The sequence below is a fragment of the Paraburkholderia rhynchosiae genome (genome assembly GCF_002879865.1).
GTDB classification, from domain to species: domain Bacteria; phylum Pseudomonadota; class Gammaproteobacteria; order Burkholderiales; family Burkholderiaceae; genus Paraburkholderia; species Paraburkholderia rhynchosiae.
Window position 1 is genome coordinate 1 of record NZ_PNXY01000027.1, and the last position, 57671, is coordinate 57671.

Below are 57671 nucleotides of genomic sequence, written 5' to 3' on the forward strand. Positions count from 1 at the left end.
CGATTCCGGCGACTGGCGCGAGATTACGAACGCCTGCCCGAAACATTGGCCGGCCTACACTTCGTTGTCTTCGCCATGCTCATGCTTGTACATGTCGCACAGACTATTCAAGTTCCTAACACCCTCTAGTCAAACTTCACCGCAGTCGCCTTTCCGCGCGAGCGCTGACACGCGCAGCCATCAGTCAGGTTCGTGCCGCGGCATTGCTACCCGCCTTCGCGGTTCGTGTGCCGGGCTTTGTTCTTTTGGCCTTTTTTGCCTTTACGCCGAAACTTTCCGTCAGACGGTCCAGTACGATTGCAAGCAAAACCACTCCCAGTCCGCCTTCGAAACCAATCCCGATGTCGAGACGCTGAATGCCGCTCAGCACGTACTCGCCCAATCCGCCGGCGCCGATCATCGATGCGACCACCACCATCGAAAGCGCCATCATGATGGTCTGATTCACACCTGCCATGATTGACGGCATTGCGTTCGGCAACTGGATCTTCCACAGAAGCTGCGAATCCGTACTGCCGAACGCGCGGCCCGCCTCCAGCAACTCCTCGCGCACCTGGCGGATGCCTAAAGTCGTGAGACGTACGACGGGCGGCATGGCGAAGACAATGGTCGCAATGACTGCCGGGACGCGTCCCAATCCAAACAGGATGACCGCCGGAATCAGATAGACGAATGCCGGCATTGTCTGCATCAAGTCGAGCAGCGAGCGCAGGATCATTTCCACCCGTCTGTTTCGCGCGCCCCAGATGCCAAGAGGCACACCGATTACCAGGCTGAAGAACGTTGCCGCGATAACGAGAGCCAGGGTCGAGACGGTTTGAGTCCACAGCCCCATGTAATGGATAGCCAGCAGTGCAATGCCGACAAAGACAGAAAACACGACACCGCGTCGCCACAATGCAAATGCCACGAGGATCACGAGCATGGCAACGAATGGAACTGCAGCCAGTCCGTTCTCCAGCAGCTTCACTACCGTACCCAGTGCGGCCGAGAAAGCGTCGAAGCCGCCGCGGAAATGCTGAAAGAGAAAATTGACGGCGCCTTCCGCTGATTGGCCGATCACTGACGAGTTCATGCTGCTCTCCGTTCCATAACCTGCTTGAGTATCGTCCGGCACGACACCACGCCGGCGAGCTTTCCGGTCGTGTCAGTGACGGGTACGTCGTGTTCCTGGCTCAACGCGATGGCAGCCAGCTGATGCAAGTCCGCGTCCAGCTCAACGGAACTCACGTCCCGGAGCAATGCTTCCCGGACGGGCCGCGTACCGGTCTTATGCAGGGAGGCTGGTGTGACACAGCCCTGGTATCGGCCCGATTCATCGCATACATAGCCGCATTCGACGCCGCTATCGATCAATTGATTGAGGTAACGCTCCGAGGGCGTCGCGACGTCGCAAGAAATCAGTCGCCGATCGACCTCGGTCATGAGACTGGAAGCCTTGAGAAACCGCGAAACATCGACATTGCGGAAGAAGTCACGCACGTAAGAGTCAGCAGGCGACTGAATAAGCTCTGCAGGCGTGCCGACCTGAATCAGGCAACCGTCCTTCATGATGCCGATCCGGCCGCCAATTTTGATGGCCTCTTCAATGTCGTGTGAAATGAAGACGATTGTCCGCTGCTCTTCCTTCTGAAGCCGTAGAAGCTCGCTCTGCATTTCGAATCGAATCAGCGGGTCGAGCGCCGAGAACGCTTCGTCCATTAAAAGCACTGAAGGATTCACCGCAAGCGCACGTGCAAGACCTACCCGCTGCTGCATGCCGCCAGAGAGTTCGCTGGGGAGCAGCTTTTCATATGTGCCCAGACCGACCCGCGTCAGCGCAGCAAGCGCGATCTCGTACCGCTCCGCCTTCTTCAGGCCGGCAACTTCGAGTCCGTAAGCGATGTTATCGAGCACCGTGCGGTTCGGCAGAAGCGCGAACGACTGGAATACCATCGCCATCTTTTCCCGGCGGACAGCACGCAGTTCCAGTGTCGACATGGGTGCGATGTCGCGCCCTTCCAGAATGACCTGGCCGGACGTTGGTTCGATCAGCCGATTGAGCAGACGCACAAGCGTCGACTTACCCGAGCCTGAGAGGCCCATCACGACGAAAATTTCTCCGGCCTTGACATTGAGGCTGACGTCTTTGACCGCTACCATGTTGCCGGTCTGCTCGAAAATTTCGTTGCGCCCAAGACCTTGCTTCATCAACTCGGCTGCACGCTCGGGCTTCGGGCCGAAGATTTTCGACAGATTTCTGACGGTAAGAATGTCGGTCCCTGAAACTGCGAAGGGTTTCGCCAACGCGGAAACATCGTCCGCGTTGATTGCGCCTGGATGGACTACGTCTTGTGGCGCGAACGTCAGGTTTGGAGCCATACTGTCATCCCAACTGGCAAGTTCAACAAATTGAAGCGCTCGACGCGTTAGCCTTCACAGACCAGCTCTCGAAGGTGCCTTTGCTCTCGCCGGACATCCTCAGCCAGTTTCATCTCGAAGCTGTGGGTGCGCGAACCGAAGGCGACTGTCGCGAGAGAGCAGCGTCGAAGAAGTCACTATTCATTGCACGATGAGCAGAACATCCGTGCGCCGATAGTGCGGTCCTTGGTGCCTAATGCAATGATTGCAGCGTAGCAAGCCAAATTGAGCCATCCAGCTACATCTTGTGGGCACTTTCCCATACCTTTGGTAATGCATCGCACTTGTGCAGTGGTTGCAGGAGAGAGGTGCCGAGGATGAAATGCGCTCGCAGCCCCGCTGTGCGCGGGTCGACGGCGAGAGAGATGGGACAGGACCGGTGCTTCTCGCCCGGAGTTCTAGCGCAGCGGGAGCGCGGCATAGGGAATGTCCTGGGCCGTCGGCCAAACGTGATCATTGCCGTAGGCTGAAGCAGCAGTTTTTGATAGTTCGTCTGCGCAGGTTCGGACGGATCGAGGCCGTCAGGATCCAGGTCGGGCAAGGGTCACATGTTTGGATAGTTCGGTCCGCCACCGCCCTCTGGCGTGACCCAAACAATGTTTTGAGTCGGGTCCTTGATGTCGCAGGTCTTGCAATGCACGCAATTCTGCGCATTGATTACGAGCTGCTCGCTGCCCTCATTATTTGTTGCGAACTCATAGACTCCGGCGGGACAAAATCTTGCCTCTGGCCCCGCGTATCTTGCGAGATTCACGTCGACGGGCACGGACGGATCCTTCAACGTCAGATGCGCCGGCTGATTTTCTTCGTGGTTGGTGTTCGATAGAAAGACCGATGACAAGCGGTCAAACGTAAGCTTCCCATCCGGCTTCGGATAAACAATCGACTTGCATTCGGCGGCCGGTTTGAGGGTCTCGTTATCCGAATGCTGGTGATGCAGCGTCCACGGCACCCGCCCACCAAGCAGTTTCTGCTCGAGCCCGACCATGAATGTTCCGGCCAGCAGCCCCTTACTCATCCATTGCTTGAAGTTGCGGGCGCGGTGCAGTTCCTGCTTCAACCACGACTGGTCGAAGGCATCCGGATACTCAGTCAACACATCGTGCTGACGTCCTGACTGAAGAGCGTTAAACGCAGCCTCAGCCGCCATCATTCCGGTCGAAATCGCGGCGTGACTGCCCTTGATTCTCGAAGCGTTGAGGAAGCCCGCATTGCATCCAATCAGCGCCCCGCCGGGAAACACGAGCTTGGGCAGAGACATAAGGCCGCCGGCGGCAATGGCGCGGGCGCCATACGAAACCCTCTTGCCGCCTTCAAGAAACTTGCGGATTGCCGGATGTGTCTTGTACCGCTGGAACTCTTCAAAAGGCGACAGAAACGGATTTGTGTAGCCGAGACCCACTACGAAACCGACAACCACCTGGTTGTTGTCCAGGTGGTAAAGAAACGAGCCACCGTACGTGTCGTTCTCGAGCGGCCAGCCTGCCGTGTGTATTACCAGGCCGGGCTTGTGCATCGCCGGGTTGATTTCCCACAACTCTTTGATGCCAAGTCCGTAGACCTGAGGGTCAGCGCTCTCGTTCAGCCTGAACCGTTCCATCAACTGACGGCCGAGATGTCCACGAGCTCCTTCGGCGAACATCGTGTACTTGGCATGAAGTTCCATGCCCAGTTGAAAAGCATCGGTCGGCTCTCCATTCTTCCCGAGCCCCATGTTGCCCGTCGCAACGCCGAGAACCTCGCCTCGCTCGCCGTAAAGAACTTCCGCAGCGGGGAATCCGGCGAAAATCTCGACGCCCAGTTCCTCGGCGCGCACGCCCAACCAACGGGTTACGTTACCCAGGCTCACGACGTAGTTGCCGTGATTCCTGAAGTTATCAGGCAGGAGCCAATTCGGAACCTGCCGCGCACCTTTCTCCGACAGGAACAGGAAGCGGTCTTCCGTCACTTCCACGTCCAACGGCGCTCCCCGCTCTTTCCAGTCCGGGATGAGCTCGTTGAGCGCACGCGGGTCCATCACTGCACCGGAAAGGGTATGGGCGCCAAGCTCCGAACCTTTCTCGAGAACGCAAACGCTGAGTTCGATGCCGCGCTCGTGAGCCATCTGCTTGAGCCGTATTGCGGCGGACAGTCCGGCCGGGCCACCGCCAACGATGACGACGTCATATTCCATGGATTCGCGAGGACCGAATTTCTCGACGAGAGTCTGTGTGTTCATGTGAAAAAGGCGCTTTATTGCAGGGTTCGCGTATCGCCAGCGCGACGTAAGCCATCAGCTCGCCGGCTGCCGTTCAACGCTGAGCGCGGCAGTCACCGCTTCTCAGGTTCGAATCATCGTAGAACTCCAAAACCGGGCGCTTCGCGACATAACCGTTTCTTATGCTCCACACAATCGCGCGTTTGGTTGCCGCCGGAATTTATCGGCGGTTGCAGCATGGGTTGCGGAGGGTATCGAGCGCGCTTTCTGGCGGCATGAAGCAGCGCGTTTCGATAGCACGCGTGCTGGCCAACGACGGATGATTGCAATGGGCGCGGACCAGAACGGATACCGCACCCTGACGGGTGCTTCTGCTAAAAATCGTATGCGCTTATATTTCCGGCCTCCGCATTTTGCCGCATCACACTGCACCTATACCTTGCACAAAAGGACGCTGAAAGTGAATACATATGATGTGGTCGTGATTGGAGCTGGCGTTATCGGCAGTTCGGTAGCATTTCAGCTTGCAAAGCTAGGCGCAAAAAATGTACTCGTGCTCGATCGCGGCACGATTGGGGCCGGAACCACGTCGCAATCGTCGGGGATTTTGCGCACCCATTACTCGGTGAAGGAAAACGTCGAGCTGGCGCGCAAATCATGGGATGTCTTCAACAACTTCGCGTCCTATCTTGGCGATGACGAAGCGTCGTGCGGGCTCGTCAAGTGCGGATACATGATTGTCGCCGCGGAGGGCGACAAGATCGAGCCGCTGCGCGCGTCGCTGAATCAGCAGAAAGAACAAGGAATTCCGCTTGAACTGCTCGACGCGAAGCAGGCGAGCGAGCTGCTTCCCATCGCGCAGTTCGGCGACGCCGCTCTGATTGGCTACGAGCCCGAAGCCGGGTTTGCCGACGCTTATCTGGTGGCGACAAGCTTCGCTCGCGCCGCGCGCCGCGGAGGGGTGACGATTCGCGAGAACGCTTCGGTCAACAAGATTCTGATTGAAAACGGCAAGGTCGTTGGCGTCTCCACGAGCATCGGCGACTTCAAAACGCCGACGGTCATCAGCACACAAAACATCTGGACCCCTGAACTGGCTGGCTGGACCGGCAAATCACTGCCCGTCATGCCGGAGCGCCATGCTGTACTCGCGCTCGAATGCGAAGCCGCGAAATACACGTTCTCGATGCCGGTATTCAAGGACCTTGCATCGCCGGGCATGCTCTATTACCGCAGCTATGGCGGCAACCAGATGCTCGTCAGTGAGGGCGTGGTTGGTGAGAAGCTCAACACGACCGAAACGGAACAAGGCGACATTCCGATGGACTACGTCGTCGAAGTCGGTGCCCAGGTCGCAGAGCGCTTCCCGGAATATGAAACCGCAGGGATTGCTTCGTCGTGGACGGGTGTCTATGACGTGACGCCGGACTGGAACCCGGTGCTCGGCAAGCTGCCCGGAATTGAAGGTCTGGTGGTCGGCTACGGCTTCTCGGGTCACGGCTTCAAACTGTCGCCGACAGTCGGGCGCGTCCTCGCACAGGAAGCGCTCGGCCTGCCAACCGATGTGTCGCTGAGGCCCTATTCCATTGAACGCTTTACGACTGGCGAACTGCTGACCGGTAAATACGGTCTGGGCGCGGTGTCCTGAGGATAAGCGCATGTCTGCAATCGATGTGCGCCCCATCGCATCGGTTCCGAGTGAGCCCTGGCGGAACGGCGGCGGGGTGACTAGGACCCTTGCAACGGGAGGCAGTCAATGGCGGATCAGTCTTGCCGAAGTCGAGCGCGACGGTCCGTACTCGCGCTTTGAGGGCGTCTCCCGAACCTCGTTGGTGCTTCGCGGCAACGGCGTGACGCTTCGAGACCATAACGCGGTTGTTCGGCTCGAGCCGTTTAAAGCGGTCGAATACGACGGGGACCTTGCATGGAATGCATCGCTCGTAGACGGCCCGGTCACTGCTCTCAATGTGATGTGCGCGCAAGGCCAGTACCGGACACGAGTTTGGACCATCGCGGACCCGATTGTGGTTCGGCCGAACTGCGCGGCGGTCGTTGTCGCACTCGATTGCGGATGCACATACTCCGAACCCGATACGCACCTGAGTGGCACCCTCGAACAAGGGCAGATGCTTGTCATCAATGAGGTTACGCGTCCCCTTCGACTGGTGCCAACAGAAGTGCCCTCTCTGTTGCGCGGACAGATGAATCGCGCAGTGCTCGTGACTATCGAGCCGTCACGGTTCGTATAAACGACTGAAATGATGAGGAAGATGAGATGAAAGTTATCACCGCAGTAAAACGCGTCGTCGACTACAACGTTAAGGTCCGGGTCAAAGCCGACGAGAGCGGCGTGGACATTGGCAACGTCAAGATGTCCATGAATCCTTTCGACGAAATCGCGGTCGAAGCTGCGACGCGTCTGAAGGAAGCCGGCAAAGCAACCGAGGTCATTGCCGTGTCCTGCGGCCTGACGCAAAGCCAGGAAACCCTGCGCACGGCACTGGCGATCGGCGCAGACCGCGGAGTTCTGGTCGAGACGGACGCAGAGTTGCAACCGCTTGCCGTAGCAAAGCTACTGAAGGCGGTGGTTGAAAAAGAGCAGCCTCAACTGGTGATCCTCGGCAAGCAGGCAATCGACGACGACGCGGGTCAGACAGGTCAGTTGCTCGCTGCTCTGCTGGACTGGCCGCAAGCCACCTTCGCCAGCAACATCGAAATCAATGACGGCACGGCAACGGTGACACGCGAAGTCGATGGCGGCCTCGAAGTCGTTTCGTTGCGTTTGCCGGCGATTGTGACCACGGACCTGCGCCTGAACGAGCCGCGCTACGTGACCTTGCCGAGCATCATGAAGGCAAAGAAGAAGCCCATCGATGTGGTCAAACCTTCCGACTTCGGCATCGACCCGTCGCCGCGTCTCAAGACGCTTAAGGTCGTCGAGCCTGCCGTACGCAAGGCCGGCGTCATGGTGCCGGACGTCGCGACTCTCGTCGAGAAACTGAAAACTGAAGCCAAGGTGATTTAAATGACCACGCTTGTTATTGCCGAGCACGATAACGCTCAAATCAGGAGTTCGACGCTCCACACCATCGCCGCAGCGAAGCAACTTTCGAATGGCGTCCACGTCCTCGTCGCTGGCAGCGGCGCGCAACATGCAGCAGAAGCGGCTAGCAGGGTCGCCGGCGTGGACAAGGTTATTCTCGTCGATGCACCGCAGTTCGCGGACGGCCTGGCGGAGAACGTGGCGGCTCAAGTCGTGGCCCTGGCAGATAGCTACTCACATGTCTTTTTCCCGGCCACCGCTGCTGGTAAGAACACTGCGCCGCGCGTGGCAGCGAAACTGGACGCATCGCAGATCTCCGACGTCATTGCTATCGAGTCCGCCGATACGTTCCAGCGCCCCATCTACGCGGGAAACGCTATCGCAACCGTGCAGTCGGGCGACAAGGTGAAAGTCGCGACCATTCGCACCACGGCATTCGATGCAGCGCAGGCTGAGGGCGGCAATGCCGCCATCGAAACTGCACCCGCTATTGCCGACTCCGGCCTTTCGACTTTCATCCGTCGTGAAGTCGCAGCTAATGACCGGCCCGAACTCACCGCGGCGCGAGTCATCGTCTCTGGTGGCCGAGGTTTGGGCAGTAAGGACAACTTTGCTCTTCTCGACCCCTTGGCGGAAAAGCTCGGCGCCGCCGTTGGAGCATCTCGTGCAGCGGTGGACTCTGGTTATGCCCCGAACGACTGGCAAGTCGGCCAGACTGGCAAAATCGTCGCACCGGAACTCTATATTGCTGTCGGTATCTCGGGTGCTATCCAGCATCTGGCCGGTATGAAAGATTCGAAGGTCATCGTTGCAGTGAATAAAGATGCTGACGCACCTATCTTCGGCGTTGCGGACTACGGTCTCGTCGGCGATCTGTTCGAGGTCTTGCCCGCCTTGACACAGTCGCTGTAAGCGCTGCTGAGAAGAATCGCTTCTCCTGGAGCTGGAACTTTGGCCGTCTCTGCGAAATTATCGGGGAGACGGCTCTTTTTTTGAGCGGGGCAAACTCAGACTTGTTGCCGGCGCGACGACGTGGCTGGCAAAGGCGGAAGACTTCCTGATTAGACCGGTATCGCGAGCATTGCGTCGACAGCCGCGGTCACCATTCGCCGTACCACCGGCACTACCCTGTCGGCCAGGTCTGGCCTGTAATCGAACGGCGCGGTTTCGTTCATGTATGTGGACTGGCACATTTCGAGCTGGATTGCATGCACACCCTCGTCCGGGCGCCCGTACTCGCGAGTGATGTACCCACCCTTGAACCTGCCATTTGCCACCCAAGTGAACGGTTGACCTGCCAGCGTCTCTTTGACGGCGTCTAGAATCCGCGAGTCACAGCTACCTCCAGAGTTCGTTCCGATGTTCAGGTCCGGCAACTTTCCTTCGAACAGTCGCGGCAAGACGCTGGCAATCGAGTGAGCCTCCCACAAGAGGACAACACCGAACTGCGCCTTCAGGCGCTGCAATTCTTCACGCAGCTTCGTGTGGTAAGGGGTCCAGTATGTCGTCAGCCGGGAGTTCAGTTCTTCCTTGTCCGGTCCGGTCCCGGAGCGGTACAGAGGCACACCGCGGAAGGTCTCAGTCGGGCAAAGACCTGTCGTCGTCTGTCCCGGATAGAGGCTCTCGCCGCTCGCCGGCCTGTTAAGGTCGATTACATAGCGTGAATATCGAGCGCCCAGTAAGGAAGCACCCGACAATCTGGCGAATTCGTATAGCTTATCCAGGTGCCAGTCTGTGTCCGCCACTTCCGAGGCAATTTCTGCAAGCTGGCTTCGGATAGCGTCCGGTATTTCAGTACCAAGATGCGGAATTGAAATCAGCAATGGCAAAGTGCCTTGGTGAAATTGGAAATCAGGTTCAATCACAGCTTTATCTCTGCTGATGTTTTCTTTCGAGGGAATGGTTGGATCCGCCGTTGTTAGAAGCGGCGACTCCAGCTAGCGGAGCACCGATTGCAGAACCGTCATGACACGATTTTCGAACCGGTGTGGGCAACAACGAGCACCGTACATCCAACTCTCGAAGAACTACTGTGCCGTGAGCCGGCGGGATACGTCACCGTTTGACCGGGCAGGAAGTCCGCCCCGTCATCGTCCGTGAAAACACCGTTCATTACCATCACTAGCTCCGTGGAGTCATGCTGGTGCTCCGGCGAACTAGCGCCCGCGTCGACCCGCATCCAGTAGCTGGACCACGCACCGTTTTCGTCATCGGCGACGGGTATCCACAAGTAGCCAGGAAGAACCCGGTCGCCGATTTTCATGGGCTGCCAGTCCTGTGCATCAATTGCATACCAGCGGCGCCCGTTCGTGACCTTAAGGCCAAAGAGCGGGCGGGCTTCCTCATGATCAGCGCCGACGGTCATGTCAATGTTCTCCCGGGGAAATCAAACGCTGGAGATTGGACCTGGAAAAAGCACTCAAAATGCATCTTCGCTCAAGACCATCAATTGCGTATTGCCCCCGGCCGCGCTCGCGTTCACGGTCGTAACCCGCTCGCGAACGACCTGCGTCCAATCATATTGCCCCGAGGTATCGGCGAAGACGGCCGCTACCTGACTTTGAGCCGCGGCCTCTCGGATGGAGTCAGCGTTCGCCTGTTTCTGTTCTGCCAGTACGACGACGGGTTTCACCCCATCGATTTCGCCGCGAATGACTCGCCCGGCATACTCCGATTCAACAATGCGGCAGCCGCCAGCGAGTGCCTTTGCCACGTCCGCGGACACCGACGACTTGAGCAAGACCACCTCATTGCCAAACGCCGAAGCCAACATCGCTTGTGCGACGATCGAACTCGCCGTTTCGCCGGTGCAGAAGACCTGACCCCGCGGCAACAGTTCTACCGTGTTCTCTTCACCGCTTAAACCAGGAAGCGTCAGCGGCTCAAGTTCATCGATAATGCTCTTCAGTTGCCGGCTCGTGATTGCGATCGTGCCGCTATCCATAGTCAAGCGTCGCTCGGATGCGAGTGCTGTCAGCGCATCCAGTTTGCGCTTCCCCGCAGTGCGCGCCTGCTGCAGAACGTCACGGCGGCTTCGCAGTTTTCCATCGTTTCCTGCAACCGGGAACTCATAGAACTTTTCGCTTGCCAACGTCCCCGACGCAGCGAACGGGCCGCTCGCCGATGTGTACGAAGCCGGCACGCTTCGCGTGAGTGCCAACAGCGTCAGCGGCCCTCCTGCCATGGGGCCCGTTCCACAGGCGCCGACACCGCCGTAAGGCTGCATACCGACGAACGCGCTGTGCATTGAGCGGTTGATGCAAACACTGTTGGCCTGGGTCCTGGACAACAGCTTGCCCACCGCCTCATTGATACGGGTATGCAAGCCCTGCACGCCGCACCCGAGTTTGTTCAGCCTCTCGACCAAAGCATCCATTTCGCCGGTCTTCCAGCGGACCACATGCAACACGGGTCCTGCTACCGTGAGGTCGACGTTCGACAGCGAAGCAGGATCCTTGATGTCGACGATTGCCGGCGCAACAAAGTTGCCTTTGCCGTAACTGCCCAGGAGCTTGCCGCGAGTGACGGAGAAGCCATGACCCTTCATACGCTCCAGGTACGTTTCCACCCGCATTTGCATGGAGCGCGTCGCAACTGGACCGACGTCGGTCGCGATATCGAGCGGGTCCCCCGTTACGCGTTCGCTAAGCATGCCTTTGAGCATGCGAAGAACTTTCTCTGCTGTCGAGTCCTGCAGGCAAAGAATTCGCAACGATGATGCTGTCTGGCCCGCTCCCTTGAACGCGGAGATCATGGCGTCCGAAATGACCTGTTCGGGGAGAGCGGAACTATCGACAATCATCGAATTGGCGCTTGCTACAGAGCCATAAAACTTCGGCGAATGCGGCGACTCCGCGAGTTGGACGGCTACCGATCGGGAGGTTTCCACCGAGCCCGAAAAGAGCACTGCCGCAACACGTCGGTCCGCCACCAACGCTCGGCCTACTGTTGTTCCGTCACCCAGAAGCAGCTGCAATGCGCCCTCGGGGACACCGCACGCGAGGACCAGCCGAACGGTTTCATATGCAATCAGGCTGGCGCTTGATGACGGCTTTGCAATCACCACATTACCCGTCGCGAGCGAGCAGGCAATCTGCCCGACTAGCGCCGACAGCGCAGACGAGACCGGAGACAGGCTCACGACGATTCCCAACGCGTCGGCGGACTGCAGCCTGGTGTCCGCCTTCAGCTGATACGCGTACAGGCGGCACAGGTTGACGGCGGTGCGCACCTCGTCGGCCGCATCGGCCAGAGTCGCTCCGTTCTCGAGGACGAGCAACGCTCCGAGGCGCGCAGCCTTTCGCTCGAGTTCATTCGCAATCGACTCCAGGATAGACGCACGCGCATTGACCGACGTATGTCCCCACGTCGCGTTCGCGAGCGTCGCAGCGGCGAGCGCTTCGGCCACGGTAGCCAGTTTCGATGTTGCGACTGTGCCTACCGGTTCGGACTGGTCTGCAGCGCTGTAGACGAGCTTTGTCGCGTCCGTTGCCGGCTCCTGAACGCCTGCAACGATGGACGCAGCCGCGATGCGATTCGTGCGCAGGTCGACGAGCGCCGACTCGAACCCGGCAGAACCGCTGAAGCTAAGTGCCGCGGCATTGACTCGACCAGGCAGGACGCCAGCCGGGGCGACGATACCCGCGTGCGGTTTTCCGCCAGTGCGTGCAGCCTTGGCAATCGGGTCTTCGACGATGTCGGCGATGCTGACTGCCGGGTCGACGATCTGGTTCACGAACGACGAGTTAGCGCCGTTTTCAAGCAGCCGACGAACGAGATAGGCGAGCAGCGTCGCATGCGGACCCACCGGCGCATAAATCCGGCACGGACGTCCGAGCTTCGATGGGCCGACGACCTGGTCGTACACCGTCTCGCCCATGCCATGGAGGCACTGGAATTCATATTCCTTGTCACCCGCCAGAGTGTGCACCGCTGCGATGCTAAAGGCGTTGTGCGTGGCGAACTGCGGAAAGATGGCGTCCGGTGCGTCGAGCAGTGCCTTCGCGCAAGCAATATAGCTCACGTCAGAATGGACTTTTCGCGTGAAGACCGGGTAGCCAACCGCGCCAACGTCCTGCGCCTGTTTGATTTCAGTGTCCCAGTACGCGCCCTTCACGAGGCGGATGTTGATTCGGCGTCCGGTCGAGCGCGCAAGCGCAATGATCCAGTCGGCGACGGCGCGACCTCGTTTCTGATAGGCCTGAAGCGAGATTCCGATACCGTTCCAACCTCGCAAACTCGGCTCCGTGCAGAGACGCTCGAGCATCTCGAGCGTGAGCTCGAAACGCGCGGACTCTTCCTGGTCGAGGTGGAATCCGATGCCGTATTTCTTCCCGAGCTCGGCCAACTGCAGCAGACGTGGATAAAGCTCGACGAGGACGCGCTCTCGTTGCGCCAGCTCATATCGTGGATGCAGACCGGAAATCTTGACTGAAACTCCCGGCCCGTCAATCGGCCCTCGGCCTTTCGCGTCTTGACCGATTGCCTCGATGGCGTGCCGATAGGATTCGAAATATGCCTGAGCGTCCTCGTCTGTCAGTGCGGCTTCGCCCAGCATGTCGTACGAATAGCGGTAGCCTCCGGATTCGCGGCCTTTGGCTGCACCGATTGCCTCTTCGATGGTCTGGCCGGTCACGAACTGTTTGCCGAGCATTCGCATCGCGTATGCGACGCCTGCACGGACAACCGCTTCGCCGCCCTTACGGAGTACGTTCATTAACGCCTCCGTCAGAGCCTTCTCGTCCGGTTGCTTCAGCAGTTTTCCCGTTACAAGCAACCCCCATGCAGTGGCGTTGACGAATAGCGACGGCGACTTGCCGATATGGGCGCGCCAGTCCGCATCGACAATCTTGTCCCGAATCAGCTGGTTGCGGGTCTCGGTATCGGGAATACGCAGCATCGCTTCGGCGAGGCACATCAGTGCAATGCCTTCGCGACTATCGAGCGAGAACTCCTGCGTCAGCAGATCCACGCCTCCCGCATCGATGCGGGCGTCTCGCACACCTTGGGCGAGCCGCGCTGCGAGTTCCTGAGCCGTCTTGAGAGTAGGCGCATCCATTCGGGCGGCCTGCATCATCGGCTGAACAGCGACCTCTTCGCTGAGATTGGACGCATCCGCAATCTTCTGACGCAAAACGCTGAGACTCGGCACAACGTTCGGCATTGCTTTGATTTCCGACAACATGTTGAGATGACCCGGTAAAGAAGGCTCAAAAAGCGGCCATAGGCCGTAGTTAGTTTGCGCCGGCACTTCCACGAAGCCGTTCGGTTCTACGGCGGAGCATTTCCAACGTCAGGAGTAGCAGCGTTGAGATGACAACCAGGACGGTGGCCACCGCCAGAATCGTCGGGCTCAACTGTTCTCTGATTCCCGACCACATTTGCCGTGGCGCGGTGCGCTGGTCGGTTCCGGTGAGGAACAGTGCGACAACGATTTCATCGAATGACGTCGCGAAGGCGAACAAGGCCCCCGAAATGACACCCGGTGCGATGATGGGCAACTTGACCTGAAGGAACACGCGTACAGGAGAGGCACCCATGCTTCTGCCTGCCCGCGTCAGTGTGTCGTTAAATCCAGCCAGCGTCGCAGTAACCGTGACCACCACAAAAGGAACGCCAAGCGCGGCGTGCGCGAGCGTCAGCCCCGTCAAACTGTTGGTGAGGCCGAACGGGCTGAAGGCGAAGTAGACGCCGACTGCGGTGATGATCACCGGCACGATCATCGGCGATACCAGTACGCCCGTAATCAACGATCTCCCCTTTAGTCGCGGATGCATCAGACCCAACGACGCGGTTACACCAAGTCCTGTGGCGAGAAGCGTCGACGCCACGCCAACAATCAGTGTGTTCTTGAGCGCGAGCATCCATTCCGGGCTGTTAATGAAGTCGTGATACCAACGCAGACTCACGCCTGGAAGTGGGTACGTGAAATAAGGTTGTGAGTTGAACGAAAGCGGCATCACAACTAGCACCGGCGAAATCAGAAACACCAGCACCAGAAGTGAGAGTCCTACATGCGCGAGCCTGCCGAGCCTGCCCCAGACCGTCACATACGCTGGAAAGTTGAACATGTCGTCACCCCAGTTTGACGCCGGCACCGCCGGTCATTCGGACAAAGATTGCATACACGAGAAGCACACCTGCGAGAAGGATCGAAGCCAGCGCACTCGCCAGTCCCCAGTTCAGCGTGTTGTTCACATGATTGGCGATGTAGTAACTTGCCAACTGGTCATCCGGACCACCGACGATGGCAGGCGTGATGTAGTAGCCAACAGCAAGGATGAACGTAAGCATCCCCGCAGCGCCGACACCCGGTAATGTCTGCGGGAAATAGGCCTGAAAGAAGGAGCGGATCGGACCCGCGCCCAGTGACCTGGCAGCCTTCACATAAATATTCGGAACGCCCTTCATCACGCTGTAGAGCGAAAGAATCGCGTACGGAAGAAGAATGTGCGTCATGGCAATGAGCACACCATAGCGGTTGTAAATCAGGGCGAATCCCGTTTTCGTCAGCCCCAGCCGTATCAGCACGTCATTCAGGACGCCGTTCGTTTGCAACACGACGACCCACGCAGTTGTACGCACGAGAATCGAAGTCCAGAACGGCAACAACACCATAATCATGAAGATGTTGCTGTAGCGCGCCGGAATGTTCGCCAGAAAGTAAGCGACTGGGTAGCCGAACAGCAGACACAGTGCGCTCACGGAGAGGCTCACCCACGCAGTGCGCAGAAAAACGCTGACGTAGAGGCGTTCGCTTTCGGGTTGCCGAACGACGGCACCGCTGCTATCGCGCTTGAAATCGAACGCCTTCAGGTAATAGCCGAGCGTCCAGGTCGAAGAGGCGTACTTCACCGTCGACCAGGTACCGACATCGTCCCACCGCGAGTCGATGGCCGTCAGACGTTCGTGCCATGTGCCTGACCCACTTTCGCCCAGGCGCCGGGCGGTTTTCATGACGAGGCTTCGCATGCCGGCCTCGTCATAATTGAGCCGGGAGGCGACTCGGCTCACCCCTTCACCGCCCTTTGCTGTCAGCAGGTCTTGTCCGAACGCATTGAATACGGGCTCGTCAGGAAGCTTGCCTGACGAGGGGTCCCATTCACGCAGCAGTTCCGCCGCGTGAGGCAATTCCTGCGAAACTGTCGGGTCGCGGAAGCTCTTCATCAGCAAGCTGCCGATGGGCACGAGAAAGGTAAGGAGAAGAAACGCAAGCAGCGGGAAAATAAGCAGCATTGCTCTGATTCGCTCCGCGCGCTCCGAACGGCGAAGCTTCGCCTTCAGGCTTTTCGAATCCGCAATTACCGCTTGTTCGGTCCCATTCACGTGGACCGCAAAGTCACTAGGCATATTCATCATGGTTCCAGCGGCCGCTACCGCGCCCTCCTCGTTATTGCTACGCTGATCAGTTACTTCTGACCGAGCCAGACGGCGAATTTCTGATTCAGGTCGTCTGAGTGGTCCGCCCAGAAAGCCGTGTCAACATCAATTGCGCCCTTCTGATTGCCAGGCGCAGTCGGAAGGTAAGGAGCGACCTTTGCATCGACCATAGGGATCGATGACTTGCGCGCGGGGCCATATGCCGTCAGCGGTGCGAGCTTTGCAAGGACGTCGGCCTGAGTGGCGTAACGGATGAAATCCTGTGCCGCCTTGAGGTTCTTCGAACCCTTTACGATGACGTAGCCCTCGATGTTCTTGACCTGGCCGTCCCAGATGAAGCCGAACGGCTTCTTGTCAGTAATCATCGCGCTATAGATCCGGCCGTTGTAGGCGCTGGTCATCGTCACCTCGCCGTCCGCGAGAAGTTGCGCCGGCTGCGCGCCCGTTTCCCACCAGACGATGGACGATTTGATCGTGTCCAGCTTCTTGAACGCGCGACTCAGTCCCGCCGGGGTATCGAGCGTCTTATAGACGTCGGCCGGGGCGACACCGTCCGCGAGAAGAGCCCATTCGAGCGCGCCTTCAGGCGACTTGCGCAGGCCGCGCTTGCCCGGGAATTTTTTCAGGTCGAAAAAATCGGCAATCTTCGCCGGCTCGTGACCTTTGAACTTGTCCTTGTTATAGGTAATGAGCGTCGACCAGGCGATGTTGCCCACCAGACAGTCCGACAATGCTCCGGGGATGAAATCGTTCTTCGCCGGCGTACCGTCTTTTGCCGGAGCAAGGTTCGCGGGGTTCACTTTTTCCAGCAAGCCTTCGTCGCATGCCCGAATGGCATCCGCCAGTTGCATGTCCACGACGTCCCAGGTCACATTATTCGTCTGTACCTGGCTGCGCAGCTGCGCAATGCCGCCGTTGTAGGTATCGGACTTGAGCTGAACACCCGACTGCAAAGCAAACGGCCTGGCGGCTGTGGACTCCTGCGCGTCTTGCCATGCTCCGCCCCAGGAGGCGAACGTTACCTGCGCAGCGGAAGCCGTCGTGCCGACACAGCACGATGCGATAAGTACAGCTAACATTGGATTGAACTTCATTTCAACGACTCCATCGGTTTAAGAGAGATTCAGAGAGTAAGTCAGTAGCTACTGTCCGTCATTTACTGCAAGGCTCGGCAGGCGTCTGCCATCCAGCCGACATCGACCGAATCGCCGATACGCAACTGACGTGCAACGCCATCATTGGGTAGCTTCACAACGAAGTCGTTACGCCCGCATACCTGCATGACTACCCGGAGATGGTCGCCGTAATAAATCAGGTCTTTGACACCGCCGTGGAAGACGTTGTCACAGGAGCGAGCCAATTCCCCGACTGCAATTCGTTCCGGTCTCAGCGAAACGCTCGCGCCGCCAGTAGCTGAAACGGCGGCTCCAGTGCTTGCCTTGATGCTGTGCCCGCCATCGAGCTTGACGGTGCACGATTCGCTGTCAACGGACGCCACGACACCTTTGAGTTCGTTACTTTCGCCGATGAAGCGAGCCACGAAAGCATTCTCAGGCTTCTCGTAGAGTTCCGGCGGCGACGCCAGTTGCTGGATGATTCCGTTGTTGAACACGGCGATGCGGTCCGACATGGTCATCGCCTCGCTCTGGTCGTGAGTCACATAGACCACCGTCAAGCCGCTTTGCTCGTGAATCTGCTTGATTTCGTACTGCATCTGCTCACGCAGTTGCTTGTCCAGCGCCCCCAGCGGCTCGTCCATCAGGACAAGCGCTGGTTCGAATACGAGCGCTCGAGCCACAGCGATACGTTGTTGCTGGCCGCCGGAAAGCTGGCCGGGCATCCGGTTGGCGAACTTTTCCATGTTCACCATGCTCAGCGCCTGCTTCACCTTCCGGGCGATTTCATCCTTCGACACTTTGCGCACCTTGAGCGGGAAGGCCAGGTTTTCAGCGACTGACTTGTGCGGGAAAAGCGCATAGCTCTGAAACACCATCCCGATGTTGCGACGCTCCGGAGGAATCCGGTTTATCGGCCTCCCCTGAAGAAGAATCTCGCCGTGAGTGGCAGTTTCGAAGCCGGCCAGCATCATCAGACAGGTCGTCTTGCCGGACCCCGACGGTCCGAGCATTGTCAGAAACTCGCCCTTTTGAATCTCGAGATTGAGGTTCTTTACGACAAGCGTTTCGCCGTCGTAGGTCTTTTGGACGTTCTTGAAAGAGACTATGGTCGACATCGAAATTTTCCTCAGAACAAGCCGTGAATCACGCTTACGCGCCGAACTGCCATTCGCGCGGCGGCATGTAGGTTTCTTTAACCGTTCGCGGTGATGCCCAACGCAGCAGATTCAGGTACGAGCCGGCCTTGTCGTTGGTACCGCTTGCCCGGCCACCGCCGAACGGCTGCTGACCAATCATTGCGCCGGTCGGCTTGTCGTTCAGATAGAGGTTGCCGGCTGCATTGACGAGTGCGGCTTCTGCCTGATGCAGCGCGAAGCGGTCAGTGCAGAAAATCGAACCGGTCAAGGCGTACGGGCTCGTCGCGTCGATGAGTTCAAGCGTCTCTGACCACGCGTTGTCTTCGTACACGAAGAGCGACAGAATCGGACCGAAGAACTCCTCGGTCATCAACGTATGCTTCGGGTCGGAAACCTGAAGCACGGTCGGCTCGACGAAGTAGCCCGGTTCGGACCACGTTTTGCCTCCCGACACAACCTTGACCGCCGGGTCTTCTTTCGCTGCGGAAAGCACGCGGCTGAGCTTTTGATGGGACGCCTCTGAAATCACCGCACCCATGAACGTGCTGAAGTCGGCGACATCACCCACCTTGAGTTGCGCGAGACAGTCACGCAGTTCCTGTTCGACTGCACCCCACAGGCTTTTCGGAATGTAAGCGCGCGATGCCGCACTGCATTTCTGACCTTGATAACCGAAGGCGCCGCGAATCAATGCGATTGCAACTTCGGAAGCGTTGGCCGATGCGTGCGCCAGAACGAAGTCCTTGCCACCAGTCTCGCCGACCAGACGCGGAATTGTGCGGAACGAATCGACCTTCGAGGCGACGCCCTTCCACAACGACTGAAACACAGCGGACGAACCGGTGAAGTGAATACCCGCAAGATCGCGCGACGACAGCGCAACGCGCGTGGTCAATTCAGCGTCGCCCGGCACGAAGTTGATGACGCCCGGCGGCAAGCCCGCTTCCTCGAGCGCTTCGAAGAAAATGTAGTTGGCCAACGCCGACTTCTCGGACGGCTTCCATAGAACTGTATTACCCATGATTGCGGGTGCGGTCGACAGGTTTGCGCCGATAGCCGTGAAGTTGAACGGCGAGACGGCGTAAACGAATCCTTCCAGAGGACGCCAATCGATGCGGTTCACCGCACTGGCAACTGAGATCGGCTGCTCTGCGTACACGCGCTGCGCGTTATAGGCGTTAAAGCGCAGGAAATCGATGAGTTCGCAGGCGCTGTCCGGTTCAGCTTCTTCGACAGTCTTGCTCTGGCCCAGCATCGTTGCCGCGTTAATCTTCATGCGCGAGCGCGTCGCGACGATTTCCGCCGCCCGATGAAGAATGGTCGCGCGACTTGCGTGCGTCAGATTCGCCCAATCTCGCGCGACCGCCTTCGAGCTGGCGATGGCTTCGTTGATTTGGGCTTCAGACGGTCGATGAATACGGGCGAGCAATCGTTGGTGGTCGTGCGGCGCGCGCACTTCCACGACTTCGTTCGAGAAATAGCGCTTGCCGCCAATGACGGTCGGAATTTCAACGACGTCGCGTTGCTCGAGTGCTTTCGTCAGTTCGCTGGCAGCCGACGTTCCGCGGCCGAAATGCACTTCCGGCTCGTTAGCCGGCAAGGGGAATTGAGGACCTGAGATCACGCCTACTCCTTTAAATAAATCTATTCGGTGAACCGCCGGCAAACCCAGCTCGCATCGCGGGTTTTCCCTTATCGGACGGGGCTTTGCGGCCAAACTTGCTGCAACGGAGAGCTACACTTTCGAGAGTAGTCGCTGCAAAACGGACGGCTTTTTAGTCAACCTGCCGTTATGAATTGAATCTGACATGGTTATGGAGGCATCCGGAACGCAACCGGCCTTCGATACCTGAACATATGTTCAAATCCAACATTGCTCGTGCGTCACTATAGATCCGAAGCACAGCGCGTCAAAAACACTTTTTTCTCTTCCAGCGCCATGCTCCGGCGGCCGTGACGGTAACTTTCCGCCACGCCAATGAACAGCCGTTCAATATCAGCAGCGCTTATGCTTTGATTCAGTGGCAGCAATCACTGAACGATCGTTCAGCGAAATTCGATCGACTTACCCCTTCAGGACACGCCGAGCGACATTGCCGTATGGAGGATTGGATTGAGCATGCAGACACGAGAGCGAAGCCCGCAGTGAGCGATGCCACCGGGAGATCTGGAAGCCGAACCTGAGCGAATCGTCAACAGTGGCCAGTAGCGAGACTGCTTCGACTATTGGTCTTCCGGCAGGCAAACATCTTCGGGCTTCAGGGATAGCGCCTTCGCGATGTCGCGCGAGACCTGTCGCTCATAGGCTCGTCGAAGCAGGTCGTATAGGTCCGTAGGGAGGTGACCCAGTTCGTTTTCCCGGTACGCAAGAAAGAAAGAACGGCTAAGGCCTGTATAGGCGCGCCCGTGGTGCGAGAAGGCCGACAGCGGAACAACCCGCAAATCCGGGACATAGTGGCGCGACTGCCAGACACACAGTGGCGTGGTGATTGCAAAGCCAAGGCCCGCAGCGACAAGACTCAGCATCGGATCGGTCGCGTCGAACTCGCACGTCCGCTCGATGTTCTCCGAGTTGGCAGCCAGATAGGCATCGACATGCTGGCCAATGACAGAGCGAGCGCTGTACCGGATGAACTGCAGATGCCGGCTCAGATCAGCAAGGGTCGAGAAATGGTCGACCTCGAAATTCTTTGGCAGGACGACGAAGTAAGGCTCGGAAAAAAGCTTTTGTCTGCGAATACCAGGCGCTTGCGTGAGCCCGGTGGTCGTGACTGCCATGTCGAGCTGGCGCGCTTCGAGCTGACCGTCGAGCGTGGGAGTGATGCCGGACCAAAGGCGGATCTGATGCGATGTACCAGTCAACGCCTTAATGATGATTGGACCGATAGTCGCCGCGAACGAGTCCACGCAACCTAACCGGACAACGACGCGCTTTGCGCGAGTCACGTTGCGTACGCTCTCGACCATCTGGTCCGCGCCCTGCAACAGGACAGTCGCGTGTTCGAAGAGCCGCTGGCCCGCCGCGGTCGGCCGGGCAGGACGCGTCGCACGGTCGAGAAGCGTGGTGTCGAGAATCGTCTCCAACGCCTTGATGCGCTGCGAGACTCCTGCCTGGGAGATGGCGAGCCGATTTGCCGCATCTGAGATGGAACCAGCCTCGACCACCGCCACCCAACTGGCAAGCAGGTCCCAGTCAGGATACTGTTCGGGTACGCTCTCTTTCATGGTCGGCGGCGAGTGACAGCGAAGTCCGGTTAGTCGGCGGGCGGGGACGTGGCATCCCCGGACGCATTGTTTTAGCGCACTTCGGGCGCGAAGCCGACATGAGTGACCTGTCCATTTCTGGGCATCTTTCTCACTGCCGCATCCAGCGCATTCAATGCGTTGCCCAGCGCAGCATCATCGCCCGCCGGGACATGATTGGCGTCCGGCGACTCGCAATCGAGACGCCAGCGGCCAGCAACTTCGACCTCGATCACATGTACGCCGTCCAGAGGCATGCCGTAGTGTTGCGCGGCAAACGCGTCTGCGAGCTTCCCGTTGACTACCCAAGACCGGTTGAATTCCTGCACTGATTTCGTCATGGCGGCCACCAGAGCTCTGTCGCAGGCTGCGCCACGGTTGGTCCCTATATTACATTCTGCAACGCCCGGCTGCTCCCGATACGGCGAAAGCCATGAGCTTGCATGCGACATGAGGAGCAGAACATGGTCGTGCAGGCTACGCAGCCGCAAGAGTTCATTTGAGACTGCCGCATGAAAAGGCTTCCAGTACTCGTCCGCGCGCGCGCTCACGTCCGCCTCGGTCGGCTCGCGCCCTTCCATGTACAGAGCCTCGCCTCGCGAAGTATGGGTTCTGCACAGCCCGGCGCTATTGAGCCTTGACGACAGCGGGCGGCTGTCGAGCGCGACGTTAAAGTCGATGACGCAGGGATGATAGCGGGCGGAAACGCATGTGATGCCCCGTTTCAAGGCGGCACGCTTCAGAATCGCTCCGAACGGGTCCGCCAGACGACCCTCGACCGATACCCACGCTGGATTAACGAGCAACTCCGCCGGAACAGACGTTCCCGTGTGCGGCGTAACAACCAGCAGTGGCGAGTCTCCCTGGAAAATCTGGCCGTAAGACAGGTTCTGCATATTGGTACTCTCAGGTTCTTCGCACTGACCCGCGCCGGATGCGGCATTATTCGCGGGCAGGCGGTATCGGGAGGGCCTATCGACACGTCGCCTCATGTGAACGACGGTACATCAACCGATTCCTGCGCCGCTTTCCCTAAGCTTGGGTTTACCTGTTTATAAGCAGCTCTTACGAACTGCGGGCATTCAGTTCGCAAACTTGTTGTGCGGGAGTAAAAGATAACGGAACGCAATATCGTCGGTGCCAAATTTCGCCGAAATCCCGTCGAAAAAATCTATACTGCGGCGCAGCATTGCGTTCGACGCTTGGCGCACTCGTCCGATACCCACTCGGCTTGACCTTCAACAAGATAGTTCTCGTCTTGCACCTTCGAGACGTTACGCAGCAGCGCCACGTCCTGCGGCGTATTCGCGAACTCGTAGTCGCTGATCATCGCGCTGATCGGCTGGCCGCCCGGCGTGTCGTACTCCTCTATGTAGGTGAGGCGGTACAGGCCGCTCTGGATGATCTCCGGCGTATCCTCGAAGTCGCGCTGCAGTGCCTCCTTCGACACGTCAAGCACTTCGACGCGCGCGTTGCGGCGGAAGTCTGTCCGGCTCACGAGCATCTTGAGACCACGCCAGCGACCTTCGAGCGCCTGAAATTCCGGCGTATGCATCACTGCGTCGAGCTGCCGGCTGATCTGGCGGTCAATCTGGCCGATGTGGAAATCGAGCAGCGACTTGTCGAGCCGGTCGACCGGCTTGCTCGCCTTGCTCACGAGATCCAGGAATGCGCCCATGCCGCGCGCGATACGCTCGTCGGCCGACGCTTCAGAGAGCATGTCGTTGTCGCGGAAGGCCAGGAGCGGTCGCGCTTCGGCGATGGGCTTCAGGTTGATCTTGCTGCACAGGGACGCGTAGACGCTGTCGCTGCTGCTGTCATGATTGCCCTGGCGGGCGTCCAGCACGACGGTCTCGGTCGTGCCGCTTTGCTGCGATTCAGTGGGATTCATTTCATGTCCTGTCTGCGATGCTATCGCTACCTGCATATCTGTCCGGTTATGGAATGCGGTGAAGGCCGACTTGGGCCGACGCCGTTCAGGCATGGCCTTCAGGCTGCGTGGCCGCCGTCGCGATCTGTGCGAGTTCGCCGCGCAGCTTGTCAGAGAGCGGCTTATCCTTCAGAATCTTCTCAAACTCACGGCGGAACGTGCCGTTATCGAGCAGATTCGATTTCAGGTCACGCAGCAGATTGCGCACCGCCAGCAGCGCCTGCATCTCCGGGATCTGACGTGCCACCTGTTCCGGCTCGAAGTCTTTCAGCGAGCGAAACGAGAGGTTCACCGGCAGTTCCGAGCCGTCGCCAGCCAGGGTGTTTTCCGCAGCAACCTTGAGGTCTGGAGCGTAGTCAGCGAGAACAGCATCAAAATTATTCTTGTTGATGTCCGTCTTCTTGCGCTCGGCGAGCGGTGCCTGTTCCTTGCCCGCGCTGAAGTCACCGGCGACGAGCAGCTTTAACGGCAGCTCGACCTTCTTCTGGGCACCGCCCGTATGCAAATCTAACGTGATCGAAACCCGACTTTTCGGAATTTCGCGCTGGAAGCTGTCCATTAGCATTCCTTATTGAACGACGTTCAGGATCCCCGCAGAACTCGCCCGGTGCGATGCGGTGACCTCTTTCGAACGAGCGCACACGCATACGCGTGTTTCGCTCGCGAAGGACTCCTTGTGGTACCCCATAGCGCGGCCTCCATTCATGCGATCATTATTGCCACGCGCTATTAAACAGGTTTACCCGCGCCGAGTCAAAGAATGTCGGCGTTGTGAAATTGACATGGATTGTAAAGACACTGTGATCAGTGTTAATTATCATCAAGTCACTGAAATTTCATATTCGTCCCATATGAATAATTTCATAAATGCAGTATGCGAATACGTGACAGTGTTCACGAAACCCTTGCTGGCATGGGCTCACAAGGTCATGACAATCTCTGACAATCTCTGACAATCTTTCAATCATGGTGGTGGCAGGATGGCAACATAGCCCTATCCATGCATTGAGAATACTGCCTTCACTGGAACGGACAATATCTCAAAAATAATCATCGTCTATTCCAAGTAGTTCGCACGCTTAACTACTCGCGACTGTATACGGATCACGAGTCACGCGTATAGAATCGCCACTCACCATAATCCAAGATAACGGCACAATCACACCCATGCGGATCGATAAACCGCTCTTTCACGAAGGGCTGATCCTGACGCAACAGCACTTCCAGCAGCTGGGCCGAAACGTCGACTTCACGTTGAACCAGATCGCTGCCGCCTGCGTCGCCGAGCCGTGGGGCACGCAGGGCGCCGATATCGACGAGGAAGTGCTTGCGGCTGGGCGCCTGAAGCTCACCCGACTGAAGCTGCGTTTCCCGGACGGCACACTGATCGACTCCACGGTGACCGATGCGTTGCCGCCTGCACGTGATCTGACGCAGGGACTGCCGGCTGATGTGCAGAGCGTGGTCGTGCTGGCCGCCCTGCCGCTGTTCAATGCCACGGCCAGCAACTGCCGGTTCGACGAAGCGACGCTGGCGCGGCCGCGGCGCTCATACCGGGAGTTCATCAAGGTCATTGACCTCAACGGTACCGGCGAGGCCGAGATTGCCGCCGAACGTCATGCGGTGCGACTGCTGTTCGACTTCGAGTCGCATGCCGACGACACGGTGTGTGCGATTGCCCGGTTGACGCGTACCACGAGCGGGCAGTTTCAGGTCGACCACCGGTACGTGCCGCCGTGCCTGACGCTGGGCGCTCATGCGCTGCACGTCGAACGGATCAATCGTCTTGCCGACATCCTGCAGGCGAAGAGCGCGGCGCTGGGTTCGCGTAGAAGCGAACGGATCGAGCAGGTTGCCGAATACGGCGTGGCCGACGTGCAGCTGTTCTGGCTGCTCCACTGCATCCATACGGTCTGGCCGCAACTGCGGTTCTTCTCGACGCATCCTGGCCAGCCTCCCGAGCGGCTGTACTCGACGCTTGGCCAGCTTGCGAGCGTCCTTATGACGTTCTCGACCGGCTCGCAGCTCGGCGACATTCCGGCGTATGACCACGCACGTGCCGATGAAGTATTCGCCAGGCTCGAGACGCAGATCCGTGATCTGCTCGATGCGATCATTCCGTCGCGTGTGGTGTCGATCGGGCTCACGCACAGGCATCCGACGACATGGGCGGGCCAGTTCCTCGACGAGCGCATCGTAGCGAGTTCCGCCGACTGGTACCTGTCGGTCCACGCCGCGTCGCCTGCATTGGAACTCGTCGAGCAGTTGCCGAGGCTCTGCAAGATCGGTGCGCCGGACGATATCGGGCACATCGTCAATTCGGCGCTCCCCGGCATTCCACTCAAGGCCGTGCAGCGTGTGCCGGCTGCCATTCCGGTGCGGCTGGACAACCAGTACTTCGCGCTCGACGCGAGCGATCCCGCACACGCGCGGATGCTGGCCGCCCGCGCCTGCCAGATCTACCTGCCGACGTCGGTACCCGAGGCGTCGCTTGAACTTTACGCGGTGTTGCGCTCATGAGCACCCTGACGAACACGCTCACCCCTGCCCGCGACGAACCCGCCCTGATGGGCGGATTCGCCTCTGCGAACCGTACTTGCGCCGGTGGTATCCGGGACCTGTTGCGCGACACGGCCCTGCTCGTGACGCGATTGTCCGAGGGCGGCCACACGGAAGACCCCGGCACCCTGCGTCAACGTTGCAAGCAGCTGATGGAGGGTTTCTCAACCGCGCTCGATCAGCGCGGTTTTGCCGCGGACGTCCGCGAAGACGCAGAGGTTGCCCAATGCGGCCTGCTCGATGAGGCGGTGTTGCGCCACCTGAACGCAACGAACCGGACGGTTTGGGACGCACAGCCGCTGCAGGTCGAGCGCTTCGGCGAACACGACGCGGGCGAGCGCGTGTTCATTCGGCTTGAGCAACGGATGCGCGAAACGTCGCCGAACGTCGCCCTGCTCGAATGCTACGCGGCGGTCCTCGGGATGGGGTTCATGGGCCGCTACGCGCGTGAAGGCGAAGCCAGGCGTTCCGTGCTGATCGCCGCACTCAATACGCAACTCGAAAAACTGCGCCCGGTCGCTGCGCGCCCTTTCTTTGCCGATCGAGCCGGCAGGCGGTTCTCGGACTGGTTGTATCGCCTCTCGCCCTGGGCGATTGCCGGCCTCCCGTGCGTGGCGGCCGCGGTGATCTGGTTGATATGGGCACAGGTGCTCGATGCGCAGATTGCGCACCTCGTACCAGCTGTACCGACGGCGCGGCGGCCGTGAAGTCCGATCTGCACGAACCGTCCGGGCCGGCGCTCGGGGACGCGAGCCGCACACTGGACCCCGGGTCGGGTCAGATGCGGGGCCAGGCGCAGAGCCGCGCGCTGGAGGGCCTGGGTTACCCGTTCCGTGCCACCGTGACACTGATGGCCGCGCTCGCGCTGGCCGTTATCTGCCTGGTGTTGCCTGTCCCCCAGGGGGGCCTCCTTGGGAGGGTTGGACAGGGTCTCGAATGGACGCTCACTGTCCCCATCGTCCTTTCCTGGCTCGTATTGATCTGGCTGCGCACCCGTCAGCTCTCACGCGCGCGAACAGAACGTACACGTCCTGACTGCGCTTGGCGCCGCGACGCTTTGGCGCAAACTGTGTTGTGTGCTCATAAAAAAAAGGCGTCACGTTTCCGTGACGCCTTAAAAAGTTCTAGCCATTCCGAGGGCCGTGCTAGAACCTGAGAGACGGTATTTCGAAAGTTCGGCGAACGACGGAGCGTGCTATGCGGTGCGGAGCACGAACTGTGGCGATGGACCGGGAATACACTCGACCGGACACCGCGCTGGAGGCGGCAGCTCACACCGTGCAAATATAAAAGCTGATACCGTCTTTCGAAATGAGGTTCCATTTTTTACGGTTATGCTGACTAAGTCAAGCAAAATCTAAACAGCTTCGGCGCGTTGCGGAAAATTATTCCGATACAATGAATAATAGGACGAAATTCGCGCCACAGCCGCCGCCCGGGCGGCCTCTCACGCCGGAGGCAGCGCGGTCCCGCCGGGGCGGTGAGTAAGTAAACTGAAATGTTGTTCCAAAATCACATGAACGCACGAACGCGATCAAAAAACGCCGCCGACCCCGTCAAAGAGAAGGACGGCCCCGGCGACGAGGTCACCGCGCTGGCACGTGGTCTGACGGTGCTCCGCTCGATTGCGGCCGCGGACGCCCCGCTCAGCAACCGCGAACTCACCGAACTCACCGGCATTCCCAAGCCCACCGTCTCGCGCATCACCGCAACCCTCGTCGGCACCGGCTTTCTGTTCCGGTTGCCAGACAGCGAGCGCTTTGTGTTGACGTCGTCGGTGCTTGAACTGAGCAACGGCTTTCTGCGCAACTTCGATATTCGGGCGCGCGCCCGCCCGTTTCTGATCGAACTCGCCGAGCGCACGCGGCTTTCGGTGCATCTCGCCGTGCGCGACCGCCTCGATATGGTCGTCATCGACGTCATCCGGCCGCGTTCGGCGGTGCTCGTGTCGCGCCTCGAGGTCGGCGCGCGGATGAACCTGAGCCGTACCGCCATCGGCCGCGCCTATCTGGTCGCGCTCGATAAACCGGACCGCGAAAAACTGCTGACCGGCTTGCAGGCGGCCGAAGGCGATGACTGGGGCAATGTCGGCGGCCGGCTGGAAACAGCCTTGCAGGAGACGATCGAGCGCGGCTTCGCAATCGCCACCGGCGAATGGCATGACGGCCTGAATGCGATCGCGCTCGGCTTCACCGGACCGTCCGGCGAACGTTATGCGGTCAACTGCGGCGGCTCCGCCGACCAATGCCCGCGCGATTGGCTCGTTAGCCGCGCCGGGCCGGAGCTGCTCGACTGCGTCGCGCGAATCGTGCTGGAAATCGGTGGTACGCCGGGGCGCCGCCTCGATAACTGACGCGCTGCGGGCTCGCCGCGGTCAAGCGCCCACATCGAGCGCTAACAATCTCCCTACGTCCTGTAACCGGCGTAATCAAAAGAAAAATACGCGGGTGGACTGTTACAGAGGCCTCGACGTAGGATCATGCATTCCTGTCGCGGGGCGCCCGCGCGGCCTGGCGTCAAGCCGTTCGACATGGCCTGCCGCGGTCGGACCGATGGGTCCTGGCGGCGCACCGCGCGAACATCCTCGTCCGCGTCTCGGGTAGCATTCGCGCTGAACGCGCGTGGCGCACCCGCTGTCGAAACCGCCTGTCGTGCCAGTCGCACGGTAAGCGCCACGCGTCGATGCGGCACAATCGCGCGAACGCCTCACATCCAAGCCAGTCACTGACCGAACCGATGGACGAACAACAACAGCATTCGGAAACCTCACGCCCCGCCGCTCCGGCTTCCCCCACGCGCCGCAGCGGCACGCCAGGCCTTCCGCCGGAGAACTCACCCGGCGCGGTCAGAAGCCATCGCGGCCGTAACATCGCGTTGATCGTCGTCGCGCTGGTCATTCTCGGCTTCGTGCTGTGGCGCTGGCATCCGTGGGGCTCGCCAGGCGGCGCCGGCGCGGCGTCGGGCGCAAGCGCCGCGCATAGCGGCCGGCCCGGCCGCGGCGGTCCTGGCGGCATGGCCAACATGCCGCAACCGGTTCATGTGGCGACCGCGACGCAAGGCGAAATGCCGGTCGTGCTGACTGCGCTCGGCACGGTGACGCCGCTCGCGAGCGTGACCGTGTTGCCGCAGTTGAGCGGCACGCTTCAAGACGTGTATTTCAAGGAAGGCCAGATGGTCAAGAAGGGCGACCTGCTGGCCCAGATCGATCCGCGCCCCTATCAGATCTCGCTCGACAACGCGCAAGGCACGCTCGCCCGCGACGAAGCGCTGCTGCAGACCGCGCGTCTCGACCTCAAGCGTTATCAGACGCTGCTCTCGCAAGACTCGATTGCGAGCCAGCAGGTCGATACGCAGGCATCGCTCGTGCGCCAATATGAAGGCACCGTGAAGTCCGACAAGGCCAACGTCGATACGTACAAGCTCGACCTCGTCTACGCGCGCATCACGGCGCCGGTGTCGGGACGCGTCGGGCTGCGCCAGGTCGATCCGGGCAACTATGTGACGCCGAGCCTGACCAACGGCATCGTCGTGATTACGCAGTTGCAGCCGATCAGCGTGATCTTCACCACGTCGGAAGACAATCTGCAGCAGATTATCGAGCAGACGCAAGGCGGCGCGAAGCTCTCCGTCACGGCCTACGACCGCAGCAACACCACATCGCTCGAAGGCGGCGCGCTGGAGACGCTCGACAACCAGATCGACACCACTACCGGCACCGTCAAGCTGCGCGCGATCTTCCAGAACAGCAAGAGCCTGCTGTTCCCGAATCAGTTCGTGAATACGCGCTTGCTCGTCAATACGATCAAGGACGCGGTGATCGTGCCGACCTCCGCCGTGCTCAACGGCTCGATGGGTCAGTTCGTATACGTCGTCAAACCCGATAACAGCGTGACCGTACGCCCCGTGAAGATCGGTCCCGTGGATGGCGAGCGCACCAGCATCAAGTCGGGCCTGCAAGTGGGCGAGCGCGTTGTGATCGACGGTTCGGACCGCCTCAAAGAAGGCGCGAAAATCACCATTCCGGCCGACAAACCACGCGGCGCAAGCGGGGCCCGCGGTTCAAGCAGTGCAAGCGGCGCGGCGGCGGCCTCGGGTGCATCGGGCGCGCGCGCGCATCACGGCAAGCACGCGGCGCAAGCCTCGCAATAAAGGCACGGCACTTACCGCATGAATCCATCCCGCGCCTTTATTCTGCGTCCCGTCGGCACCGCGCTGCTGATGGCAGCGATCATGCTGGTCGGCCTCGTCGCGCTGCGCTTTTTGCCGCTGTCCGCGCTGCCCGAAGTCGACTATCCGACGATCCAGGTGCAGACGTTCTATCCAGGCGCGAGCCCGGACGTGATGACCTCGTCCGTCACCGCGCCGCTCGAGCGCCAGTTCGGACAGATGCCGTCGCTGAATCAGATGTCGTCGCAAAGCTCGGCCGGCTCGTCGATCATCACGCTGCAGTTCAGTCTGGATCTGCCGCTCGATATCGCCGAGCAGGAAGTGCAGGCCGCGATCAACGCGGCGGGCAATCTGCTGCCGTCGGACCTGCCCGCCCCGCCGATCTACGCAAAGGTGAACCCTGCCGACGCGCCGATCATCACGCTCGCCATTACGTCAAAAACACTGCCGCTCACGCAGGTTCAGGATCTCGCCGACACGCGTCTCGCGCAGAAGATCTCGCAGGTCGGGGGCGTGGGTCTGGTGAGCCTGTCGGGCGGCCAGCGTCCGGCCGTGCGGATCCAGGCGAACCCGCGCGCGCTCGCCGCATACGGCCTGAATCTGGACGATCTGCGCACCACGATCTCGAACCTGAACGTCAATACGCCCAAGGGCAACTTCGACGGCCCCACACGCAACTACACGATCAACGCGAACGACCAGCTGACCGACGCCGACGCGTACAGGAGCGCGGTGGTCGCGTACAAGAGCGGCCGCGCGGTGATGCTGACCGACGTCGCCACCATCGTGCAGGGCGCGGAAAACACCAAGCTCGGCGCATGGGTCGACGGCACGCCCGCGATCATCCTGAACGTGCAGCGCCAGCCCGGCGCGAACGTGATTCAGGTCGTGGACAGCATCAAGAAACTGCTGCCGCAGTTGCAGCAGGCGCTGCCCGCCGCGCTCGACGTGCAGATCGTCACTGACCGCACCACCACGATCCGCGCTTCCGTGCGGGACGTGCAGTTCGAACTGGCAATGTCGGTCGTGCTCGTCGTGCTCGTCATGTACCTGTTCCTCGCCAATATTTACGCGACGATCATTCCGAGCCTGTCCGTGCCGCTCTCGTTGATCGGCACGCTCGCCGTGATGTATCTGTGCGGCTTCTCGCTGGATAACTTGTCGCTAATGGCGCTGACGATCGCGACCGGCTTCGTGGTCGACGACGCGATCGTGATGATCGAGAACATCGCGCGCTATGTCGAAGAAGGTGAAGCGCCGCTCGAAGCCGCGCTAAAAGGTTCGAAGCAGATCGGCTTCACGATCATTTCGCTGACCGTTTCGCTGATCGCCGTGCTGATTCCGCTGCTCTTCATGGGCGACGTGGTCGGCCGCCTGTTCCATGAATTCGCGATCACGCTCGCCGTGACCATCGTGATCTCGGCAATCGTGTCGCTCACACTCGTGCCAATGATGTGCGCGAAGCTGCTGCGCCACACGCCGCCGCACGACAGCCACCGCTTCGAGGCACGCGCACACCGCGCCATCGACTGGGTGATCGCCCGTTACGCGGTCGCGCTCACGTGGGTGCTGAACCGGCAGCGCTCCACGCTTGTCGTCGCGGTGCTGACGCTCGTGCTGACGGCGCTGCTGTATGTGTTCATTCCGAAGGGCTTCTTTCCGGTGCAGGATACCGGTGTGATCCAGGCCATCACACAGGCGCCGCAGTCGGTGTCGTATGCGTCGATGGCCGAGCGCCAGCAGGAGTTGGCCGCTCAGATTCTCAAGAACCCTGACGTGGAAAGCCTGACCTCGTTCATCGGCGTGGACGGCAGCAATATCACGCTTAACAGCGGCCGCATGCTGATCAATCTCAAGCCGCGCGACGACCGCAGCAATACGGCGAGCGAAGTCATCCGGCAGCTGCAAGGTGACGTCGCGCATATTGCCGGCGCATCGCTGTACATGCAGCCGGTGCAGGATCTGACGATCGATTCGACCGTGAGCCCCACGCAGTACCAGTTCATGCTGACCGACCCGAACATGAGCGAATTCACGACGTGGGTGCCGAAGCTCATCGAACGGTTGAAGCAGTCGCCGGAACTCGCGGATATCGCCACCGACCTGCAGGACAACGGCCAGTCGGTCTACGTCGAGATCGACCGCGCCACTGCGTCGCGTTACGGCATCACGCCGGCCACCGTCGACAGTGCGCTGTACGACGCGTTCGGCCAGCGCATCGTCTCGACCATCTTCACGCAATCGAACCAGTATCGCGTGATTCTGGAAGCGCAGCCGTCGATGCAGCACTACACCGAGTCGCTGAATTCCATCTATCTGCCCTCTTCCACTTCGTCGGGCGGCCAGGTGCCGCTCTCGGCAATCGCGAAGTTCATCGAGAAGCCCGCGCCGCTGCTCGTCACGCACCTGAGCCAGTTCCCCGCGACCACCGTGTCGTTCAACCTGGCGCCGGGTTCGTCGCTCGGCGCGGCCGTCAAGGCGATCGAGCAGGCGGAAAAGGACATCGGCTTGCCGGCGTCGTTCCAGACGCGCTATCAGGGCGCGGCGCTGGCGTTCCAGGCGTCGCTGTCGAATGAACTGTTTCTGATTCTCGCGGCCATCGTCACCATGTATATCGTGCTCGGCGTCCTGTACGAAAGCTTCATTCACCCGATCACGATTCTGTCGACGCTGCCGTCCGCGGGGGTCGGCGCATTGCTCGCGTTGCTCATTACCGGCCACGATCTCGACATCATCGGGATTATCGGCATCGTGCTGCTGATCGGCATCGTGAAGAAGAACGCGATCATGATGATCGACTTCGCGCTCTACGCCGAACGCGAGGAAGGCAAGGCGCCGCGCGAAGCGATTTACCAGGCGTGCCTGCTGCGCTTCCGGCCGATCCTGATGACTACGCTCGCCGCGCTGCTCGGCGCGCTGCCGCTGATGCTGGGCACTGGCGCCGGTTCGGAATTGCGCCGGCCGCTGGGTATCGCGATTGCCGGCGGTCTGATCGTGAGCCAGTTGCTGACGCTCTTCACCACGCCGGTCATCTATCTCGCGTTCGATTCATTGGCCCGCCGCACGCGTGAGCGCTTTAACCGCGGCGGTCCGTCCGCGGGCGCGACGCCACCGGCCACGGATGCAGGGAGCTGATGCGATGAACCTGTCGCGTCCGTTTATTTCGCGCCCGGTCGCGACTACGCTGCTGGCGATCGGCATCGCGTTGTCCGGCATTTTTGCGTTCACGAAGCTGCCGGTCGCGCCGCTGCCGCAAGTCGATTTCCCAACCATTTCGATCCAGGCGTCGTTGCCGGGCGCGAGCCCGAACACGGTGGCGACCAGCGTGGCCAGCCCGCTCGAACGGCATCTGGGCTCGATTGCGGACGTCACCGAAATGACGTCGATGAGTTCGGTCGGCTCCACGCGCATCACGATGCAGTTCGGCCTGAACCGCAATATCGACGGCGCGGCGCGCGATGTGCAAGCGGCGATCAACGCCGCGCGCGCCGATCTGCCGGCGAGCCTGCGCAGCAATCCGACGTATCACAAGGTCAATCCGGCCGATGCGCCGATCATGATTCTGGCGCTCACGTCGGATACGCTCACCGCCGGCCAGCTCTACGACTCCGCGGCCACAGTGTTGCAGCAGTCGCTGTCGCAAGTGGAGGGTGTCGGGGAAGTGGACGTGAGCGGTTCGGCCAACCCGGCTGTGCGCGTCGAACTCGAACCGCAGGCGCTGTTCCACTACGGCATCGGTCTCGAGGACGTGCGCGCGGCGCTCGCCGCGGCCAACGCGAACAGTCCCAAGGGCTCCATCGAATTCGGCCCGAACCGCGTGCAGATTTATACGAACGACCAGGCGAGCAAGGCGTCGCAGTATCGCGACCTCGTGATCGCGTATCGCAACGGCTCGGCGGTGAAGCTGTCGGACGTGGCCGAAGTCGTCGATTCGGTGGAAGACCTGCGCAATCTCGGCCTTTTCAACGGCAAGCGTTCGGTGCTCGTGATTCTGTACCGCCAACCGGGCGCGAACATCATCGAGACCGTGGACCGCGTCACGGCCATGCTGCCGCAACTGCATGCGTCGCTGCCCGCCGACGTCGACATCTCGCCCACCTCAGATCGCTCCGTCACGATCCGCTCGTCGCTGAAAGACACAGAGTACACGCTGATGATCGCGGTGGCGCTCGTCGTGATGGTCGTGTTCCTGTTCCTGCGCAACTGGCGCGCCACGCTGATTCCGAGCGTGGCCGTCCCGATCTCGATCATCGGCACGTTCGGCGCAATGTATCTGCTCGGCTTCTCGATCGACAACCTGTCGCTGATGGCCTTGACGATCGCGACCGGCTTCGTGGTCGACGACGCCATCGTAGTGCTGGAGAACATTTCGCGGCATATCGAGAACGGCGTGCCGCGCATGAAGGCCGCGTTTCTCGGCGCGCGCGAAGTCGGCTTCACGGTGATGTCGATCAGTATTTCGCTCGTCGCCGTGTTCCTGCCGATTCTGCTGATGGGCGGCATCGTCGGCCGGCTGTTCCGTGAGTTCGCGCTGACATTGTCGCTTGCCATCGGCGTGTCGTTGATCGTCTCGCTCACGCTCACGCCGATGATGTGCTCACGCCTTCTGCGCGAGCCGCACGAACAAAAAGAGGAAGGCCGTTTCGGACGCTGGCTGGAACGCGGCTTCATGTCGATGCAGCGCGGCTACGAACGCACGCTCGGCTGGGCGCTGCTGCATCCGCGCCTGATCCTCGCGATTCTGCTGGCGACCATCGGTCTCAATATCTGGCTGTATATCATCGTGCCGAAAGGCTTCTTTCCGCAGCAGGACACGGGGCGGCTCGTCGGTGGCATTCAGGCCGATCAGAGCACCTCGTTTCAGGCCATGAAAGGCAAATTCGCGCAGATGATGGACATTGTCGGCAAGAATCCGGCGGTCGACAGCGTGGTCGGCTTCACGGGCGGACGGCAAACCAACTCGGGCTTCATGTTCGTCTCGCTCAAGCCGAAGAGCGAGCGCAAGCTTTCCGCCGATCAGGTGATCCAGCAACTGCGCGCGCCGCTTGGCGACGTCGCCGGCGCGCGCACTTTCCTGCAATCGGTGCAGGACATTCGCGTGGGCGGGCGGCAATCGAATGCGCAATACCAGTTCACGCTGCTCGCCGATTCCACGCCCGATCTGTATCTGTGGGGACCGAAGTTGACCGAGGCGCTGCAGGCGCGCCACGAATTGACCGACGTGAACTCCGACCAGCAGCAAGGCGGCCTCGAATCAATGGTGACGATCGACCGCGCGAGCGCGGCGCGCCTCGGCATCAAGCCCGCGCAGATCGACAACACGCTGTACGACGCGTTCGGCCAGCGCCAGGTGTCGACCATTTACAACCCGTTGAATCAGTATCACGTTGTGATGGAAGTCGCGCCGAAGTACTGGCAGAGCCCGGACATGCTGAAGCAGATCTACATCAGCACGTCGGGCGGCAGCGCGAGCGGCGCGCAGACCACCAACGCGCCGGCGGGCACCGTGACGAGGTCGAGCGCGTCTTCGTCAACGCCGTCCTCCACGAGCGCTTCGTCGGGCGGCACGGCGGGCACCACCGCATCGAGCGCGGCGACGATTGCCGCCGATTCGGCCCGCAACCAGGCGATCAACTCGATTGCGACGAGTGGCAAGTCGAGCGCTTCATCGGGCGCGGCGGTGTCGACGTCGAAGGAAACCATGGTGCCGCTGTCGGCCATTGCGAGCTTCGGGCCCGGCAACACACCGTTGTCGGTGAATCATCAGAGCCAGTTCGTGGCTTCGACGATCTCGTTCAATCTGCCGCCGGGCGTGTCTTTATCCACGGCGACGCAGGCGATCTACGAGACGATGGCGCAGATCGGCATGCCGGCGACGATCCACGGCAGTTTCCAGGGCACGGCCCAGGCGTTCCAGCAATCCATGTCGGACCAGCCGATCCTGATTCTGGCCGCGCTGGCCGCCGTCTATATCGTGCTCGGCATCCTGTACGAAAGCTATATTCACCCGCTGACCATTCTGTCGACGCTGCCCTCGGCGGGCGTCGGTGCGTTGCTGGCCTTGCTGCTGTTCAAGACGGAGTTCAGCATCATCGCGCTGATCGGCGTGATTCTGCTGATCGGTATCGTGAAGAAAAACGCGATCATGATGGTGGACTTCGCGATCGAAGCGTCGCGGCAAGGCCGGTCGTCGCGCGATGCGATTCACGAGGCATGCCTGCTGCGTTTCCGTCCGATCATGATGACCACGTTCGCCGCGATGCTCGGCGCGTTGCCGCTCGCGTTCGGACGCGGCGAAGGCGCGGAGTTGCGCGCGCCGCTCGGCATTGCGATTGTCGGCGGTCTGATTGTGAGCCAGATGCTGACCTTGTACACGACACCGGTGGTTTATCTTTATATGGACCGGATTCGCGTGCGATGGGAGTCGAGAAAGGCTCGTAGAACCGGCATTGCTCCATCTGCGTGATGGCGCTGCGTCGTGCATCCGCGGCGCACTGCTGATCAAAGAATCAGAGCCCGCCGCGCAATGTCAGGTCGCCGGTGCACGCGGCCTCAAAGGTTCTGCTCCATCGCCAGCAGAAAAATCCGCTGCCATTGCCTTGCCTGCCGCGCATTGTGCATAGGCAACAGCCACACGCCGCGTGCGGCGTCTTTGACCTTGAGCGCGACCTGCCATTGCGCCTCTCGACGCTGCACGTCGGCGCCAAGCAAATCGGCAAAAATATACGCGCCCTGCTCTGCGCCAAGACGAATCTCACATAGACGCTTGCCCGACGCGAGCCGCACCGAGCCCCAACTGCCGTCGAGCTGATGCGTCCAGTCGCCTTCGCGAAGGTTCGGCGCCACCTCTTTGCGGCGGCGCCACCAGTAAGCAACAGCGGCAATCAGCAGCAACGCGGCCAGCACCGCGACGCCGACGGCCACCGCCATGCCGAAAGCTGCCTGCAGCGCATCGAACACGCGCACCGCCCCGTACACCAGCGCGATCAGCGCCAACAGTCCAACCAGAATCGGCATTGCGAGCTCTCGACAAAAAATCCCTAAGGCTGCTTATGCGCCGCGGCCCAATTCTTCACGGCCTTCAAGGTGTTCTCGACGTGCTTCTCCGGTGAAAGGCTCGTGTACTCGTAGATGATCTTGCCGTCCGGCGCGATCACGTACGACACGCGATTGGCCATCGAACTATGCATCGGGAAACCGGCGTCGTATGCGCCGATGACCTTCGACTCCGCGTCCGCCGCAACGGGGAATTTACTGCGGCACTCGCTTACGGAGAACTTCGTCAACGTGGCGATGTTGTCGTGCGAGACACCAATCACACTTGCGCCGTATTTCTTGTACTCGTCCACCGCTTCGGCGAATTCATGTGCTTCGATCGTGCAGCCCTTCGTGAAAGCCGCCGGATAGAAGTACAGCACGACCGGCCCTTTCTTCAGCTCGTCGGCAAGCGAATACGTGTACGTCTTGCCGCCAAGCGATGCTTGCGCGGTGAACTGCGGAGCCGCATCGCCGGGCTTGAGCGTCGCGCAAGCCGTCAACGAATACGCTGCAAGCGCCACCGAGACGGCAGCCGCCAGCGCCGCCGGTATGAGTTTTCTCTTCATCTGCTGATCCTTTGAGCGTCGATACGCACGGTTGCCGACACGAGTCCACGGCCGCGCTGCCCGGCCCGCATGAAGCGGCATCGAGTGACATCATGCGGGATCGAGCGGCGGCCTCACGCTCTATTGGACCACGTACCCGGCAAATACGTGCGGACGCGTCGCAGGATGCAAACGTTGTCGGCGATCAGGCGGCCGCTTCCTCGACATGCGCGCCGAACCACGCTGCCGCGGACAGGTTGAGCTCGGCCAGCACCTCCGGCGTCAGCGCGGCGAAACCGGGCGGCGCATCGGGACCGATCGCGATCGATGCCGCGTCCGCGCCCTCGCCGGCCGCCTCCGCGATGCGCAACAACGTCCCGAGCGGCCCGGAGCGCGAGACGATTGCCTCGCGAATCTGCGGCGCGAGGCCGAGCTTTTCGAGCACGGCCTTCGGCGTGCTGCCCAGCAGCACGTGCACCAGAGAAAAGATTCCGGTCATGAATGCGGCATCGGTGAATTCGTCGTCGGCGGGACGCATCCAGCCTGCCGCCAGTTCCATGAAGCGCGAGCGGGTGCCGGCCAGTTGCACGAGCGGATCGGCGCGCCACGGCAGATCGCCGCTGTCCGCGTAAAGCAGCAGTTGCGCCCAGCGCGCAATCTGCCGCGTGCCTGTGGCGATGATCGCCTCGCGCAACGACGCGATGTTGCGCCCCAGACCGAACGCGCTGGAGTTCACGAGGCGCAGCAATTGCACGACCACGCTCGGATTCAGCTTCAGTTCGGCTTCGAGTTCGATAATGCCCGCATCGCGCGACAGCAGCGCGAGCAGACGCAGCAACGCGGGGCGCGGCGAGCGGTTGCGCGGCGCGGCCAGCACCTGCGGGCGCGCGAAAAAGTATCCCTGGAACAGATCGAAGCCGAGTTCGCGAGCGAGCGCGAAGTCCTCGCGCGTCTCGATTTTTTCGGCGATCAGCGTCTTGCCGTGGCCGCGCATGGCCGCGGCGAGTTCCGCGAGATGCGCACGCCCGGTTTGCAGGAAGTCGATCTTGACGATGTCCGCATGCGGCAGCATGGCGAGCAGTTCGTCCGAGAGTTCGGTCACGTCGTCGAGCGCGACCTGGAAACCGGTGCGGCGCAGCTCGGTCAGCCGGCGTGCGAGTTGCGCGTCGAACTTCACGGTTTCGAGGATTTCGAGCACGAAGCGCTCAGGCGGCATCACGTGGACGATGTCGTCGAAGAGCATCGCCCGGTCGATATTGACGAAGCCGCGATGCTGCCCAAGTACGGCGGGCACACCGATCCCGCCGAGCGCGCGCGCCACCACCTGCGCCGTCGCCTGAGCGTCGTCGGTGACTTCGGCATAGTTGTGCGCGCCGGCTCGAAACAGCAATTCGTACGCGTTGAGCGCACCCTCGCGATCGAGGATCGGCTGCCGGCCCAGGTAGACGAACTGCGCGGCGGACGCCGGGTCGGCATCCTCGCCGGATGAGTCGCGCACCTCGATGCGCCGGCCGGCGGCCCGGACCAAATGAAGTTCAGACATGTATCATCGGTGCAGCTTTCGAAGAGTTGCGCGGCAGCGGCGCACCGTCACCGCACAAGGGGTTTGCCGTATTAACGGACAACGGGCAGTCGCACTTTAACCGAATCGGCCGGAACCCGGCGCCAAGGCGCGCCGTCTTCCCTTACAGGATCTTTTTCTTGCGCGCCGGCTAAAGATTTCGGAGCGCAGGTCGTTATCTTGTTCTGATGGGGCGGCCTGATACCTTCCGACCGCTTTCACCAGGCGAATAGCAAGCCGCTCCGCCTGCAGACGAATACAGGTTGCCAGCGACAAACATGGAAGCGAACAGGATCACCGCGCCCCGCCGGGGCTCCTTGCGCACGGTCGTGAGCCGGCTTCTTGCACGCGGCCGGCGCGCGGACGACAAGGTGCAAACGGGCCCCGCCCGCACGCCGCAACTGGAGCAGGTGGTCGGCGCCGTCGACCTGCTGGCGCACGTGGATAGCGAACTGCGCTTTATCTATGTGTCCGACGCCAGCCTGCGCTTCATCGGCTATCACCGCGAGTATCTCGAGACGATCACGCTGCATGAACTGGTGGCGCAGGCCGACGTAGCGCGCCTCGACGCGCTGCTCGCCCGCGCGTCGGCTTCGGGCAATGTCGAGAAAGCCACGCTCGGGCTCATCAAGTCGCTGACCTACCCGATCACTGTCGAGTTGCGCGTGGTGCGCAACAGCCATCACGGCGTCGAAGGCTATGCGATCGCCGGCTTCGACGTGTCCGCCTGGCGCGCCAGCGAGGAGCGCCTTATCCAGGCGCTGCATCTGGACCGCCTGACCAACCTCGCCAATCAATCCGCGCTGATTCCCGCGGTGCTCGAGGCTCAACGGCAGGCCGACGCGCATGGCACGCCGGCCGCGCTGCTGCTGCTCGACATCGACGATTATCAGCGTGTGAACCGCGCGCTCGGCTACGACGCCGGCGATGAAATGCTGCGCGACACGGCGCGGCGTCTGCTCAACATGACGAGCCCGACCGAGACCGTGGCGCGCGTGGCAAGCGACGAGTTCGCGATTCTCGTGAAGCCCGCCGCCAACCGCACCGACGCGGCCGCCGCCGCCGAGGCGCTGGCGCGGCGTCTGTTGACCGCGATCCAGCAGCCCTATGTATTCAGCGGCCAGCAGGTGCATCTGTCGGCGAGCATCGGCATTGCGCTCTATCCGGACGTGCGCCATGCCAACGACACCGCCGCGCACGACACGCATCTGCTTCGCTGGGCCGACCACGCGTTGTTGCAAGCCAAGGCGGCCGGCGGCAACACGCTGGCGTTCTATGTGCCCGACGATAATCCCGCCGACGCGGAGCGCCTGAAGCTGGAGGCGGATCTCTACGACGGGGTTCGCAACGGCGAGTTCTCGCTGCACTTCCAGCCAATCACGAGCAGCCGCACGCACGGGGTGGTCGGGGTCGAGGCGTTGATCCGCTGGCTGCATCCGGTGCATGGCCTCGTGCCGCCGTCGATGTTCATTCCGCTCGCGGAGTCGATCGGCCTCATCAACTTTCTCGGCAACTGGGTGTTGAAGGTCGCCTGCATGCAGTTGATCCAGTGGGACGCGAAGGGCATTTCGCTGCAATACGTCGCGGTCAATGTGTCGCCGCAGCAGTTCCGCGATCCGCGTTTCAAGGACGCCGTGCGCGAAGCGATCAACCTGACTGGCATCGACCCGCGGCGTCTCGTGTTCGAGATCACCGAAAGCCTGCTGATGCACGACCCGGCGCACGCCAAGGTGTTGCTGGAGGACCTGACGGCGATGGGCATCCGCTTCGCCGTCGACGATTTCGGCACCGGCTATTCGAGCCTGGCTTACCTGCAACGGTTTCCCCTTGCAAAGCTCAAGATCGACAGGAGTTTTGTCGAGAATCTGCTAACCTCCCGAAACGATCAGGCGATCGTCAGCGCGGTGGTCGGCCTCGCCCAGACCCTCGACCTCGAACTGGTTGCCGAGGGCGTTGAAACGGAAGCGCAGCGCACCGTGCTCACCGAGATGGGATGCGACCACATACAGGGATGGCTCGTCTGCAAGGCGTTGCCCTCCGACGAACTGGCGCAGCGTTTCGAAGCGCGCTCGCTTCATCTGCACAGCGCATAGCGGTGCGGGTCAAGCGCTTACGCAGCGACACAAGCCGGCTTCATGCCGGCGTGGCATTCATTGGAACATGTATGGCTTTTGCGGGACTCACATGGTAAAGGCGGCGGTGCTCGACCGGCTCTGGACGCGAATGAGCGAGCGCGGCGATTTCCCCATGCTGTCGCAATCGTTGCGCACCACCATGACGGCGATGAACAACGACGACCTCGACTTCACCGGCCTCGTGCAGGTGGTGCTCTCGGACTTCGCGCTGACGCAAAAGGTGCTGCGGCTCGCGAACTCGGCCATGTATATGGCGTTCGGCGGCAACATCACCACGGTATCGCGCGCGCTGATGGTGCTCGGCATGGACGCCGTCGGCCATCTCGTCGTCGGCCTGAAAATCGTCGATCACTTTCATCACAGCGCGCCGCGCCGCATCGACGCGAAGCTCGAACTGAATCGCACGCTGCTGTCGGGATGCGTTGCGCGCAAGCTGACCGAACGCGGCGATCTGCGTGCCGGCGAGGAAGCCGTGGTCTGCACGCTGATGCGGCAGATCGGCAAGCTGCTGGTGGTGTTCTATCTCGACGCCGAATGGGATCAGATACGCCGGCACATCGAAACCGGCACGCTGGAAGCGGAGGCGTGCGTGCTGGTCCTCGGCGTGACCTTCGACGAAATCGGCGCGGAAGCCGCAGTGCGCTGGCGCCTGCCCGACATGATCCGCTCGGGCATGGGCGAGTTCGATCCGCAGGACACCGAGCAGCCACGCCAGGTGCAGTGGCTGCGCGCCATCACCAATTACTCGACGGCGGTCGCGGACGTTCTCACGCAGCAGAACGTGCCCGACTTCGAGCGCGAGGAACGCATCGCGGAACTCGCGCAGGAATATAGCCGCGCGCTCAACACCGATCCGGAAGTGCTGCTCGCGATGAGCGTCGCACTGGCCCGCGAGGAAGGCGGCGACGGCGTGATGCGCGAGATAGTCGAGTTGCGCGCGAACGCCGATGCAATGGCGCGTGAGGCGCTAGACCCGGAAGCGCGCATCGCGGCGGGCGTCGAAGATCTGCGCGCCCTGCCCGACAGCAGCTCGCTCACGCCGGCGCTCGGCATGGCCTCGGAAACCGTGCTCGCGGCGCTCGGCTTCGCGCGGACGGTGGTGTTCGTCAAGCACAGCAACGGCACCTTCCGCGCGCGCCTGGGGCTCGGCCCGAAGATCGATGCGGCGCTCCCGAAGCTCACATTCAGCTCGGCCTTCGAGCCTGACGTGTTTCATCTTGCCATCGCAAACTCGGTGGGCATCTTCATAGAAAACGCGCGCGAGCCGAAGATGGTGGCGCGGCTGCCCGAATGGTTCCGCCGTTCATTCGACGACGCCCGCGCCTTCGTGCTGCTACCAGTCGTGGATGAGACCGACCAGACTGTTGCACTGCTTTACGGCGACTGGTCGCATACTCAGGAGCCACGCCGCATCTCCCAGAAAGAGATGAGCGTGCTGAATGAACTGGCCAGGGAGTTAGGCCGTTTTTTCGGCCTGGGGCAGATGCGGGAAATGGAGACGATGTAAAGACGTGGCGTGATCGTTGATCACGGTGCGTGAGTTTCCAGTTTTTGTATTTGCCCGACGCCTGATTGTAGACGCCAGATTCGCGATGCCGGCCCGCACAGCATGCCGGCATTCTGTCGATTCGCGGCGTCAATCCTCGATTCTTTCCAACCCTTCCGCGCTGCGGTCCGCCACGCCTGCCCAGGCGCCCGCCGCGAGTCCCATCTGGGCGAGCTCTTCCACCGTCAACGGCGCAAGCTGTACGCAGAGCGCGGCAAGCTCGTCCCACGCGCCGTTTTCCAGCGCTTCGACGGTGCTCAGCAACAAACCGAGCACGCCCTCGCGTTGCAGAATCGCCGCCTGGATCGGACGCGACAGCGTCAGCACATTCAACGTGCTTTCGAGCGAGCCGCCGAACACCGCGTCGACGAAAGAAAACACGCCGGTCAGAAACGCCGCGTCGGCTTCGTCGCGGCCGGCTTCGGGCAAGCGTTCGATCGCCAGTTCCATGAAACGCGCGCGAGTGGCCGCGAGTTGCAGCAAGGGATCGTCCTCGAGCGCGACCTTGCGGCCGTCCGCGTAAAGCAGTAACTGCGTCCAGCGCGCGATGCGGTCGGTGCCCGTTGCGTTGATCGCGTCGCGTAGCGTCGTCACCTTATGACCGACCGCGAGCCCGCTCGAATTCGCGAGCTTCATCAGATGCATGACCAGCACCGGATTGAGCTTCAGTTCGGCTTCGAGCTGCGCGACTGTTGGATCGCCCGCCAGCAATTGCAGTAGATTCAGCAGCGCATGGCGCGGCGCGCTCACGCGGCGCGTCGTCGAGGTCTGCGCACGCGCGAAGAAATAGCCCTGGAAGCGGTCGAAGCCGAGCTCTTGCGCCGTTTCAAAATCGGCCTGAGCATCGAGCCCGGATGCGATCAACAGCTTGCCCGCCGACTTGAGCACGCTCGTCAGCTTGGGTAGCAGCGCGGCGGGCGCACGCATGAGATCGATCTTGATGGCTTCTGCGTACGGCAGCAGCTTCGCGAAGGTCTCGTTGGGCTGGGTCACGTCATCGAGCACGAAACGATAACGCCGGCCATGCAGCTGGATGATGCGGGCGATCAGTTCCTCGTCGACTGCCATGTTCGGCGACAGCTCGAACAGGAAGCGCTCGGCGGGCAACCGCTGGATCGCGTCGTCGAACAGCATTTCGCGGCTCGTGTCGACATAGGCCGGGTGCCCCGTCAGCGCGCCGCGCACATTGCCCTCTATCAGTCCGCGGATGATCGCGCTCGCGGCGCGCTGCGCGGGCGTGGGCGCGCGGCCTGGCCTGTCGCCGCTCGCCTGTTCCTCTTCCTCTGGAATGTCTGCAATGTCGGGGTCGGCATCGGACAGCGCCTCTGCCAGCAATTCCGGCGCGCGCACCTTCACTTCGTAACCGCACAGCATGCCGTCCCGATTGAGGATGGGCTGCCGCGCGAAGCTGGCATTCAATTGCGCCTCGTCCGTGGCGCCGGTACGGCTCCGATTTTCGACTGCGATGGTGCTCATTCTGGTCCCCCGCGAGGCGCCGCCCCGGCGCTTGCTGCTGTCTTGTGGTTATCGCTGCACGGATGCGCGCGGCCTGGCTTTGTCGTCGTCGACCGCGGCGTCTGGCGATTTTAGCGCAGGCCGTCTGGTCCGGGCATGTCCAGAAAACAATATCAGCAAATAATTGGCGAGCATTCGGACCGATGAAGCGTCGAACCGCCTGAAATGCAAAAACGGCCGCAACTAGCGGCCGTTCCTGCTCTCAGGCACCGCCCTGCAACGCCCTACTTCAGCACCACCTTTACGTCGAAATATCTGGCCGCGAAGCGGTCGATCGTGCCGTCCGCCTTCAGCTCTTTCAGCGCCTGGTTCAACGCGTCCTTCAACGCCTTGTCGCCCTTGCGGACGCCGAAGCCCACGCCCGCGCCGAGCAGTTTCTCATCGGAGACCGCCGGACCGGCGAACTCGAAGCCCGCGCCTTGCGGCTTCTTCAAAAAGCCCTTCGACGCCGCTTCGGCGTCCTGAAACGATGCATCGAGACGTCCCGATGCGAGGTCGGCGTAAATCTGATCCTGCGTCTGATACGGCACGACGTCGACACCGGCCGGCGCCCAGCGAGCCTTTGCGTACGTTTCCTGAATCGTGCCTTGCAGCACGCCGACGTGCTTGCCCTTCAACGAAGCCGGCGTGGGCTGCAAGCCGCTGCCCTTCTTCGCGATCATCTGATTCGGGATCGTGTAAATCGGATCGGTAAACTCGATCGCCTGACGGCGCTGGTCCGTGATCGTCATGTCCGAGTTGATCGCGTTGAACTTGCGCGCCTGCAACGCGGGAATCAGACCGTCGAACGAATTCTCGACCCACACGCACTTCGCCTTCAGCTTCGCGCACACAGCATTGCCGACGTCGATATCGAAACCTTGCAACTCGCCCGACGGCGACTTCGATTCGAACGGCGCATACGATGCTTCGACGCCGAAGCGCACTTCGTTGATCTCCGCTGCCACCGCGGAGCGTGCCGTTACTGTTATTGCTGCCGTCGCGAACAGCGCGAGCGCAGCCATGTTTCGCCAATTCATCTTCATTTCAGGTGTTCCTCTACGGTATTGAATAAGACGGAGCCGAATCCGGAGAGGCATGATTGCCGCGCCAAAATTGCGATTCAAACTCGTGCGGCCGATGTGGTGCAGCGCAGCAGCCGCGAGGCGGGGATTGTACAGGCGGCTGTGTCCCGCCCGCGGGCACCTCTGCAAGGGCGCTATTCGAAACGCGGGCCGGAAGCTAACGTGCGAAGCTGCAACTTGATGTCGTGTTCACGCAAAAACGTCAGCGCCGATGCAGCCGCCGCGGCGCACCCGAACGACGTCGTCAAAGGAGTTTCGACAGCGTATCCCGCGTGGTCTCGATCACCATCAATCCAGCGCGCAAGCCCGGTTTCACCGTGGCGTTCGGGAACACCAGACGCTCTTCGTCGTGTTGCACGACATAGCGATAGTCGCCGTCGCGTGCGAGCAAGGTGTCCTTCCCGAACGGCGTGAAGTTGGCAATGTCCGGCGCAACCAGCAATTCAAATGCGTCGCTTTGCTTCGTGATCTGATCGATCACGGTGAAGGCGCGCGGCAGTTCCGCTTGCGCGCGGCCATTCGTGCCGGCCAGCAGATGACGCAAGGCCTTATCTGCGCCGGCAAAACGCGTCAGGTCGTTCTGGCCGAACGGGCGGACTTTGCCCAACTCAAGCGTGCATGCTTCGGCTTCGCACGTTTGCGCGGTGAAATGCGAATACGTGTTGCCCTTTGTGGTGTGCAACAGCACGGCGCTGATGCGCGCTTCGCCGAGCCACTCGAACATCGCGCGAGAAAATGGCCTGCCCGTGTGCGGCAGCAACGCGAAACGTTCGAATGCGGACGCGCGGATTGCCGTGTGCATGTCGATATGCCAACGCGCGCCAGGCTGCCGTGACGCGGCGGCGAAAAACTGCGTCGCCGCTTGCTCGAGCGCCGCCGCGCGCGGCGCTTCGTGACTGTGCGGTAATTGCAGATGCCGGCCGCTAAAAAGGCGGTTGAGGTCGTCGTCGCGATAACGGCACGCGTCGCGCATTGCATCGACGTTGCCGAGAATCACCAGCAGACGGCACGTCAATGCCGCGTCGCCGCGCGCGATGTCGCGCACGAGAAACGACAACAGTTCGATCGGCGCCGTCTCGTCGCCATGCACGCCCGCCGACACGACCACGCTGCGCGTGTCCGCTGCGAGCGCCGCGGGCTCCATCTGCAGCACGCCGTCGTCCAGCCATGACCAGCGCACGCCACCGGCACACGTGCCTTGCATTTCGTTAGCGTCAGCCCGCGTGCCCGCCAGCGTGCAGGCGAGGAAATCGTCCAGCATCGAAGGCGGCGTGTTGCGCTCAGCGCTGGAAGTCATACAACGATCCCAGACCAAGAATCTGCGTGAGTTCGTCGAGTGCGCTGCGCGACTCGGCGAGCAGTTGCGGATCGGCCAGATCCGTCGGCGCCAGGCGGTCGCGATAGTGCTTTTCGATCCACGTGTCGAGCCGTCCGAAGAGCGTGTCGTTGATCCACACGCCTTGCGTGACCGCGGCGCGTTCGGCATCGTTCAACACCACACGCAGACGCAGACATGCCGGGCCGCCGCCGTTCTTCATGCTCTCGCGCAAATCGAACACGAGCACGTCGTCGATAGGACCGGTGTGCGATGTCAGATCGTCCAGGTAAGCGGCCACGCGCGGGTTTTCGCGGCACTCCTGCGGCACCACGAGTACCTGCTTGCCGTCGGGGCGCGTGAGCAACTGACTGTTGAATAGATACGACGACACTGCGTCCGCGACGCTCACCTGCGCGTCGGGCACCTGGATCACGTTGAACTCGGCTTTCAGGCCCGAGAGCTTCGCGCGCAATTCGTCGTACACCGCGCTCTGTTCGACGAACGCAAGCTCGTGACAGAACAGCGTATTGCGATTGCCGACCGCGATCACGTCGTTATGAAACACCCCCGCGTCGATCACTTCGGGGTTCTGCTGCGCGTACACCGTGGCCTCTTCCTGCAGACCATGACGGTGCGCGACCGCGCGGCTCGCCTCGAACGTTTGACGCGCCGGGAAACGCTTCGGCTCCGGCCCGCGACGATACTCGCTGCGGCCATACACGAAGAATTCGACACCACGTATGCCATATTCGGAACAGAAGCGCGTGTGATTCGCCGCGCCTTCATCGCCGAGCGCCGGCGTGCCCGGTAGCGCCTCATGCACCGCGAAGCGATCGGCGTCGTTGAACATGGCGCGCAACGTGCGGCGCGTCGACTCGTGCTCGATCGCGCGATGCAGCTTGCTGCACAGATTGGCCGGCGTGAAATGCACCCGGCCGTCGTGCGTGTCGGCAGACGGACTCACCGTCGCGGCATTCGCGGTCCACATGGCCGACGCCGAACTCGCCGCAGCCAGCAATTCCGGCGCATTCTTCGACACACGCGCCATCACCGTTGCATCGTCGCCGGAAAAACCTAGCTCGCGCAACAGACGCATCGACGGTCGTTCCTGCGGCGGCAACACGCCTTGATGAAAGCCGAGATCGGCCAGTTGCTTCATCTTGCGCAGGCCCTGCTTCGCGGCCGCCTTCGGATTCGCAACCGACTTCTCGTTGTTCTGCGACGCGACGTTGCCGAACGAGAGCCCCGCATAGTTGTGGGTCGGGCCGACCAGACCGTCGAAATTGGCTTCAGTGGCTTGCATCGTCGATCCTTAGAATTGAAGGCCCGGCGAAACGCTCGCGGGCATTTGCAGTTGCGCGCTTTCGACGGACGCCATCGGATACGCGCAGTAATCGGCCGCGTAATACGCGCTCGGCCGGTGGTTGCCCGAACGGCCCGGACCGCCGAACGGCGCGCCCGACGAAGCCCCATTGGTCGGCCGGTTCCAGTTGACGATGCCCGCGCGGATCGAACGCTGGAAATGCGTCCACAGCGATTCGTCGTCGGCAAGCAGGCCCGCCGAAAGACCGAACTCCGTGTCGTTGGCCTTTTCGAGCGCTTCTTCGAAGCTGCCGTAGCGGACAATTTGCGCAAGCGGTCCGAAGTGCTCTTCGTCGGGCAGATTCTTTACGGCGCTCACGTCGAGAATGGCCGGCGTGACGAAGCCGAGTTTCGGATCGCGCTGCTCCATCTTCAGCAGGGCTTTTGCGCCGTCGGCAAGCAAACGCTCCTGGGCCGCGACGAGACGCGAAGCCGCGCGTGCCGAGATCACCGCGCCCATGAAAGGCTGCGGCTCCGCGTTGTATTCGGCGACGCTGATGCGCGACGTGACCTCGGTGAGGCGCGCGAGGAAGCGGTCCCCGAACGCATCGTTCGGCACAAGGATACGGCGCGCGCACGTGCAGCGCTGACCCGCCGACAGAAACGCCGACTGGATCGTGTGATGCACGGCGGCGTCGAGGTCCGCGACCGGGCCGATCACGAGCGGATTGTTGCCGCCCATCTCAAGAGCGAGCACGATCTCGGGACGTCCGCCGAATTGCTTGTGCAGCAATGTTCCGGTGTCCGAACTACCTGTGAAGAACAGGCCGTCGATCTGCCGGTGATTCGCGAGCGCAATGCCCGCGTCCTTCTCGCCCTGCACGAGATTCAGCACGCCGGCTGGCAAGCCCGCGTCGCGCCAGATCTGCACGGTGAGCGCGGCGACGCCCGGCGCAAGTTCCGATGGTTTGAACACGACCGCATTGCCCGCGATCAGCGCCGGCACGATGTGCCCATTCGGCAGATGTCCCGGAAAGTTATACGGCCCGAACACCGCCACCACGCCATGCGGACGATGCCGCAATACCGCCGTGCCGTCCGCCATCGCCGAACGCTTTTCGCCGGTGCGCTCGTTGTAGGACTGAATAGAAATCTCGACTTTCGCGGCCATCGAAGCGGCTTCCGTGCGCGCTTCCCACAGCGGCTTGCCGGTTTCGCGGCCGATTGCTTCCGCAAGCGCTTCCTTGCGTTCCGTGACGAGCGTGGCGAAGCGGCGCACTACCGCGCAACGCTCGTCGAGGCTCGCTGCCGACCATGCCGCGAAGGCACGGCGCGCGCTGCGCACCGCGTGGTCAACGTCGTCAGCGGACGCGCTGTTGCCTTCCCACACCGTCGCGCCCGTGCCCGGATTGCGCGACGCGAATGCGGGTCCTGTGGCGGCGGCCCATTCGCCGTCGATGAAAAGCTCGCTCATGATCATCCTTGTTTGTGTTTCTGCGGCAGCACCCGCACGGTGTCGCCTGCCTTCACGCCGAGTGCCGACGCTTCGAGCGCGTTCATGAGGAACACGCCGTCGTGCGGCACACCCGCGGCCACCCCCACGCGAAAATCGCCAAGCGAGGTATTCGACACCATGGAACGCGGCGCATCCTGCGCTGCGCCCGCCGGCACCTCGGCAATCTCGACCGGCACCAGCACGCTTTCGCGAACCGTGCGCAAGTCGGAGATATGGCATTCGAGCACCGGACCGGCATCGAAAATATCGACGTGGTTCTCGTAGCGCAAGCCTTCCGCTTCGAGCATGCGGCGCGCGGGAATCGTGTCACTATGCGTGAGGCCGACGCATTGCTGCGCCTCTTCCGGCAACAGCTCCACATACACCGGATAGCGCGGCATCAGTTCCGCGAGAAAGGCTTTGCGTCCGTGCGAGCTGAGGTAATCCGCGGCGTTGAAATCGATCTGGTAGAAATGCGAGCCGACCGCGCGCCAGAACGGCGACGTGCCTTCTGCATCGAAATGGCCGCGCAATTCCGCGCATAAACGCTGCGGAAAGCGCTCGCGAAACTGCGCGAGAAACATGAAGCGCGAGCGCGACAGCAAGCCGCCCACACCGCTCGTGCGATAACGCGGGCTCAGGAATAGCGAACACACTTCCGCATAACCTGTCAGGTCGTGCGAGATGTTCAGCGCACGCATGCGCGTCCAGATGCCCAGATCCTGGCTCGCGTGCACCACCGTGCTCACGCGATAGTTGTAGAACGGCTGTTGCAGTCCGACCGCGGCTTCGATTCCGCAGACGCCGGCCACGTCACCGGTTTGCGTGTCTTCCATCACGAAGAAGTAGCCCGCTTCATGCGGCGCGGCCTTGTCTTCCATCGTGCGGCGCGCGCGTTCGACGCGCGCGGCGAGTGCTTCGCGATCGGGCTTGAACGTGGTAAGCCCTGGACCGGTTTCCTGCGCGAGCCGCATCAACGCGTCGACATCGCCTCGTTGCACCACGCGAACGACGATCATTGCGCGTCTCCCGATTGTTCATCCAATTGCGGTTGATGCAGCGGTACGCAACGTACCGCATCGCCGTCCTGCACGCCGAGCGCGGCACGCGCCGCTTGCGCGAGCGGCGCGCCCTCGTTGCTGGCCGCCGGCAGGCCGCCGAGCACGCAGCGGAATTCGCCGTCCGCGCCGTTATGCGCGATCAGATACGTCGAATCGTTCGACGCGGCCGCCGCCTCGTGTACCGCGCGCGTTTCGTTGCGCGTCACGCACGCGCTGCGATCCACCTGTGCAGTCAGGACCGGGCCTGCATCGAAGATATCGATGAAGCGATCGGTCTCGAAGCCCTCTTCAAGATGAATTTCATACGCGAGCAAGGCCTTCGAGTCCGGCTCGCCGAGCACGCGCTGCGCCGCTTCCGGCAGCAAGGGTACATAAATTGGATACGTGGGCATCACTTCCGCGATAAACGTTCTGCTGCGTCCGCCGGATTCGATTTCGATGTCGGCGAAATTGCGGCCGAAGAATTTGCGCCCCACGGCTTCCCAGAACGGCGACACGCCGTTGTCGTCGGTTACGCCGAGCAGCAGCGAGAACACCTCTGGCGTGAAGCGCTTACGATTGGCCGCGATGTACATCATCCGCGCGCGTGACATCAGATGCGCGGCGGCGTCGCCACGCAGCGACGGGTCGATGTAATAGCCCGCGAGCCGGCTCTTGCCCGTGAGTTCGTGGGACATGGTGAGCGCGTGAATCTTGCGGTTCACATGCAGCTCGCGCGACGCATGAATCAGCGCGTCGTTGCGAAACGCGTAGAACGGGTCCGAATAACCCGCGGCAGCGACGATGCTCGCCGTGCCCATCAGCTTGCCGCTCTCCGAATCCTCGAGCACGAACAGATAGAACTCCTCGCCCGGAAAATCGACGTCCGCGCGAAACGAGTCTTCCGACAGCGCGACGCGTGCTTCGAGCGCGCGCCGGTCGTGCGGCAGGGAATGCAGCACCGGTTGCGCGGTGCGCGCCATATGTTCGAGCGCATCGAGATCGGCGAGGCGGCCGGGGCGTACGAAGAGCATCATCGTTCCTGTTGAATGTGACGCATGAGTAGTGCGATGCGTTGAAACCGGCCGTTTATTTCGACGCCGCTTCGGCCTTCGCGCCGATCACTTCCGCGATGGCCTTGGCGAGACGCTCGAAGCCCTCGTTCATGTCGTCGAGCGGCATGATCAGCGACGGCACAAAGCGCAGCACGTCCGGGCCCGCCATTAGCATGATCACGCCATGCTGGCCGGCCGCCGTGACGAAGTCTTTCGCACGGCCCTTGTAGGCGTCGGTCAATTCGGCGCCGATTAACAGGCCCTTGCCGCGCACTTCTTTGATAAGACCGAAGCGTTCGTTGAGCTTCGCGAGATGACCTTTCAGCACTTCGCTACGCGTGCGCACGCCTTCCAGCAGCTTCGGATTGCTGACCAGTTCGACCACTTTCTCGGCGATCGCCGAGCCGAGCGGATTGCCACCATAGGTCGTACCATGCACGCCCACCTTGAAGTGCGCGGCCAGTTCGTTGGTGGTCAGCATCGCGCCGATCGGGAAGCCGTTGCCGAGTGCCTTCGCGGTGGTCAGAATGTCCGGCGTGACACCGGTTTCCTGATACGCATAGAAATAGCCGCTTCGGCCCACGCCCGTTTGTACCTCGTCAAAAATGAGCAGTGCGCCGTGCTGATCGCAAGCTTCGCGCAGCGCCTTGAGGAACGCAGGATCCGCGGGAATCACACCGCCTTCGCCCTGAATCGGCTCGACGATGACCGCACAGGTCTTCGCGCCGATTGCCTTCTTCGCCGCTTCAATGTCGTTGTACGGCAAGTGGATGATGCCTTGCGGCACCGGCCCGAAGCCTTCCGAATACTTCGGCTGACCGCCCACGCTCACGGTGAAAAATGTGCGGCCGTGGAACGACTGCGTGAAAGAGATGATTTCGAATTTGTCGGCGCCATGACGCTCGAACGCGACGCGGCGCGCGAGTTTCAGCGCGGCTTCGTTCGCTTCCGCGCCTGAGTTCGCCAAGAACGCGCGGTCGGCGAAGGTCAGGTCTTCCAGACGTTTGGCCAGACGCAGCACCGGCTCGTTGGTGTAGCCATTACCGATATGCCAGAGCTTCCCGCCCTGCTCGTGCAAAACTTTCAGCAGTTCCGGATGCGCATGACCGAGCGCGGTGACGGCGATGCCGCCGGCGAAGTCGATATAGTCGCGGCCCTGCGTATCCCAGACGCGTGAGCCGAGACCGCGATCCGGCACGAAGGCGGCGGGCGCGAATACCGGCACCATCACTTCGTCGAAGGTCTTGCGTGTCACAGTCAGGTCGTTCATGGCAAATCCTCGTTACAGGTGAGAGGTAGTACACGTAGTGTAGGAAAACGCAGGCGTTACGTCTTGCGCATACGCGACGCTTTCTATGAGGTTCCATGCGGGGCGCTGGCCGCATTGCTGCGCTCGCGCACGCTTACGGCGCGGCGGGCTCAATCGGCCTGATCCGGCCGCTCGATCAGCGCGCCCGCGCGCGGCTCGCTGGCTGCGGCGCCCGTCGCGCCGGTCTGTTTGTCGATCCAGTTGCGGCGATCCTCGCGCGGCGTCACGCCGAAGCGTTCGCGGTAAGCATTCGAAAAGTGCGCCGCCGACGAAAACCCGCAAGCGAGGCTGATCTGCACGACCGACTTGCTGGTGCGCTGCAATTGCGTGCGCGCTTTCGAAAGGCGCAGGCCCAGATAGTATTTGGACGGCATCGAGCCGAGATACTGGCGAAAGAGGCGCTCCAACTGCCGCCGCGATACGCCGACGAGACCCGCGATTTCATCGGTGGTGAGCGGGTCTTCGATATTCGCTTCCATCAGCAGCAACGCATCGTTCAGGCGCGGATGGCGCTCGCCAGGAGCGGTCACAAATGGAATGCGCTGACGCTCCTCGCCCGCGCGCAACACGCCGATGCCGAGCGTATCCGCGATACGGTCCGCGAGCTCGGGGCCGTGGTCGCGGCCGATCATCGCGAGCATGAAGTCGACGGTCGCCTGACCGCCCGCGCAAGTCGCGCGATCGCGGTCGATTTCAAAGATCTGCTGTGTGACGATGGAGCGCTCGAACTGCTCCGAGAACTGCTGATACGTCTCCCAATTGACGCTCACGCGATAGCCGGACAACTGCCCCGCCATCGCGAGCCACCACACACCGTGATGAATGCCGGTGACGAGCGGCGTACGCTGCCCAACGCGCGACAGGCTCGCGAGAAACAGGCGATAGTCGGCAAATTGCTGAAACCGCTCGCTGACGATAATCAACCAGTCGCACGCAATGGCGTCGCCGAATGCGGCGTCGGCGGGCCATTGCGCGCCGCCCGCAAGCGGCACTGCGCGGCCGTCCCACGAGCACACCTGCACGCGGTACAGCGCGCGGCCGTCGATTTCATTGGCGAGATTGAGTGCGTCGACAATCGGCCCGACGCCCGACATCGACACAGGCGGCAACGCAACGATTGCGACCTGCGTCGTGCGAGCCGGGCTGGACGTGCGGGCCATCGCTTGACTAAGACGCTGAGAGCGGGCCGCGTTACTTCAAGCTGCCGGAGAGGAACTGCTTGAGCCGGTCGCTGCGCGGCGTGGTCAGCACCTCGGCGGGCAGGCCTTCTTCTTCGGTGCGGCCTTGATGCAGGAACATCACATGGTTCGACACGTTGCGCGCGAAACCCATTTCGTGCGTGACGACGATCATCGTGCGCCCTTCTTCGGCGAGCTTCTGCATGACCTTCAACACTTCGCCGACGAGTTCGGGGTCGAGCGCGGAAGTCGGCTCGTCGAACAGCATCACGTCGGGGTCCATTGCGAGTGCGCGTGCAATCGCCACACGCTGCTGCTGCCCCCCCGACAGATGCGACGGGTACTGCTTTTCCAGCCGCGGCGCGAGACCCACTTTCTCGAGATATTCGCGCGCGCGCTCTTCGGCTTCGCGACGCGGCAGGCCGAGCACATGAATCGGCGCCTCGACGATGTTCTCGATCACGTTCATATGCGCCCATAAGTTGAAGTGCTGGAACACCATCGCGAGCTTCGTGCGGATGCGTTGCAGTTGCTTGTGATCGGCCACTTCGAGATTGCCGGCGCGGTCGGTTTTAGTCTTGACCGCTTCGCCGTCGACGACGATCTGCCCGGCGTTCGGCCGCTCGAGAAAATTAATGCAGCGCAGAAAGGTGCTCTTGCCCGAGCCGCTCGCGCCGATGATGCTGATTACGTCGCCCTTGTTCGCGTTGAGCGAGACACCCTTGAGCACCTCGTTGTCGCCGTAGCGCTTGTGGATGTCCTGCACGGCGAGCTTGCATGCTTCGGTTTGCGTGGTGTGGAGCAAGATGCTCTCCCTTTGAATATACGGATCGAACTTCGACGGCGCCGTTGTGTTGCGCCGAACGCGGCAAACACGGCGCGATCAATGCGTGCGCACCGCCAGGTAGCCCAGCCAGTGACGCTCGGCGCGGCGGAACAACGCGACCAGCGCGAACGACACCACGAGGTAGATCAGCGCCGCCAGGCCGAACGCGTCGAACGACTGGTACGTGGCCGAATTCGCGTCGCGCGCCACCTTGAGAATGTCCGGCACGGTGGCCGTGAATGCGACCGTGGTGGCGTGCAGCATCAGGATCACTTCGTTACTGTACAACGGCAAGGCGCGGCGCAGCGCCGACGGTATCACAATGCGGCGGTACATCGTGAACCAGCTCATGCCGTAGGCGCGGGCCGCTTCCACTTCACCGTGCGACGTCGAGCGAATCGCGCCGGCGAAGATCTCCGTGGTGTACGCGCAGGTGTTCAACGCGAACGCGAGAATCGCGCAGTGAAAACCGCTGCGAAAGAATGCATCCAGAAGTTGATGCGAACGCACGAATTCGAGGCTGTACATGCCGGTATAGATCAGCAGCAGTTGCACGTACAGCGGCGTGCCGCGAAACACGTAGGTATAGAGACGCACCGGCGTCGAGAGCCAGCGTTTTTTCGACACGCGCGCGACCGCGAGCGGAATCGCGAGACAGAAGCCAATCCCGACAGACAACACCAGCAGCCACAGCGTGACCGCAAGACCGGACATGCGCTGGCCGTCCCAGTAGAGAAACGCGCGCCAGAACTGATTGAGAATGTCGATCATGGTCTTAGAGCTCCGCGTGCCGCACGCCGATCGAATAGCGACGTTCCAGCCAGATCAGTGCGAGATTCGATACGGTCGTCAGCGCGAGATAGATCAGCGCCGCGATCAGAATGAAGAAGAACATGTTGAAGGTGCTTTTGCCCGCGTCCTGCGCGGCCTTGACGACATCCGCGAGGCCGATGATCGACACCAGCGCCGTCGCTTTCACGAGCACCTGCCAGTTGTTGCCGATGCCCGGCAACGCGAAACGCATCATCTGCGGAAACAGAATGCGTGCGAACACGCGCGCGCCGCTCATGCCGTAGGCGCTGCCCGCCTCGAGTTGGCCGCGCGGCACCGCCAGAAACGCGCCGCGAAACGTCTCGGTGAAGTACGCGCCGTAGATGAAGCCGAGCGTCAGCACGCCGGCAACGAATGGATCGATGTCGAACTGCGCGACATCGAGCGCGTCGGTCAGATTGTTGACCGCGATCTGGATGCTGTAGAACAGCAGCAGCATCAGCACGAGGTCGGGCACCGAACGGATCAGCGTCGTGTAGCCGGTGGCGAGCGCGCGCAGCGGCCGGTTCAAGGAGAGTTTCGCCGCCGCGCCCGCGAGGCCGAGCAGCACGGCGGCCGCCAGCGACAGGACGGACAGCTCGATCGTCTGGATCGTGCCGGCCAGTAATACCGGACCAAAGCCGTATAGCAACACGCGTGTCTCCATCCTGGTTCGTTTGAGAATCCCACGGATGTCGTCGGCTTGTGCGATCCCGACTCATCCGTCATGGCGCGGAGTCTCGCAAGCGAAAATTAAATTCTCAAAGGCACGCGTGAAGTTTGCTGCGTTGCAGCAAGTCAGGCTTAAGGGCGTCGCGTGGTTCGCGGGGCTTGGTTTCGCGGGATGTTGCGTTTTGCGAGGCGATGTGCGCACGGTGGGCGCCGCCGCGATTTAGCAAGTTTGCGGTCGCTTTTTCGATAGGCGGCGCGGCGCTCGTACAGGGCAAGGCGCCATGAAACCGCCGCGCGGCGGCTTGTTGTTCACCCTTCGCTAATCGATGCCGAGCCGCGAGCGAATCGCCGGCAGCATGTATTCGACCGCCGCGCGCCCTTCCTCGATAGCCGGTGCCGCGCGATGAAAATCGAAGATCCCCATGCCGCCCAGGCGCGGCTGAATCAGGATGTCCGCGGGCTCTCCCGCGAGACGGCTGCGCGTGATCCGCACCTGCATGATGTCGATGCTTTGCGCGATCGAACTCAGCATGGAAGGCACGCGCGCGCTCGGCGCGGGCGGCACGCGCACGTCGTCGGTGACGCGCTCTTCGGCGGGCGCGAGCCAGCGCGGCCAGGGCTTGCCGTTACGGCGCAGCGAAACGGGCGGCGGCGCAGTCGGATCGATGGCGGGCGTGTCCACGACTGCGCCGCCGAAATCGCGTCCGTTGAGAATGTCGTTGTTCAGATCGACGGCGATCACGCAGTCCGCCCGCATGCCGCGCGCGACCGACACCGGCACCGGATTGCTCAGGCCGCCGTCGACGAGCCACACACCGTTATGCCACACCGGCGTGAAAATGCCGGGAATCGCAATAGATGCCCGCACCGCGTCCACCACGCTGCCGTCCTGCAACCAGCTTTCGCGGCCCGAGTCGAGTTCGGTCGCGACCGCTGCAAACGGCATGTTCAATTGCGCGATCGAACGCCCATCGAATTTGTCCGCGAAAAGCTGTATCACTTTGCGCCCGCCGAGCAGGCCGCCTGAGAGGCGCAAGTCGAGTAATCGCACGACCGTCTGCCACGTGAGCCGCGAGACCCATTCCTCGAG

The 57671-nt window shown here is 61.5% G+C and carries 42 protein-coding genes and 1 pseudogene (1 of these 43 running past the window's edge); 12 read left to right on the top strand and 31 right to left on the bottom strand.

Annotated features, from left to right (window positions below; translation table 11 throughout):
• Positions 1-184: 184 nt before the first annotated feature.
• The 3 genes from C0Z16_RS28390 to C0Z16_RS28400 all read right to left on the bottom strand — a co-directional run bounded on the left by C0Z16_RS28390 (position 185) and on the right by C0Z16_RS28400 (position 4618).
• The gene (locus C0Z16_RS28390) at positions 185-1075 is read right to left on the bottom strand and encodes an ABC transporter permease (RefSeq protein WP_102635382.1); all 891 of its coding nucleotides are present in this window, start codon (positions 1073-1075) and stop codon (positions 185-187) included.
• Positions 1072-2361, bottom strand: a complete 1290-nt coding sequence (locus C0Z16_RS28395) for a quaternary amine ABC transporter ATP-binding protein (protein ID WP_102635383.1) — start codon at positions 2359-2361, stop codon at positions 1072-1074. The genes C0Z16_RS28390 and C0Z16_RS28395 overlap by 4 nt, the downstream gene beginning before the upstream one ends.
• 583 nt (positions 2362-2944) lie before the next feature.
• A complete protein-coding gene (locus C0Z16_RS28400) occupies positions 2945-4618 on the bottom strand; it encodes an electron transfer flavoprotein-ubiquinone oxidoreductase (RefSeq protein WP_102635384.1) in 1674 nt (557 codons plus the stop codon).
• Between the two features lie 439 nt (positions 4619-5057).
• On the opposite strand from C0Z16_RS28400, the gene C0Z16_RS28405 reads away from it, so the two are divergent.
• From C0Z16_RS28405 to C0Z16_RS28420, 4 genes are read left to right on the top strand one after another with little or no spacing between them, the layout of a single operon-like run.
• Positions 5058-6245, top strand: coding sequence for an NAD(P)/FAD-dependent oxidoreductase (locus tag C0Z16_RS28405; protein WP_102635385.1), 1188 nt, complete (start codon positions 5058-5060; stop codon positions 6243-6245).
• Between the two features lie 10 nt (positions 6246-6255).
• Positions 6256-6846 carry a HutD/Ves family protein gene (locus C0Z16_RS28410; protein ID WP_102635386.1) on the top strand — a complete coding sequence of 197 codons (591 nt, stop codon included), beginning with the start codon at positions 6256-6258 and terminating at the stop codon, positions 6844-6846.
• 26 nt (positions 6847-6872) lie between these two features.
• The gene (locus C0Z16_RS28415; protein ID WP_102635387.1) at positions 6873-7622 is read left to right on the top strand and encodes an electron transfer flavoprotein subunit beta/FixA family protein; all 750 of its coding nucleotides are present in this window, start codon (positions 6873-6875) and stop codon (positions 7620-7622) included.
• Complete coding sequence (locus C0Z16_RS28420; RefSeq protein WP_102635388.1) at positions 7623-8552, top strand: electron transfer flavoprotein subunit alpha/FixB family protein; 930 nt, start codon at positions 7623-7625, stop codon at positions 8550-8552. It begins immediately after the preceding gene.
• Between the two features lie 149 nt (positions 8553-8701).
• On the opposite strand, the gene hutG is transcribed toward C0Z16_RS28420, so the two are convergent.
• From hutG to tssB, 12 genes and pseudogenes are all read right to left on the bottom strand, one after another.
• On the bottom strand, positions 8702-9505 hold the full coding sequence (hutG, locus tag C0Z16_RS28425) for an N-formylglutamate deformylase (RefSeq protein WP_102635389.1): 804 nt from the start codon (positions 9503-9505) through the stop codon (positions 8702-8704).
• A gap of 98 nt (positions 9506-9603) precedes the next feature.
• The gene (locus C0Z16_RS28430; protein WP_102635390.1) at positions 9604-10005 is read right to left on the bottom strand and encodes a cupin domain-containing protein; all 402 of its coding nucleotides are present in this window, start codon (positions 10003-10005) and stop codon (positions 9604-9606) included.
• Positions 10006-10059: 54 nt separating this feature from the next.
• Positions 10060-13803: a bifunctional proline dehydrogenase/L-glutamate gamma-semialdehyde dehydrogenase PutA gene (putA, locus tag C0Z16_RS28435; protein ID WP_244201386.1), complete on the bottom strand. Its 3744-nt coding sequence runs from the start codon at positions 13801-13803 to the stop codon at positions 10060-10062.
• Between the two features lie 70 nt (positions 13804-13873).
• Positions 13874-14710, bottom strand: coding sequence for an ABC transporter permease (locus tag C0Z16_RS28440; RefSeq protein ID WP_102635449.1), 837 nt, complete (start codon positions 14708-14710; stop codon positions 13874-13876).
• A gap of 4 nt (positions 14711-14714) precedes the next feature.
• Positions 14715-15875 carry an ABC transporter permease gene (locus tag C0Z16_RS28445; RefSeq protein WP_244201387.1) on the bottom strand — a complete coding sequence of 387 codons (1161 nt, stop codon included), beginning with the start codon at positions 15873-15875 and terminating at the stop codon, positions 14715-14717.
• A gap of 173 nt (positions 15876-16048) precedes the next feature.
• Positions 16049-17113, bottom strand: coding sequence for an ABC transporter substrate-binding protein (locus tag C0Z16_RS28450; protein ID WP_244201388.1), 1065 nt, complete (start codon positions 17111-17113; stop codon positions 16049-16051).
• 62 nt (positions 17114-17175) lie between these two features.
• A complete protein-coding gene (locus tag C0Z16_RS28455; RefSeq protein ID WP_102635391.1) occupies positions 17176-18252 on the bottom strand; it encodes an ABC transporter ATP-binding protein in 1077 nt (358 codons plus the stop codon).
• Between the two features lie 34 nt (positions 18253-18286).
• Positions 18287-19897 (bottom strand): L-glutamate gamma-semialdehyde dehydrogenase, encoded by a 1611-nt coding sequence (pruA, locus tag C0Z16_RS28460; protein WP_102635392.1) that lies wholly within the window; start codon positions 19895-19897, stop codon positions 18287-18289.
• A gap of 599 nt (positions 19898-20496) precedes the next feature.
• Positions 20497-21498 (bottom strand): LysR family transcriptional regulator, encoded by a 1002-nt coding sequence (locus C0Z16_RS28465; protein ID WP_102635393.1) that lies wholly within the window; start codon positions 21496-21498, stop codon positions 20497-20499.
• A gap of 71 nt (positions 21499-21569) precedes the next feature.
• Complete coding sequence (locus tag C0Z16_RS28470) at positions 21570-22412, bottom strand: N-formylglutamate amidohydrolase (protein ID WP_102635394.1); 843 nt, start codon at positions 22410-22412, stop codon at positions 21570-21572.
• 365 nt (positions 22413-22777) lie between these two features.
• Positions 22778-23407 (bottom strand): annotated as a pseudogene (locus tag C0Z16_RS28475) (type VI secretion system contractile sheath domain-containing protein); the annotation flags it as partial.
• An 85-nt stretch (positions 23408-23492) separates the two neighbouring features.
• The gene (tssB, locus tag C0Z16_RS28480) at positions 23493-24005 is read right to left on the bottom strand and encodes a type VI secretion system contractile sheath small subunit (protein ID WP_102635395.1); all 513 of its coding nucleotides are present in this window, start codon (positions 24003-24005) and stop codon (positions 23493-23495) included.
• Positions 24006-24613: 608 nt separating this feature from the next.
• Between tssB and tssK the strand changes: the two genes are divergently transcribed.
• From tssK to C0Z16_RS28515, 6 genes are all read left to right on the top strand, one after another.
• Entirely contained in the window at positions 24614-25966 is a 1353-nt protein-coding gene (gene tssK / locus C0Z16_RS28485) for a type VI secretion system baseplate subunit TssK (protein WP_102635396.1), read from the top strand.
• A complete protein-coding gene (locus C0Z16_RS28490) occupies positions 25963-26712 on the top strand; it encodes a DotU family type IV/VI secretion system protein (RefSeq protein ID WP_407070703.1) in 750 nt (249 codons plus the stop codon). Before tssK ends, C0Z16_RS28490 begins: the two co-directional genes overlap by 4 nt.
• An 809-nt stretch (positions 26713-27521) precedes the next feature.
• Positions 27522-28358 carry an IclR family transcriptional regulator gene (locus C0Z16_RS28500; protein ID WP_102635453.1) on the top strand — a complete coding sequence of 279 codons (837 nt, stop codon included), beginning with the start codon at positions 27522-27524 and terminating at the stop codon, positions 28356-28358.
• 383 nt (positions 28359-28741) lie between these two features.
• Entirely contained in the window at positions 28742-30154 is a 1413-nt protein-coding gene (locus C0Z16_RS28505) for an MdtA/MuxA family multidrug efflux RND transporter periplasmic adaptor subunit (RefSeq protein ID WP_102635398.1), read from the top strand.
• Positions 30155-30172: 18 nt separating this feature from the next.
• Positions 30173-33307, top strand: a complete 3135-nt coding sequence (locus C0Z16_RS28510; protein ID WP_102635399.1) for an MdtB/MuxB family multidrug efflux RND transporter permease subunit — start codon at positions 30173-30175, stop codon at positions 33305-33307.
• Positions 33308-33311: 4 nt separating this feature from the next.
• Entirely contained in the window at positions 33312-36638 is a 3327-nt protein-coding gene (locus C0Z16_RS28515; RefSeq protein ID WP_102635400.1) for an efflux RND transporter permease subunit, read from the top strand.
• Between the two features lie 86 nt (positions 36639-36724).
• On the opposite strand, the gene C0Z16_RS28520 is transcribed toward C0Z16_RS28515, so the two are convergent.
• The 3 genes from C0Z16_RS28520 to C0Z16_RS28530 all read right to left on the bottom strand — a co-directional run bounded on the left by C0Z16_RS28520 (position 36725) and on the right by C0Z16_RS28530 (position 39298).
• Entirely contained in the window at positions 36725-37189 is a 465-nt protein-coding gene (locus C0Z16_RS28520) for a hypothetical protein (protein ID WP_102635401.1), read from the bottom strand.
• 23 nt (positions 37190-37212) lie between these two features.
• Positions 37213-37776: a peroxiredoxin gene (locus C0Z16_RS28525; protein WP_102635402.1), complete on the bottom strand. Its 564-nt coding sequence runs from the start codon at positions 37774-37776 to the stop codon at positions 37213-37215.
• Positions 37777-37960: 184 nt separating this feature from the next.
• Positions 37961-39298, bottom strand: coding sequence for an EAL and HDOD domain-containing protein (locus tag C0Z16_RS28530; RefSeq protein WP_102635403.1), 1338 nt, complete (start codon positions 39296-39298; stop codon positions 37961-37963).
• Between the two features lie 296 nt (positions 39299-39594).
• On the opposite strand from C0Z16_RS28530, the gene C0Z16_RS28535 reads away from it, so the two are divergent.
• Together C0Z16_RS28535 and C0Z16_RS28540 are read left to right on the top strand one after the other, a co-directional pair.
• Positions 39595-41409, top strand: a complete 1815-nt coding sequence (locus C0Z16_RS28535) for a putative bifunctional diguanylate cyclase/phosphodiesterase (protein WP_102635404.1) — start codon at positions 39595-39597, stop codon at positions 41407-41409.
• A gap of 91 nt (positions 41410-41500) precedes the next feature.
• Positions 41501-42958 carry an HDOD domain-containing protein gene (locus C0Z16_RS28540; protein WP_102635405.1) on the top strand — a complete coding sequence of 486 codons (1458 nt, stop codon included), beginning with the start codon at positions 41501-41503 and terminating at the stop codon, positions 42956-42958.
• Positions 42959-43087: 129 nt separating this feature from the next.
• Here C0Z16_RS28540 and C0Z16_RS28545 read toward each other — a convergent pair whose 3' ends face one another.
• The 13 genes from C0Z16_RS28545 to C0Z16_RS28610 form a co-directional block, all read right to left on the bottom strand.
• Positions 43088-44473: an EAL and HDOD domain-containing protein gene (locus C0Z16_RS28545; protein ID WP_102635406.1), complete on the bottom strand. Its 1386-nt coding sequence runs from the start codon at positions 44471-44473 to the stop codon at positions 43088-43090.
• 263 nt (positions 44474-44736) lie between these two features.
• Positions 44737-45537, bottom strand: coding sequence for an ABC transporter substrate-binding protein (locus tag C0Z16_RS28550; protein WP_102635407.1), 801 nt, complete (start codon positions 45535-45537; stop codon positions 44737-44739).
• 283 nt (positions 45538-45820) lie between these two features.
• Entirely contained in the window at positions 45821-46873 is a 1053-nt protein-coding gene (astE, locus tag C0Z16_RS28555) for a succinylglutamate desuccinylase (protein WP_102635408.1), read from the bottom strand.
• A complete protein-coding gene (astB, locus tag C0Z16_RS28560; RefSeq protein ID WP_102635409.1) occupies positions 46857-48197 on the bottom strand; it encodes an N-succinylarginine dihydrolase in 1341 nt (446 codons plus the stop codon). The genes astE and astB overlap by 17 nt, the downstream gene beginning before the upstream one ends.
• Positions 48198-48206: 9 nt before the next feature.
• On the bottom strand, positions 48207-49670 hold the full coding sequence (astD, locus tag C0Z16_RS28565) for a succinylglutamate-semialdehyde dehydrogenase (RefSeq protein ID WP_102635410.1): 1464 nt from the start codon (positions 49668-49670) through the stop codon (positions 48207-48209).
• A 2-nt stretch (positions 49671-49672) separates the two neighbouring features.
• Entirely contained in the window at positions 49673-50710 is a 1038-nt protein-coding gene (gene astA, locus C0Z16_RS28570) for an arginine N-succinyltransferase (RefSeq protein WP_102635411.1), read from the bottom strand.
• Complete coding sequence (gene aruF / locus C0Z16_RS28575) at positions 50707-51765, bottom strand: arginine/ornithine succinyltransferase subunit alpha (protein ID WP_102635412.1); 1059 nt, start codon at positions 51763-51765, stop codon at positions 50707-50709. The genes astA and aruF overlap by 4 nt, the downstream gene beginning before the upstream one ends.
• A gap of 55 nt (positions 51766-51820) precedes the next feature.
• Positions 51821-53056 carry an aspartate aminotransferase family protein gene (locus C0Z16_RS28580; protein WP_102635413.1) on the bottom strand — a complete coding sequence of 412 codons (1236 nt, stop codon included), beginning with the start codon at positions 53054-53056 and terminating at the stop codon, positions 51821-51823.
• Positions 53057-53205: 149 nt separating this feature from the next.
• A complete protein-coding gene (locus C0Z16_RS28585) occupies positions 53206-54255 on the bottom strand; it encodes a GlxA family transcriptional regulator (protein WP_102635414.1) in 1050 nt (349 codons plus the stop codon).
• 31 nt (positions 54256-54286) lie between these two features.
• Positions 54287-55078, bottom strand: a complete 792-nt coding sequence (locus tag C0Z16_RS28590; RefSeq protein WP_102635415.1) for an ABC transporter ATP-binding protein — start codon at positions 55076-55078, stop codon at positions 54287-54289.
• A gap of 78 nt (positions 55079-55156) precedes the next feature.
• Positions 55157-55870, bottom strand: coding sequence for an ABC transporter permease (locus tag C0Z16_RS28595; RefSeq protein WP_102635416.1), 714 nt, complete (start codon positions 55868-55870; stop codon positions 55157-55159).
• A gap of 4 nt (positions 55871-55874) precedes the next feature.
• The gene (locus C0Z16_RS28600; protein WP_102635454.1) at positions 55875-56564 is read right to left on the bottom strand and encodes an ABC transporter permease; all 690 of its coding nucleotides are present in this window, start codon (positions 56562-56564) and stop codon (positions 55875-55877) included.
• Positions 56565-56900: 336 nt separating this feature from the next.
• Positions 56901-57671, bottom strand: partial view of a patatin-like phospholipase family protein gene (locus tag C0Z16_RS28610; protein ID WP_102635418.1) — the 3' portion only. Its footprint extends 183 nt past the window's final position; only the last 771 of its 954 coding nucleotides appear in the window; its start codon lies off the right edge, out of view — the gene reads right to left on this strand; its stop codon occupies positions 56901-56903.

Coding starts and splice junctions, on each gene's coding strand:
- C0Z16_RS28490 (WP_407070703.1), top strand. CDS start 25,963: ATGAGCACCCTGACGAACACGCTCACCCCTGCCCGCGACGAACCCGCC.
- C0Z16_RS28550 (WP_102635407.1), bottom strand. CDS start 45,537: ATGAAGATGAATTGGCGAAACATGGCTGCGCTCGCGCTGTTCGCGACG.
- C0Z16_RS28465 (WP_102635393.1), bottom strand. CDS start 21,498: ATGAAAGAGAGCGTACCCGAACAGTATCCTGACTGGGACCTGCTTGCC.
- C0Z16_RS28545 (WP_102635406.1), bottom strand. CDS start 44,473: ATGAGCACCATCGCAGTCGAAAATCGGAGCCGTACCGGCGCCACGGAC.
- C0Z16_RS28440 (WP_102635449.1), bottom strand. CDS start 14,710: ATGTTCAACTTTCCAGCGTATGTGACGGTCTGGGGCAGGCTCGGCAGG.
- C0Z16_RS28540 (WP_102635405.1), top strand. CDS start 41,501: ATGGTAAAGGCGGCGGTGCTCGACCGGCTCTGGACGCGAATGAGCGAG.
- C0Z16_RS28510 (WP_102635399.1), top strand. CDS start 30,173: ATGAATCCATCCCGCGCCTTTATTCTGCGTCCCGTCGGCACCGCGCTG.
- C0Z16_RS28505 (WP_102635398.1), top strand. CDS start 28,742: ATGGACGAACAACAACAGCATTCGGAAACCTCACGCCCCGCCGCTCCG.
- C0Z16_RS28585 (WP_102635414.1), bottom strand. CDS start 54,255: ATGGCCCGCACGTCCAGCCCGGCTCGCACGACGCAGGTCGCAATCGTT.
- astD (WP_102635410.1), bottom strand. CDS start 49,670: ATGAGCGAGCTTTTCATCGACGGCGAATGGGCCGCCGCCACAGGACCC.
- C0Z16_RS28515 (WP_102635400.1), top strand. CDS start 33,312: ATGAACCTGTCGCGTCCGTTTATTTCGCGCCCGGTCGCGACTACGCTG.
- C0Z16_RS28580 (WP_102635413.1), bottom strand. CDS start 53,056: ATGAACGACCTGACTGTGACACGCAAGACCTTCGACGAAGTGATGGTG.
- C0Z16_RS28445 (WP_244201387.1), bottom strand. CDS start 15,875: ATGCTGCTTATTTTCCCGCTGCTTGCGTTTCTTCTCCTTACCTTTCTC.
- C0Z16_RS28395 (WP_102635383.1), bottom strand. CDS start 2,361: ATGGCTCCAAACCTGACGTTCGCGCCACAAGACGTAGTCCATCCAGGC.
- C0Z16_RS28470 (WP_102635394.1), bottom strand. CDS start 22,412: ATGCAGAACCTGTCTTACGGCCAGATTTTCCAGGGAGACTCGCCACTG.
- C0Z16_RS28530 (WP_102635403.1), bottom strand. CDS start 39,298: ATGTCTGAACTTCATTTGGTCCGGGCCGCCGGCCGGCGCATCGAGGTG.
- C0Z16_RS28390 (WP_102635382.1), bottom strand. CDS start 1,075: ATGAACTCGTCAGTGATCGGCCAATCAGCGGAAGGCGCCGTCAATTTT.
- astB (WP_102635409.1), bottom strand. CDS start 48,197: ATGCAAGCCACTGAAGCCAATTTCGACGGTCTGGTCGGCCCGACCCAC.
- C0Z16_RS28430 (WP_102635390.1), bottom strand. CDS start 10,005: ATGACCGTCGGCGCTGATCATGAGGAAGCCCGCCCGCTCTTTGGCCTT.
- putA (WP_244201386.1), bottom strand. CDS start 13,803: ATGCCGAACGTTGTGCCGAGTCTCAGCGTTTTGCGTCAGAAGATTGCG.
- C0Z16_RS28595 (WP_102635416.1), bottom strand. CDS start 55,870: ATGATCGACATTCTCAATCAGTTCTGGCGCGCGTTTCTCTACTGGGAC.
- C0Z16_RS28415 (WP_102635387.1), top strand. CDS start 6,873: ATGAAAGTTATCACCGCAGTAAAACGCGTCGTCGACTACAACGTTAAG.
- C0Z16_RS28520 (WP_102635401.1), bottom strand. CDS start 37,189: ATGCCGATTCTGGTTGGACTGTTGGCGCTGATCGCGCTGGTGTACGGG.
- C0Z16_RS28455 (WP_102635391.1), bottom strand. CDS start 18,252: ATGTCGACCATAGTCTCTTTCAAGAACGTCCAAAAGACCTACGACGGC.
- C0Z16_RS28525 (WP_102635402.1), bottom strand. CDS start 37,776: ATGAAGAGAAAACTCATACCGGCGGCGCTGGCGGCTGCCGTCTCGGTG.
- tssK (WP_102635396.1), top strand. CDS start 24,614: ATGCGGATCGATAAACCGCTCTTTCACGAAGGGCTGATCCTGACGCAA.
- aruF (WP_102635412.1), bottom strand. CDS start 51,765: ATGCTCTTCGTACGCCCCGGCCGCCTCGCCGATCTCGATGCGCTCGAA.
- C0Z16_RS28500 (WP_102635453.1), top strand. CDS start 27,522: ATGAACGCACGAACGCGATCAAAAAACGCCGCCGACCCCGTCAAAGAG.
- astE (WP_102635408.1), bottom strand. CDS start 46,873: ATGACTTCCAGCGCTGAGCGCAACACGCCGCCTTCGATGCTGGACGAT.
- C0Z16_RS28450 (WP_244201388.1), bottom strand. CDS start 17,113: ATGAAGTTCAATCCAATGTTAGCTGTACTTATCGCATCGTGCTGTGTC.
- astA (WP_102635411.1), bottom strand. CDS start 50,710: ATGATCGTCGTTCGCGTGGTGCAACGAGGCGATGTCGACGCGTTGATG.
- C0Z16_RS28410 (WP_102635386.1), top strand. CDS start 6,256: ATGTCTGCAATCGATGTGCGCCCCATCGCATCGGTTCCGAGTGAGCCC.
- C0Z16_RS28400 (WP_102635384.1), bottom strand. CDS start 4,618: ATGAACACACAGACTCTCGTCGAGAAATTCGGTCCTCGCGAATCCATG.
- C0Z16_RS28535 (WP_102635404.1), top strand. CDS start 39,595: ATGGAAGCGAACAGGATCACCGCGCCCCGCCGGGGCTCCTTGCGCACG.
- tssB (WP_102635395.1), bottom strand. CDS start 24,005: ATGGACAGCTTCCAGCGCGAAATTCCGAAAAGTCGGGTTTCGATCACG.
- C0Z16_RS28420 (WP_102635388.1), top strand. CDS start 7,623: ATGACCACGCTTGTTATTGCCGAGCACGATAACGCTCAAATCAGGAGT.